The following is a 56,020-nucleotide window of genomic DNA, read 5'->3' on the forward strand; positions in this document are numbered from 1 at the left end:
CATCCACGGAACCCCCTTTCCCAGAAGCATCGGCACCAGCGCCAGTTCTGGCTGCGTGCGGATGGTGATGGCGCATATCAACGATCTCTATTCAAAGGTGGAAATCGGCTCCACTGCGTTTCTCTATTCGGTCGCGGAAAGTGTAACTGCGCGGAGCTAGGCCACACCTTTGCTGATTGCGGCTTGGCCATACACCCGACTAGCTTCAGGTTTGCGACTGCATGCAAATTGGACGGCCCTCGGTCGTGGTCAGCGGAAGAAGTGTTGTTTCCACCTGCCCATGATGCTCGTACCAATAGCAATTATCTTCTGGGAGAAGACGGGCCGATGCAACGTCCTGCCCCGGGGCAACCAGTGCGACGAGGTCTGCGGGAAGATTATCGGATCCGACCTCTGTCCTGGCTGTCATATCTGTACAACCGGCATTGATCAGGACCACTGCCAAGATGATGAGGAATTTGTTTTTCATTTACGTCTCCTTGTCTGGTTTGCCTTATTGGAGCCTTCCTTGCACTCGACAGCGCAGCGCACAAGCTCGACAGCTGTCAGCAGCAGGGGTCGCAGCTGGAACGCACATGATCTTGATCTACGCGGCATTTCGTCTCCTTGGCCAAATGCCCGGGAGCGGGTACCATTTTGTAATTACTGAATAAGATTATCAGAAAGAACGAGGCAGTAAATGATTCCGAAAGATACAGGTAGCGACCGACGCCGTTTTCTAGGTGGCCTTCTGGCCACAGCGGCGGTTCTGCCAGGCGGCGCCCTTCTGGCGCAGGGTTCTGACCCTAATACTGGGCAGCCTCTCTATGGCGCGCGCCCATCCGGTGGTGCGCCCGATCTCAGTGCCTATCAGGTCGATCCAACTGCGGATCCCCGGCGCAATCAGTCGTCGTTTCGCGCGAGACACTGGAGCGAGTTTTACCCGAGTTTGGGTAAAGGAGTGATCCTTGCAGATGTGACTTCGCGTGCAGTGCATTACTGGTCGGGTGATGAATCAATCAACCTGGCTTTCCCGTGCTCTATCCCTGTCACTGAAGATCTAACCCGCCGGGGCAAAACTGAAATTGTCAGAAAAGCAAAAAATCCGCCTTGGACACCAACGCCTAGCATGCGGGAAAAGGATCCCAATCTGCCGCAGCGAGTAGAAGGCGGAGATCCAAGCAATCCTTTAGGACCGTATGGTCTTTACCTATCATGGCCAGCCTACTTGATTCATGGCACTCATGACACGCGGAAAATCGGTCGGAAATCCTCCAATGGCTGCTACGGCCTGTATAATGAACATATTACTCGGCTCTACGAGGTGGCAGAAGTCGGAACGCAGGTGACGGTGTTCTAGAAGCCTCCTTGCACAGCCGCCACAGCTCGTGTTGGGAATGTGAAAACGCATGATCTCTCTTGAGCTTGCCGGTGTCTGACAAGATGGGAACTGCCCGCACGGAGGTTCAGGGCGGCGTTCCAACAACAGCTTTCAAGGTTGATCTTTGCGCAAATGGGCACAATTTGACACGCATGAGACGAAGCTATCTGCCTGCCATCCCAAAATGGGCGATATGCCTGCTTGTCGTCGGCTTTGCTACCGGAGGCGGTTGGGTGGTGTGGGGTTATGGCAAGACAGTCGATCTGCAACGGGGGGCTCAACTTTATTCCGAACACTGTGCAGTATGCCACGGTGCCCAGCTCGAAGGGCAGCCCGACTGGCAGATTGCGGATGAAAACGGCATTCTTCCTGCCCCGCCGCACGACAGGTATGGCCATACCTGGCATCACGACGACGCTATGCTGGAAGATTATATCCGCCGGGGAGGTCAGGCAGTCATAGATGACATGGGGGTGAGCATGACATCCGGCATGCCTGCTTTTGGCTCGATCCTGAGCGATGACGACATTGGCACCATACTTGCGTTCATCAAGTCAACTTGGCCCAGGCGAATTCAGGCTATTCAAGCCAGTAAAAATGATGGCTAGGCGACGCGGGACTCAGAATAATTATTTTCTGCGGATCATAGAATGCTTTCGCATCACAACCTGTTCCGGTGTCGACTTCAACGCCATGGGCAGCTCAGCGATGACGTGCCCGTTGGTCCCGGAAAACCGCTCGGGGCGCAGGCGCTTTGCCTCTGCCGTGACGGGAAGGGTTTCCTATTGCCCCGTCCATGGCGGGCTTGAGCCTTGGACGATTAGGCGACCGGTGCATAACGGCGGCATGGAGGTGCTGAACGACTGTGCTATCCGGATCGACGAGCGGGTCCTGCTTGGAGTTTAGGGTGGCTGTGGCATGACAATCCGGCGACGTGATGTGTTTGTTTTTGGGGGCATTGTCGCTGCAATCTATGGATTGCGTGCGCTTCCCTGGGAGCAGTTGACAGGCCGCGGCCTTACTTATGTCGAAATTGAAGACGTGCCGCCCTTTCGGCGCCTGAAGTCCGAGGGGCAAACTTCCTCTGCATCCGTTGCGCTGATTGGCCTTGATGGACCCTCGGATGATGCTGAGGCGCGCCATGCGCGGATGGAGGCCATGCGCGCAGACCCCTGCCCCGCCCTCTTTGGCACCGACCTTCCGAGCGGTGTCGTTCCGATTGCTTATTTCAGCGAGTTTCGCTGCCCCTTCTGCCGTGCGCTTGAACAGGATCTGGATGACTTACTGGCTGATGACCGCGCCGCCTATCGACTGGTGCAGCATGAGCTTCCAATTTTTGGGCCGGCATCTGAACTTGCCGCCCGCGCTTCGGTCGCGGCCGCACGGCAAGGCAAGCAGCAGGACCTACGGCGCCGCTTCATGCGAACGCCGCTCGTCGCCAACCAGTCTTCGATATTGCGTGTGGCGTCTGACCTTGGCCTGGATGTCGAACAGCTTGCGACGGATATGGCCTCACCCGAGGTTCAGGCCGAACTTGATCAAACGCGTGCTTTGGCCGATCTCTTCGGCTTTCTCGGCACACCTGGCCTTGTGATTGGTCGGACCGTCTTGAATGGTGCAATCCCTCTTTCGGTGCTACGTCAGATTGCGAAGGACGAGAAAATCCTACCGCTCCCATGTTGATAGGACAAAAACACCCGCTCTTTTGTTGATTAGGTGTTCCCTTCTCGCCCGGTCTATCGTGTCCAATACCAAGGTGAGCGTCGTTCCTGTACTATTCGGGTTTTCCAGTCGTCAGCTTGCTCCGCACCTGTAAAAGCCGCGGTAGCCGACCTCGAACCCCTGATCGAGCCGGAAGACGAGTTCGGCATTCTGGCGCCAGTCCGCCTCGTTGCCGAGCGACAGCACCGAGATGGTTGTGCCCGGTGCCGAGAATTCTACAGCGCCGGACTGCGGGTCGCCGTTTGCTTCCAGACTGACAAGCACGCCGTTCAGCTTCATGGCCGCCCCGCTGCCGTCCTCGGCAGCCCATAGGACGGGATCGGCTTCCGGACTGCGGTTGAAGGTGCAGCGGTCAGCGGCTGTAAGCACCCGGTCGGCTTCGGCTTCCGGCATGGGCGCAAGATCAAGGGTGGAGATCAGCGTGTTGGCCAGCGCATCCTCCACGGTGCCCGGCTCGGCCGGCGGGTCGCGGTAGATGTTCTCCACGGTGTTGCCCTCTGACACTTCCCCGATGAGGTACCGCATCTCCGCGATTTCGCGCCGCTGCGCCTCGATGATCTCATCGGCAAGCTTGCGGACGCGCGGATCGCGGATCTGCGCGCGCTCCGACGTCATGATGGCGATCGAATGGTGCGGGATCATTGCACGCATGTAGCTTGTGCCCAACACGGTGACCTGGCTGCGAACGAGCCAGAGGGAAAGCGCAAAGACAATCACCGATCCGGCGAAGATCGCGATGTTGAGCGCCCTGTTGGAATACATCCCCAGCATGTAGGCCAGCATGATGATCGCCATCGCGGCACCCATCATAATCGCCATGTAGGTGCGCGTTTCCGAAAAGAAGACGTGCTCCCAAGCGTATGTGTTCAGATACATCAGGATGAACATCACCACCGTCGAGGTGAGGATCATCAGGCCGAAGCGAATATAGGACAAGTTCGTCTCCTGCTTGTTGAAGTCAATGGTGTCCGGAGCCGGCAGCTTCGTCGGCGGACGTCTGGTTGCCGGTTAGCGACTGGTAGTCCTGCGCCGACAGGCCGGGGAGCATGCTGACGATGGCTGCGATGCCGGCCAAATGCGGCGGCTCGGGCCGCATTCCCTGAGACCAGACCGCAGGCTCCTGGCCGAGATCCCCATGGCAGTGCGCACAGCTTTCTGCATAGTGGCTTGCACCTTGAGAAAGGAGATCCTCCGAAACTTCCTCGGGCAGCACCACGGCCTCAGCCCGCTGGGCCACCGAGCGGTGAAGCGTCGTCTCAAAGCTCCATCGGACTGCATCCTGATGAGGATCTGTGGCCGCCACGTTGTAGGTGCCCGTGTAAACGACGATCAGCCAGACAATAATGGCCAGCAGTATCGTCCCGATGATCCCGCTGATCAGGCCGATAACGAGCGGCTTCTTCATGTGCGTCCTCCTCGTGCATGCTCTGCTGGTCATGAGGGCGACGAGTGGCTTCGAGAGGTACCCTCGGGGGTATGGCTATGCCCCCCAACCAAAAGCTGTGGCCATTGTTCCGTCGGAACTTCTCCCAAATTCCTGAGGTTCAGGGTGAGAGCAGCAAGGATGGCGAGAGAATGAAGGATCGGAAGCAGGCAGCCCTCAACCGGCTCGCTCGTCTTGAAGGCCAGGTTCGCGGCATAGCCCGCATGATTGAAGAAGACCGCTACTGCATCGACATCTTGAACCAGGCAATGGCGGTCCGATCAGCGCTCTCGCAAGTGGAACTGCTGATCCTTCAGGACCATGCAGACGGCTGTGTAGACGAAGCCATCATGTCTCAAGACACGGAAGTGCAGCGGCAGAAGTTCCGAGAGCTTGTCGAGGTTTTCGGAAAGGTTTGTCGGTAAGAGTAGCTACGCGGCCGCGCTAATAGCTGGGAACAATACCCCCCACCTGTATGTTGGGAGGGTCCTGCCACCCGCAAGGAGAAAGACCATGCATGTTCGAGACATGATCAGTACCCATCCTGACGTTCAGGGGAACACGGCGGAAAACCTGCTGAAATGCATCGAGGAATGCTACCGCTGCGCCCAGACCTGCATCGCCTGCGCCGACGCCTGCCTGGCCGAGCCGATGGTCAATCAGCTTCGCCAGTGCATTCGACTGAACCTTGACTGTGCCGACATCTGCGCCGCAACCGGCGCCATGGCCTCGCGCCGCACGGGCTCGAATGTGGAGGTTCTTCGGGCAGCCATCCAAGCCTGCGCGCTGGCTTGTCAGAAATGTGCTCAGGAGTGCGAACAGCACGCGGAAATGCACGAGCACTGCCGCATCTGTGCCCAGTCCTGCAATCGCTGCGCCGAATCCTGCCAGGCCGCACTAAACGAAGTGCAGTAAGTCTTACGAAAGCGGGCTGACCTTTTTCAGCCTGCTCTCCCAAGCCTAAGAAGATTGCCCTTCTGGTAAAGCGTGATCCTCATGATCGGCGAGCGAGAAGCGGCGGTTCAACGCGTGCCGCCGACACCGGAAGAATGGGCGCGTCAACTGGTAGAGGTGCTGGCCTGTCCGAAAGAGGATCTCTCAGGGGAAATTCCATCCGCTCTCCAGGTTTCGCCGTTACGGCACCGCCAAGCCGTTCTGCAACCCAGAAAGCAGTCTTGTTCTCCTCCTGAAATAGGGTATCCCCCTATTGTATGGGTCATACAACATAGCATAAAGCCAAACTCCTGGCTCGCGTCCGCCGCCTCAAAGGACAAATTGAGGCTGTCGAGAGATCCCTGGAGGCTGACGCGCCCTGTGGCGAGGTCCTGAACCTGGTTGCTTCTATCCGCGGTGCGGTCGGCGGCCTGACGGCGGAGTTGATCGAGGACCATATTCGCGAACATGTCTCGAACCCGGACCGGGACGAGGATGCCGTGCGCGGAGAGGCCGCAGGCGAATTGATCGACATCATCAGGACCTATCTCAAATGAACATCCATCCATCGCGCCTGGACAGTCCGCACGAGCATGTCTACCTTGGCGACAATCACGAGCGGAACGAACGCCGGACCTGGCTGGTCATTGCCATCACCGCCGCGATGATGGTGGTCGAGATCATCGCCGGCAGCCTCTTCGGCTCGATGGCCCTGATAGCCGACGGCTGGCACATGTCGACCCACGCTGGGGCTATGCTGATTGCCGCGCTGGCTTACCGCTATGCCCGGAGCAACGCCCGCAATGCCCGCTTCACCTTCGGCACGGGCAAGATGGGGGATCTGGCGGGGTTCGCGAGTGCGGTCGTGCTGGCGCTGATCGCCCTGCTGATCGGCTGGGAAAGCCTGATGCGGTTCTACAGCCCGATTGCCATCAGCTTCCAGCAGGCCATTGCCGTGGCGGTGATTGGGTTGTTCGTTAATCTTCTTTGCGCTTGGCTGCTGCGTGATGATCACGGCCATCACCATCATGGCCACGGGCACGGTCACGGGCACCATCATGGACATGGGCATGGCCATCACCATGGTCACGCGACCGACAACAATCTGCGTGCCGCCTATCTGCATGTCCTGGCCGATGCTCTGACCTCCGTGCTGGCGATCGCGGCACTGACACTTGGCAGCCTGTATGGATGGAACTGGCTGGACCCCATGATGGGCATTGTCGGCGCGGCAGTGATCGCCCGTTGGTCCTGGGGGCTGATCCGCGACACAGGCCGGGTCTTGCTCGACTACGTGCCGGAGGATGAGGATTTACCTGAGGAAATCCGCTCGGCATTGGAAACAGGCTCGGATCAGGTGACCGATCTGCATGTCTGGCAGCTTGGCCCGGGTCACCACGGCGCGATCGTCGCAATCCGGTCCAGTGAGCCGTTGGAGCCCGCTGCTTACCGCGCCAGGCTCTCGCATATCCACGACCTCTCGCATCTGACGATCGAAGTCGAGCGAGCCTCCTGAGTGAGGAAGAACGATGGAAGAGGCTCCCTGTGACCCTGCCAACCAGGGATGCGCAGGGAGGCGTAGTCTGGGTCACGCGCCGGCTAAGATCGGAGGCAATGCCTGTTCCTGGCTCATCCGCCACCTTGTGGATCTGCGGGCGGTTATCCTGTTCGTTGCCGCTTCTGAGGAAGAAGGGCACGGCAGAGCGTGACAACGGGTCCCCTTTCGACATTGAGGGGGGTCTTCAGCCATCGTGGCGAGCTGCGCAGCTTCGAGATGCTGGTGGAGTTCGGCCTCTCCATCGACGACCCTGCATCGGTAGTAGTCGGCCCGGCGCGCCTGAGGGGGGATCATGATTGATCTTGCCGTTTACGGCGGCCTGTTTCTGGCGGCCTTCACTGCGGCGACTCTCCTGCCCGCCCAATCCGAGATCCTGGTTGTCGGCCTTCTGCTGACCGATCACCCACCATGGCTGGTGCTGACTATTGCCAGCGTTGGCAATGTGCTGGGGTCCGTGGTCAACTGGTTTCTCGGGCGAGGGATCGAACGGCTGCGCACCCGACTCTGGTTCCCGGTGAGCCCGGCCGCCCTGGCACGAGCGGAGAACTGGTATCGCCACTACGGCAGATGGTCGCTACTGCTGGCTTGGGTGCCGATCATCGGTGACCCGCTGACTGTTGTCGCAGGAGTGCTGCGCGAGTCCTTCTGGGTGTTCCTGCTCCTCGTCAGCGTCGCGAAGATTGGGCGCTACTTTGTTCTGGCAGCAGCAACATTGGGGTTCGCTTGACCGGGTTCGACTGTGCCGCCGGTGCCCCGCATCAGGAGGCGTGAGCGGATACGCTCTATGCCGGCTAAACAGAACGGCGTCTAGGCCCAGCTCGGGACAGTGCAATCTCCTGCCAGAGCATCGATTAGCCATTACGTTGCAAACGCATCCCCCACGATGGGTGACTGGCAGCTATTGGCTCTTAGCGCCGTGTGGCGGAAGAACTTCATCGCCTGCGGTAGAACATGGGCCCGATACTCCCCTGTCGGTTGCCAAGAGCGAGGTAAAGAAAAGGGAGATTTGCGTGCCCAATGTCCAAGGCCTATTGTGCTTGTTACAAAACCTGCCGGTTTTCAGTAAATCTATTCGGTAAAGAAAACTAAGGCAGCTTAATCAAACGCGTGACGACTTTTCTTACTGAAATTTCTCAGTCATGAAGATCGGCTATGCGCGGGTTTCCACCATTGAGAAGAACCTGGCTTGGCCTTTGCGCTCAACGGCACAAGCCGACGTTCAGAAAAGCCAAGAGACCGACAGGAAGAGCCCTAAACGGCCATTCAGGCCTATAGCAGCGGCTTTGCAATGCCGTGGCGACATACGCCTCGTATAGGCATATCAGGTAACTTCTGATTTGAAACTTCCGAGCAAGGCAAAAGATTTTCATTAATATCACGGTGACTTTTGGCGCGCCGGGGTGGACTTCCTTATTTCCTCCGCGGCGCTCGTTAGGACGAATGCACGATGGAGGAAGTTTTCTATGATGTCGACAATGTGGCCAAGGCGCTCCGCTGTTGGGAGATAGCCGCGGTGTGCCGAGGCGTTCCCCGCATCGGCCACAGCCTCAAGCGTCGTTTTCTCCTGAGCGCTGATATAGCCCCGCTTCTGCAGTTCAGACAACTTACCTGCAAATCCGCCCGGAGGATCGGAGGTCAGGAGAAGATACCCGGCGCGGTCAAGCAACGTACGGGCACCTATTGAAGCAAGGACACTCAATCCAGCATTGAGCGCAACATAAAGCTCTTCAAGAACAGCCCTTAGAATTCCGTCGCTAATAATGTCTGACCATACTGGCTTCGTTCGTACAGTAGGAGCTGGGTAATAGGTTTCCTTGATGCCGGGGCGCATTATGATCTGGCCATACTCATCATGATCGATGTCGTCCCATTCCGAGAACCAGTACTTGTGGCGAACGGAGAGGGTATCGCACCCACAGCATTCCAATATCTCGAATGTGTCGCTCCACGAGATCGGGCCGTCGCTTCCGGCAACAGTATGCTCAGCGCGCACCCAAGAGTTGGTGATCCCACCGCATCTATTAAAGTGCGCTTTAATTCTCCGCGTCGCATTTCCCAATTCTCCCGTCTTGGGCATGACGCTCATCCGTCCCTCTTTCTGTGCAGGCGGCAGTTCGAGCCTTGCCCAACCCTCTGATTTGATTTTGATGCAGTTGTCTGGCACAAGCTCGACTAGGCCAATGCTCTCTGCTCGTGAAATCAAGTCGTCAACCCGCGCACCGTCAATGGTCCCCACGACGCCAGTTAGATCATCCTCGTCCGGCAGCTCAACAATCCCGAGATGATCGTCTCCAAGCTGCATCGCCGCCCAAGTCAGGAAATTTGTTATCTGTCGGTCAACCGTCGGCAGCGGGCTCTTGAGCATGTCGTCCAGATTGACTGAGTTAATTTCCGGCCACTCGGCGTCCGTGGTCGACCCCATCAACCTCGTAGCATGGCTCAGGCGGGCGACTGCCTTCTTGTCCTTCTCAGCCAGGCGAGATTTCAGCATGGACAATGCCGTTCCAGTAATCTGGTATTTGCCGCACTTGCGGCACTCCACTCGGCGGTAGTCGCCCCCGTTAGGATGCTCCTCATTCGCTGATGTTTTGCAGATAGGGCAAGAACCCATCCCAGGCACTCCATGCGTATCTCGTACGATCCGAATATCTATGGCTTGGTTATCGATTGAAAGTCCGAGTCCGGTCATCTCAGGTGATAGCGTCTCGCATGGGATCCTGCTGAAGCAACCAAACGCCCGCGAGCAATCGTCCGTTTGCGATGGAAGCGACCGGCAGCTTCGTCCCGCACTGCGACATGCAGCGTCAGCTCTGCGGCTCGTCTCTCCAAATGCTCGTCCCGGTAGTGCTCGAAAGGGGATCATTGAGAGGACGGTCAGGTTAGCTCTGAACAGACCAGTTGTAGGCCAGCAAATGCTGGCAGGACAAAATCTCAGATAAATGGTCCGATATTTTTTGCAATGAAGGGGCGGCTACTGTTACAAATTAAGCCATGACACAGATTTTGATCGGCTACGCCCGCTGCTCCACCGACAAACAGGATCTTGCTGCGCAGAAGGGCATCCTCGCCAGCTTCGGAGTTGCCTCCGATCGCATCTACACCGACCACGGCTTTACCGGCACGAACCGCGCCCGCCCTGGTCTCGATCAGGCGCTTGCAGCCTTGCGGGAGGGTGACACACTGGTCGTGCCGAAGCTGGACCGCCTGGCGCGATCCGTGGTCTTCTAGCTCCGTCCATCACTCGGCAGCCCATTAGCCTATACAAAAAGGCAAATTGGCCAATAGACAACCTCCGGTTATGGAGAGGATGTTCGTTACAGTTTTAGGTATTTCCATGTTTGCTTCTGAAGCCACCTTCGCGTTTCGTCCCGCTGTGTCTGTCGATGACTGGAAGGTCATCATGTCGGCGATCAGCGCTTACTCCCACAATGCAGAGTACCGTGAGCTTCTGGGTCGCTTGGAGCGCCAGGCGAAGGTCAACGGGATCACATTGCCCGCGCCTCGACTTTCCTGACATCGACGGTTGCGCGTGCGCTGAAGTCAGACTGACTTCGGAGAGTGATGGGGGTTTCCATCACTATTTTAAGCCTTTGTTCGTAAAGAGTAGTTTGTCATGTTTGTTCAGCAGCAGCTCCTGGCTGATGGCCCGGCCTATGTCTCCACCGTTGCTCCGCGTCACGGACTTTACCGCAGCTCGCTCAAGCGGCCGCTTGATATCCTCCTGGTGCTGATGGCCTTGCCAGTCGTCTTGCCGCTGGTGCTGGTGCTGGCCCTGGTCGTGCTCATCGATGGCAGTAATCCCTTCTACGCGCAGGACCGGGTCGGTCGTGGCGGGCGCCGCTACCAGATGTGGAAGCTGCGCAGCATGGTGGTCGATGCCGACAAGCGGCTGCAGGGTCATCTGGACACCCATCCCGAGGCGCGCGCCGAGTGGGAAGAGACCCAGAAGCTGCGCCACGATCCGCGTGTCACGCGGTTTGGTCGTCTGCTGCGCAAGAGCTCTCTGGATGAGCTTCCCCAGTTGTGGAACGTCCTCGCCGGTCACATGAGCCTGGTCGGTCCCCGGCCGATGCTGCCTGAACAGCAGGCCCTCTATCCGGGGTCCAGCTACTATGGGCTGCGGCCGGGCCTGACTGGCCTGTGGCAGGTCTCGGAACGCAACCAGTCCACATTCGCTTCTCGCGCCATGTATGACGACAGCTACGATCGTTCGATCAGCTTGCGCACGGATGCCTTGGTTGTCTGGCGCACCATCGGCGTCGTGCTGAGGGCGACGGGCCTCTGATCCCTGCCATGAAGGGCTGAAGACAGGCCCAGATTTCCAAGAACGCTCACCTGCCCTTGCGGGTCGCCCATCAGGCTGGCCGAAGTACCAAGCCAAGTTGCTCCAAGGTATAGCCGTGCTGTCCGGCAATGCGTTCAAGATCAGCCGCCGCCGCTGCGCGTTTCTCAGCGGCTTCAGTCGGCCTTCGTTTCTCGGCGGCGACCGCGGTGCGTGCCTTGTCCAGGCGGATCACCTCGGGGTTGGGAGCTTGTCCTGTGCCCACCGCAGGCACGGGTTTGTCCCTCTGCTCCGCATCGGTGGACGACGGTGCTTCTTGGGTGATCGAGGCTCTTCTGGACGACCTGTCCCTTACGGGCTCGTCCTCCACATGACGCGCAGGTTTGCCCACGCGAACATAATGCTCGGCCGATTGCAAAAAGGCCTCCGAGGCTACGCGGTCATTTGCAAGCCGCGCTTCTTCCGCGAACTGAAGATAGCGCTCGACGAGCTGTTGAGCCGTCCCCCGGATCTTGCCCTTTGCGCTCGTGCTCTCAAAGAAACGGTTGCCGGGACCCTGCTGTTTTTGCAGCGACCGGGGTTTGCCGTTCCGTCTATTGTGATACGATTTCATGAGCCAATTTGGATGAGGCAGCGGGAGTGCAGAGCTGCACCCTGCTGAAATAGGCGGAACCGGCCTCCTCAACAAGAAACCATAAAGGCTTGGCAGCTTTTTCTAGAGAAGCTTTAATCGGACTGACATGCTTGGACTGAAAGACTTGCTGACCGACTATGACGCCCATGCGGCCCGGATCAGGGTCACACAGGTCTGAGGTGAGGTTGTGACCCGGTCCCTGCCGTTCTTGAATTGGGGCATGAAGGCGCAGGCTTGAACATTTTCCTGTTGAACACGCGCACAGCCGCCCTTGCGGCGTCCTGGTCGGTCGAGCCGGGCGTCCAGCGGCCCAAGTCCCCGAGCAGCATCTTGGTGATGACGCCATACAGGTAAGTGTGGGCCATGGCCCGCAGCATCACCAGGTCTTCATCCGGATCAAGATAACCTTCCTCTCGGGCACGATGCAGGATCTTCATGACAAGCTCATGGACCGATTGCTCATATCGCAGAAGACGAGGATGGGCCTCGAAAACAGGAGCAGGCATTTCACCAACAAGCCGGAACTCCTGCGGGTAGAGACGCGCCCAGTCAATATAGGCCACAGCGATTGCTTCAAGCTGATCGACGGGAGACGGACAGCGGGCTAGCTCCTGCGTGATGGTGTGCAGCAACCGTTGCAGGGCCACATCGGCCATCGCCACAAGCAGATGCTCGCGGTCGAAGATGACCTGCTTGAGCAGATGCTCTTCGACCCCAAGTTCTGTCGCCAGTGTTTTCAAATCCGGCAGCTCACCCGTCTTGGCAGCGAGACGGCTGGCCGTGTTGATGGCCTCGGAGAGCAGATGTTGGCCGAAGTGGGAGGGAGCGTTCATGACACTTCAACCTGTAGTGGAATGGTTTCCCAATCGCGCCTAAGGCAATGCGGGATAAAGCGAAAGAGAAGAAAATTCTTTTCGGGTTCTATGGTTTATATGCCGCATCCCGTCCATTGACGGAGACCGCGCTCCCGGCTCCAGCCGGCTGCGCCGGCCTGCGCCCCGAGCCTGGACCCCTGCCCCTTCTTTGCAGCTTTCTCGCGCCCTCCGTCTCGTCCCGAGCCAGCCTTTACGGGGCCGCAATAGTCGGTTCAGCGGCCCCGTCTCGGCCCGTGCTGGGTGAAGATCGCTTGCGGGGTAGCCGGGTTGTCCAGCCTTGCGCCGGAACGACCTTGAGAGTGGAGGCGGGAGGCCGCAGCAGGCTGTAAGCGAGACCACAGGGATCGAGCAAACAGCCTGTGGTCACCCGGGCGGGAAGTTGGGTGATCCGGTCCAAACCCCCGCCGGTCGGCGAGGGGGGACATTCATGTCGAACTGACCTACCGCTTACCTGACGCTGATCTTTCTTCTTTGTTGAGCTTTGCGACCAAGGCGTCGAACACTTGCCTGACCTCATCGTCTGACATTTCCGTCTCGGCCTTGGGTCTCGACCAACGGATGTCGTGCTGCTCGGGCGAATGCAACATGTCACACCCTCCTTTGCACGTAGAGAGCCTAGCACGACAAAAGTCGTATGCCAAACTTCCTGTCGTTTGCTCTGCTGGGTGGCACAATCCTGCCGAACCACAGGGCGGCTCACCTTCCTTCGCTCCATGATGGGCGCGTCCAGCTCGCCGCCTTGCAGGGCCCGCCGCCCGCAGGGAGGCAGCAGGCTGGATAGCTTCGACCGGGAAAGATGATCGAGGGATCCCCGCAAAGGGCGGGGATAGAGGCAAAGGCGCGTGTCCGCGCCTGGCCGGGGGATTCGGACAAGCCGAACGCCCCTGCCTTTGTGGGCACGCGCGAAGGGCGCGCGTCCGTGTCATGGGAGCCGCCGGTTCCCCCCACGCAAGACCGTCCGCTTGACGGGACGAAGGGGTTTCTCTGGCCTTTCTCTGCGCTGCGCTGCGCTGCGCACTGCGTGCAGGCCGGGTGGGCGCGTCTGGTGTCGCAGCCCATGGAGGAATGGGACTTACAACCTGAGGCGACAAGCAATAACCGACAGTAATCATCCTGGCGACATACACTTCATTGACAGGGCCATTTTCGGCCGCTCAGCGATTTGCCTCGATAGCACCGCGTTTCGCGATTGCACCTTCAATCACTGCACACTGATCTATTCGGGCGGGCGCCTGCCCCCACTTCAGTCACGACCGGTCCATGACCTGAACGCTCCCGCTGCTTCCTGCCAAAACCACTGGCCCCACCATTATTGATCCGGTCCCGATCCGAATATCTGCCGCGCGGCATTGCGCAGGATGCCCGCGCCTTCGGGATCGCGTATCGTTGCCATGGCGAAATTCCTGATCTGCTTGAAGGTCAGATGCGGGGGAATGGGCGGCACCTCGGGATCGGCCTTGATCTCGATCACCGTGGGGCGGTCGGCGGCAAAGGCTTGGTCCCAGGCCTCCGCGACCTGGGCCGGATCATCGACCAGGATGCCGTGCAAACCGATCATCTTGGAAAACTGGTGATAGGGCACGTCGGGGATGTTCTGGGTCGCCTCGAACTTCGGGTCTCCCTCCATCACCCGCTGTTCCCACGTGACCTGGTTCAAGTCGCCGTTGTTCAGCACCAGGCAGATCCAGGTCGGACTGTCCCAGTCGCGCCAGTATTTCGCCACTGTGATCAGCTCGGCCATGTTGTTCATCTGCATGGCCCCGTCGCCCACCATGGCCACCACGGGGCGCGCGGAATGGGCCATCTTGGCCGCGATGGCATAGGGGACCGCCGCCCCCATCGAGGCGAGGCCTCCCGACAGCGAACACATCATCCCGCGCCGGATCCTGACGTCGCGGGCAAACCAGTTGGCACAAGACCCGCTGTCCGAAGTCAGGATCGCATGATCGGGCAGGCGCTTCGACAACGTCCAGAAGGGCAGTTGCGGGTTGACCGGATTGGCCGGGGCATGGGCGCGCTGTTCCAGTGTTTCCCACGATGCCTGGATGCTGCGCCGGATGCGGTCCTGCCAGCGGCCCTCGGGCTTCTGGTCCAGCATCGGCAGCAGGGCACGCAGAGTGGCCGCGCTGTCGCCGGTCAGGCTCGCCTCCATCGGATAGCGCAGCGACAGCATCGTGGGATCGATGTCGATCTGCACGCCCCGCGCCTTGCCTTCCTCGGGCAGGAACTCGGAATAGGGAAAGCCCGATCCGACCATCAGCAGCGTGTCGCAGTGCTGCATCATCTCCCAACTGGCGGACGTACCCAGAAGTCCGATGGAACCCGTGACATAGGGCAAATCGTCGGGCAGGACCGCCTTGCCCAGCAGCGCCTTGGCCACGCCCGCGCCCAGCCGTTCGGCCACGGCCTGGACCTCGGTTTGCGCGGCTAAGGCGCCGGCCCCAACCAGCATCGCGACCTTCTCGCCCGCGTTCAGGATTTCGGCCGCGCGGCGCAGGTCGGCCTCCTGCGGGACCACCACGGGCGGGGCATAGCCGACCCCGGAAAAGACCGAGCCATGCGCGCGAGGCGGATCGGCATAGTCCAGTTCCTGCAGGTCATTGGGAAAGATCAGGGCCGACACGCGCCGCTGGCCGATGGCGGCGCGCATGGCGCGGTCGGTCAGATGGCGAACCTGGGCGGGCACTGTGACGGTGTGGACGTGATCGCCCGCCACGTCCTTGAACATCGACACAAGGTCGATTTCCTGCTGGTAATGCGACCCCAATGCGGTGCGCGCCTGCTGGCCGACAATGGCCAGGACCGGCATGTGATCGGCCCTTGCGTCATAAAGCCCGGTCAGAAGATGTGCCGCCCCCGGTCCCGATGTTGCCAGGCAGACGCCGATCTCTCCGGTGAACTTGGCATGGGCCACGGCCATGAAGGCGGCCATCTCCTCGTGCCGGACCTGCACGAAGTCGATATCGCCCCCTCGTCGCCGCAGCGCTCCCAGAAGCCCGTTGATGCCGTCGCCAGGATAGCCGAAGACGCGCCGGACACCCCAGTCCCACAGCCGCTGCCAGAAGAAATCCCCCACTGTCATCGACATCGCCTACCCCCATTCGCGTCATCCGCAGGGGCAACCAAGGCGGGGCGGCGAGGTTCCCTGCCGCCCAGCGGACGGCAACGAAGCTCCTGCCGCAATCCTGTCGCGCTATTGGGATCCTGTCATGCGCTTCTGGAACTGGTCCTCGCTCAGGCGCTTGACGCCGAAACTTTCAAGCGCCTCCACGACGATGTCGGAGGGCGTCTTGCCCGCCTCACCAGCCGCGATGTCCAGACCGCGGCGAAGATCGTCGGGCAGATCGATGGGTGGGGATGCGCTTTGCATGGAAATGGTTTCCTTGGTCTCAAGTTGTCAAACACGTTTGCGCCGCCGGGGCACAGCCCTTGCAGCAGTCAGGCAGCCATGGTCCGGCAGCTTTCGGCCCAGCGGCGGCAGGCATTCAGCCAGACCTGCCTGTCCTGAGAGATATGGTGCATCGGGGTTTCTCACCTTTGGAAAGCACGCGTGCGGGGACAGCTGTGTCATGGCCTGGAAACCGGAACGCCAAGGTTTTGTTCCGGTCTGCTGACAAGCGCATCCCTCGCCCAAGGCCCCTCGCCTACAGACACAACGAGGCGGTCACGACCGGCAGAAGGCTCCATACTGTTGCGACCAGGGCCACGTAGGCCAGGATCATGCTGACCCGCTGCACCCAAGGCTGGGCCGAGGCAAAGCGCGGCCTCCGCAGCCCGAGGATCAGGCCAACCTGCACCGCAATCGCCACTGCCCAGGCAACGACCAGCACGGCGCGGCCCTGGCCCAGGCCAAGCCCTGCACCGGCCCACCGATCCGAACAGACGGCCCCCTCAAGCCCATAAACCCCGCTGAAGGCGGCGATCCAGACGGACAGCGGCAGCGAAAGGCGCAGGATGTCGTTCATGGCAGCCACCCTGGCAACCAGGCGGCGCCAAGCCCAAGAGCCGCCACCAACACGGCATAGTCGATCCACAGCTGCACCACGCGCGCATCGCCGCAGCGCCGGGCCGAGATGAAGCCCGCCCGGATGCGCGCCGTCAGGAACAGCACCATCAGCCCCGCAAGACCCGCGTGGAAGGTCACATAGCCCGCGATCACCCACAGCGTCGCGTCGTAGGCATGGGCGTTGTAGGTCGTGCCCGCGAAGATCGTCCAAGCACCGGCGCATAGGCCTGCAAGCCCGGCCAGGCTGGCCAGCAGGCCCAGCCAGGCCGCACCTACAGTTCGGATCGCGCGGTCGGCCAGGCGAATGCCGCCACTGGCAAAAGCGCCGCCGCCAATCGCCAGGACCGGTCCCCAGAAGCCGGGCTGCAGGACCGCAGGCGGCGGCCAGTTCGGGGCAACGGTCCATAGAAAAGCATAGCCGAACAGCAGCGACCCAAACAGCACCGAATTGGCGAGCAAAAGGAACAGCGTTCCCCACCAGCCGGGGGGATAGGGAACCTCGGCATGGGTGGGCAAGGACAGGCCCCGGCCTGCGTCCAGCAAGCCTTCGTCCTGGCGCGATCCACCCTGCCACACCCAGCACAGAGCCAGGACCGCTACCCCCACGGCGGCGGCGAACATCAGCCACCACCATTTGAACACCGGCGCCAGGAACACGATGCTGGTCACGACCGCCATGGCAAAGGGGATGATCGAGTTGTGGGGAAAGACGGCGATGAATTCAGGCTCGGCACGGGACACGCTGACGGCCAATGTCTCGCGCCGGTTGCGGACCGGTGTGCCCAGGAAACCTTCGCCGCGCGCGATCTGCACGGGCAGATCGGGGTTGTCGTACAGGGGATAGCGGCTGCCGATCACCGGGATCGAGGCGACGTTATAGGCAGGGCCGGGGATCGGCGTGGCCCATTCCAGCGTGCCTGCGTTCCACGGATTGCGCCGACCGCGTACCGCAACAACGGCATTCACCGCCACGTCCAGGACCACCAACGCGAAACCTATGGCCAGGATAAAGCCGCTGATGGAGGCCAGCAGGTTTATCAGTTCCCACCCCGATCCGGACTCGATTGTATCGACCCGGCGCCGCATCCCCAGAAGGCCCGCCCAGTGCAGCAGCAGAAAGGTTCCGTGAAAGCCAACCATCACCAGCCAGAAGGCGGTCTCGCCCATTCGGAAGAACCGCTTGCGCCCGGACAGGACCGGCAACCAGTAATAAACGCCCGCGATCATCGGAAAGACATAGCCGCCGATCAGGACGTAATGCAGATGTGCCACCACGAAATATGTATCGTGCGCCTGCCAGTCGAACGGGACCATCGCAACCATGACCCCGGTCAGCCCCCCCATGACAAAGGTCACGAAGAAGCCCAGGATCCACAGCATCGGCAGGTGCAGTTCGGGGCGGCCCTTCCACAGGGTGCCGATCCAGGCGAAGATCTGCACCCCCGTGGGCACCGCCACCAGGGTCGAGACGGCCGAGAAAAAGGCCAGACCCATATGCGGGATGCCTGTGGTAAACATGTGGTGGACCCACAGTCCGAAGCTGAGAACCGCCAGCGAGATGGCCGCCGCCACCACCCAGCCATAGCCCAGCAGGGTCGTGCGCGCCATCACGGGCAGGATCATCGAAACGACGCCGGCCGCGGGCAGGAAGATGATGTAAACCTCGGGGTGGCCGAACAGCCAGAACAGGTGCTGCCACAGCAGGCTGTCACCGCCATGTTCGGCCTGGAAGAAGGGCATGTCGAAGGCCCGTTCCAGTTCAAGGATCAAGGATCCCAGGATCATCGGCGGGAAGGCGGTCAGGATCATCACCGCCACGACCAGCATGTACCAGGCAAAGATCGGCAGCTTGTCCAGCGACATGCCCGCCGCGCGATAGCGCAGCACGCTGACGACGATCTCGACCGCGGCGCTGATGGCGGAGATTTCGATAAAGCTGATGCCCAGCAGCCAGATGTCGGTGTTGATGCCGGGCGAATAAGCACTGGAAGACAGCGGCGGATACATGAACCAGCCGCCGTCGGGGGCCACCCCCGCTACAAGGGCGACGATCATGCTTGTGCTGCCGATCATGTAGCACCAGAAGGCAAAAGCGCCCAGGCGGGGAAAGGCCAGGTCGCGGGTTCCCAGCATCCCCGGCAACAGGATGATTGTCAGCGCCTCGAAGAAGGGGATGGCAAACAGGAACATCATGATGGTCCCGTGCATCGTGAAGATCTGGTTATAAACCTCGGGACCCATGAAGGCCGAGTTGGGCGAGGCCAGTTGCGCGCGGATCAGCATGGCCAGGATCCCGCCCACCAGGAACATGCCGGTGGCGCCCATAATGAACATGCCGCCGATGGTGTTGTTGTTGACTGTGGTCAGGATGCCCTTCCAGCCGGGATCGTTCCTCCAGATCGGATACAGGGCCTTGTGCAGGCGCAGCGCGGTCAAACGTGGCTTGTCGGTCACGGCATCCCCCCAGCCAAGAAGGCATCCCAGTCCGCCGCCTCATGGGCGATGACGGTGAACGTGTGACGGCGGTATCCGGGGCCGCTGAATTCCGCGCTGAAACCAGCGTATTCGCCGGGCTCCCAGGCCTCGATGCGCAAGACGTTCACATGGCCCGGGATTGCGTCCAGCTTGCCTGCCAGGCGCGGCACCCAGAAGCTGTGGATCACGTCGGTGCTGGTGATGTGGACATCGACCGGGCGGCTCGCGGGAATGTGCAACTCATCCTCGGTCATGCGGCCGGGCGCGTCAGGATAGGTGAAGCGCCAGACCCACTGCTGCCCCTCGGCCTCGACCGCGACCACGTCCGGGCCGGGGCGCGGCAGCAGTCGTTCGCCGATCCACAGCCCCCAGACGGTCAGGGCCGCCAGCACGGCCATCGTGAAACCCAGGCCCAGGCCCTTGATCCAGACCGTCTCGCGCCGGATGTCCGCCGCCTCGCCGGATGGTCCTCCGCCCCGGCGGAAGGCCAGCACCAGCAGGATCGTCACCAGCAGAAAGATCGCTGTCGCGCCCGCCAGCATGACCCACCACAAGGTGGCGATGATATCGGCCGCGGGACCGGCCGGATGGACGGCGGAAACGCGCTCTTCGCAACCTGCCAACATCAGCGGCGTTATTCCCCCGATCACCATCCTGGGAAAGGGACGCCTATGGCCAAGGACGGGAACGACACGCAGGATGGCAAGCAGGCCAAGCACGAAACCGACGACATGCTGGGCGAAGGCAAGGCAGACCTTTTCGAGGATCCGGTTGCCGACCTGCCGGGCTTCAACCAGACTTCGTCCAGGATAGCGATCGCAGGCCACCCCCTGCACGCAATGAGCGTGGCTTTTCCGATCGCCCTGACCTTCTGTAATTTCGGCGCCGATCTGTTCTACTGGTGGACGGGCGATGTCTTCTGGGCACGCGCGGCGCTGTGGGCCGCGGGCATGGCCTTCCTTATCGGCGTGGCGGCGGCGTTCACAGGGACGCTGGAGCTGCTGTTCGTGCCGGGCATCCGGGCGCGGGCTGCCGCCTGGACCCATGCCGGGATCGCGGTCGTGCTGCTGTCGATCCTGGGGGCCAACTGGGGCTATCGGCTTTACGGCTACGAGGACGCGGTGCTGCCCTACGGCATCCTTTTGTCCGCCTTCAGTGTGGTCATGGTAGGCGCGACGGGATGGCATGGCGGCAGGCTGGTCTTCGATTACCATCTGGGCACCTCGGACACCGGCAACTGACGCTCTCGCGGCTGCGTCAGCCAATCGGGCATGGGGATTTCCTCAAGCTCGGGTTTCAGCAGGACCAGGGTCAGGATAACCAGGACGGGTATCAGCAGGATCAGAAGCGGTCCGATCGGGCGTGGGGTCTGGTGACGGCCGTCGCTTTCGCCCACCTTGACGATGTGATGGCCGATCCAGGCGTGAAAGCCGATCAGCAGCGCGACGAAGACCAGCTTGGCGAACATCCAGACGGTAAAAACCTCGCGCAGGAAGATCAGCCAGGTTCCGGCGACGATGGCGGTCACGGCGGCTGGCGTGATGATCCAGACAAAGCTGACATGCGAGGCCAACCGGATCCGGGTATAGTCGGCCTGCCCGATGGCCGGATCGTGGCGCGCCAGCATCACCGGCAGACCAAAGAGGCCCCCCACCCACAGCGCAAGCGCAATCACATGCAGAGCCTTCAAGTGGGGAATGACCGGTTCCAGCCAGGAGATCATGTCGGGCGGGCCTGCAACTGCCGCCAGCCGCGCCGCGCCACCAGCAGGCCCAGGGCGGCATAGGGAAGACCCGCAGGCACCCACATGATGATTCCGCCAAGCTGCTGGTCCGTCAGCGGCGTGAACCCCCAGGACAGCGGTGCTGTCTGATGGATCGCGTAAAGCGCGTCCGGTGCAAAGGTCAGGAGCGCGCCCAGCAGCCCCATCTGCATATAGGCCCCCAGGATCGCCAGGCCCGCCTGCCCCGCAGGCTGACCGGGCGCCAGGATCGCGCGCCAGAAGGCTGTGGCGGAGCCCAGCAGCGTCGCCTGCATTACCCAGTAAAGGCCCATATTCGCCATCGCCGCGTCGTAAGCCTGCGGCAGGTGCCAGATCCACAGCGCCCCGGTCGCTGTCAGAAACACCGGCGTGATGGCGCGGGGCACCCGTGCAGGCCAGGCCAGCGCGATCAGCGGCGCCGCAACCGCCACCAGCAGCAGGTGATGGACCACCCGCGCGGAAAACAGCGCCGCCGACAGCGCGCAAAGCGGCGAGACGAAGGCCAGAACCAGCACCACCACTGCCGCCCCGCCCGCCCGCGACCGTGCAAGCATCAGCGCCAACACGGCAAGTGCCGCAAGAAGCAGCGGGTCGAGGTTCCAGCGCGCCCAGATCACGCCCGGATCGGGGGCCGGGCCGCAGTAAAGGCCGGTCAGGTCACCCACGATCAATGCATCGTGGATCATTCCGCAGCCCTCATCTCTACGGCACCACCCCCGGCCCGGATACGGACGGGGACGCCCTTATAGGCCGGGGTATGGGACAGCTCGTCGCGGTAATGCACCGGAACCAGCGGGTTCACTTCCGGGTAATAGGCCGCGACGCATCCATCCGGCAGGTCATAGCCCAGGATACGCAGGCCCCGCACCACACGTTCATGGCCATCCTCGATCGCGCATTCCAGCGTGACGACCTGGCCATCGGTCAGGTCCAGGCGTGCCATTTCCTCAGGGTTGATCAACAGGATGTCGCGCCCGTTCAGCCCCCGCAGCCGGTCCGCAAAGCCATAGACGGTGGTGTTGAACTGGTCGTTCGACCGCAGCGTGACCAACGTCATCTGATTGCCTGGGGCTTCATTGCCAAGCGCGCTTAGGGTGTCGGGCGCGGTGAATTCGGCCTTGCCGCTGTCGGTCTGCCAGATCCGTTCGCGCGCCTTGTTGCCGCGATGAAAGCCGCCGGGGGTATAAAGCCGGTCGTTGAAGTCCTTGAACTTGTCAGGGTAAGTCGCCTCGATCAGGTCGCGGATCAGGGCATAATCCCCGGTCCATTCGTCCCATTTCACCTGGGGCTTTGGCGGCAAGGTCGCCTTGGCGATCCCCGCAATGATGGCGATTTCCGATTTCAGCTGCGGCGAGGCCGGCTTGCGCTTGCCGAGGGACCCATGGACCATGCTCAGGCTGTCTTCCATCGACACCGCCTGCGGACCGGTGGTCTGCCGATCCTCCTCGGCCCGCACCAGGCAGGGCAGCAGCCAGCTGTGCCTGCCTGGGAACAGGTGCGAGCGGTTGAGCTTGGTGGCGACCTGCACGTTCAGGTCCAGCGTGTCCCAGCAGGGTTCGGCCCGTTCACGGTCCGGAATTGACCGGACTAGGTTGCCGCCCAGCGAGATCAGCCCCTTGACCGATCCGTCAAGCAGACCCTCGACCAGGGCGGTGGTGTTGCGCCCTTCCTCCATCGGCGGCTCGAACCCGAACAGCTCGCGCAGCTTGTTGTTCGGGACCAGCTTCGGCTTTTCGGTGATGCCGACCGTGCGCTGTCCCTGTACGTTGGAGTGCCCGCGTACGGGCGATATGCCCGCGCCTTGCCGCCCGATATTGCCGCGCAGCAGCAGCAGGCTAATATACATTCCCAGGTTCAGCCAACCCTTGACGTGCTGGGTCAGCCCCATGCCATAGATGCCGATGGTCTTTCCGGCCTTGCAATACATGTCGCCCACCGTTTCCAGATCCTCGCGCCGAAGGCCCGAGGTCTGCTCGATCCGGTCCCAGGGGGTCTGCTTCATCCGGGCCATGAAATCCTGAAAGCCGGTGGTGTGGCTGCCAATGAAGTCATGGTCGATGACGGTTCCGCCCGAGCGCTCATCCTGCTCGATCACGTGCTTGCAGACGCCCACGAGGGCCGCGACATCGCCGCCGGGCTTCACCTGCAGATAAAGGTCGGAAATCGTGGTCGCCGGCGTCACCGTCATCTGGACAGGGTTCTGGGGGCTGACGAATTTCACCAGCCCGCGTTCGCGGATCGGGTTGAAGGTAACGATCTTGCAACCCCGGTCCCTTGCGGATTTCAGCGTATGCAGGAAGCGCGGCGAATTCGACCCGGTGTTCTGCCCCATGAAGATGATCATGTCGCAATGGTCGAAGTCGTCCAGAACGCAGGTGCCGACCGATACGCCGATGAACTTCTTCAGCGCGACGCTGGTCGTCTCGTGGCACATGTTGGAACTGTCGGGCAGGTTGTTGTGCCCGTAAAGCCGCGCGAACAGCGCAAACAGGTATGATGCTTCCAGGCTTGCCCGACCCGAGGTGTAGAAGACCGTCGTTTTCGGATCCAGCGTCCGAAGCCGTGCGCCGATGTCCTGGAAGGCCTCGTCCCAGGTCGTTTCCACATAGCGGTCAGTCGCCGCGTCATAGCGCATCGGATGGGTCAGCCGCCCGGCTTTTTCCAGTTCATGATCGGAGAGTTCGCGCAACTCGGTTACGCTGTGTTCGGCGAAGAAATCCGGCCCGCAGCGGCTGCGGGTCAAATCCCAGACGGTCGCCTTGGCGCCATTCTCGCAGAACTCGAAGGGATGGGGATGCTTGGGCTTGGTCCAGGCGCAGGATGTACACATATGCCCGCCCGGCTTGTTCTGCCGCATCAGCGTGCGGAACGCGCCCATTGTCGGCCTCTGATCGGCCAGGATGCGCCCGACTCCTTTCAGCGAACCCCAGCCACCGGTGGCGTTGGTGTAATAGGGCGCATCTTCTCGCTGCCGGGTGGAGTCGTCGCCCGGATGCTTTTCTTGGCTCATCAGACCCTCCTCAGACAGGTGACCACGCTGATGCTCTGCCATACTGGCAACACAGGATGCAGCGACATGTTCCATGGTCGGGCAAGACGACACGCGGCTGCCGAGTTTTGATAAGGAAGAGGCACCGGGCAAATACGACAACGCTGAGAATGTTCTTGCAGCAAGAGAGTCCCGAAACCGACCGCGCTATCTGCAGTTCAGCAACGCGCTTGATCGTTTCCTGTTCATCTTGGCCATCCCGCATCGATGCGCTGGAAGCATTATCCTAGTGTGAGCATCCGTCGGAACAATCTGTCCTGCCCCGGGTTCCGCGCAAGCCTGTCGCGGATGCCTTGCGGTCAGGTTAGTCAGACTCCTTACAGGTGGCGCATGGCCGAAGACCAATCCCACAAGCTCAGCGATGTTCTTGATAAGCTGGAGACTGCTGCTCATGGCGACAGCATCACAGTGCAGGAGGTGGTCAAGGAGCTGGGACAGAAATCATTTGCCTCGCTGATCCTGATCTTCGCGCTTGTTTCGACCTCGCCTGCCAGCGCTATCCCAGGACTTACGGCCATCGTAGCGGTGATCGTCTTCATTCTGATGCTGCAGATGATCCTCGGACGGGACAGTGTCTGGCTGCCAGACGTCATCATGCGCCGCGAACTTCCCACGGATAAGCTTTGCAAGGGGATCGGCTGGTTGCGAAAGCCTGTAGGCTTTGTCGAACGCTTCCTGAAGGAACGTCTGACATGGCTACTGCACCACCCGTGGCTTTACCTGCCGCAGCTGCTTATCCTGGTCCTGACCTTGTTCATGCCCTTTATGGAAGTTATCCCGACATCGGGCTCCATTGCCTCAGCGGTGATCGCCCTTTTTGCGGCGGGCCTTCTGACGCGCGATGGCGGCTTGGTCGCGCTGTCGCTGATCCTGCTGCTGGCGATACCCGTGGTCGTCTGGCAGTTCGGCTTTGGCGGGTAGTGTCTTGCTTGATACTCTGCCAAAACATCGGCGCGCCTATATCTGAACCGCTCCAGGTAGGTCGTGCATCTCGCGGTGGAAGTCGTGGCTGCGATGGGCATGGCGGAAGGTCAGGGCGGTGACGAAGACCGACAGGAAGCCGTAGGACTGGATCATCTCGGTCAGGCCATAGGACACGAAGGTCGCCGCCAGGGCGGTCAGCCCGTCGCCTGTCTGCGCGAGCTTAGTCTCAGCCGGGATGCGGAAGGTGACCCAGCCGAAGGCGCGGCCGATGAGGTATCCGCCCGCAACGCCCGCGCCGATTTCCCACAGGACGTTGTAGGTCAGCCACCTCATGGCCCAGGGCTCGCCCGTGGCAGCGGCAAGGGACAACGCAATCGCCAGATGAACAAAGGGAAAGGCCGCGCCATCGTTCATGCCTGCCTCGGAAGTTAGGCCGAAGCGGACCTCATCCTCCTCTCCGGTCTTCGGGGGGCCGACCTGCACGTCGGCGGCCAGGACCGGATCGGTCGGAGCCAGGGACGCGCCCAGGAGGAGCGCCACGGGCCAGGCCAAGCCCATCCATGTCCCGGCCAAGGCGGTTATTGCCGCGATGCTGAGAGGAAGGGTCACAAGGATCAGCCGCCAGGTCACCTGCCATTGGTGCAGTCCGAAGATCTGGTCCAGCTTCAGCCCCGCCCCCATCGGCGCAATGATGACCACGAATTCCGTGAACCGCTCGGTGAATTCGGGATGGGCCAAGGCCGATGGATCAAGCCCCACCCCCGGCAGCGAGAAGATCGCCGCCCGAGGCCGATGCAGACAATGGGCAGCGACAACGGCAGCCGCTTCAGCGCCAAGGGCAACCAGGCGACCGCAAGGCTCCGGCAGCAGTGCAAGAGCGACAAATCAACTTTGCCAGTTCGCAACAATTCTACTCTGCGCCTACACCTCTTCCGGCACCTACGGATTTTATGGAACAGGCAGGGAGGAAAAGCTGCAGCTCAGAGCAAGAACGCTCTTTGGTGGCGTATTTTACTCGGAAAATGCGCTTTGTCTCCCTACAGGAGGCATCGCAATGCACATTGGCAGCATTCGACTTATCAGCAGCCGGGCGGTGGGGTGATCAGGCCAGCTCCGAATATCGCGTCCTGGCCCTCAGGTCCCAGATCGCGAGCATTGCCGCGTAGCAAGTTGCGCAACTGGGCTGAAGACAACGAGGGATCGCGGCTCCACAACAGTGCCGCCGCCGCGGTCACGAACGGTGCGGCATAGGAGGTCCCGGTCTTGGTTCGTGCCCCCCTGATCGAGGCAGCGGTCCAGACATTCACCCCCGGCGCGGCCAGGTCGATATACTGACCCCGATTGGCGCGGCGATAGACTTGGCCCCGCCGGTCAACAGCCGTAACGGCCAGCACTGCGTCATAGGCCGCCGGAAAGGCTGGTGCGGCTTGGGGGCCATAATTCCCTGCCGCCGCGATCAGCAAGATACCATCATGCGCCATCCGCGCAATTTGCCGGGCAAGCGCCTCGTTGGGCGGCCCGGCCAGCGACAGGTTGACGATGCGCACCTCTTGGGTCGCAAGGTAGTCCAGCGCCTCAATCAGGGCAAAAGCATCGGCGCGTTGATCGGCGCCGACCTTCTGGAAGGCATCCACTGCGATCAGTTCCGCCTCCGGCACCAAGCCAGGGCTGCGGCTGTCCCGATTTCCCACCAGCAGCGACGCCACTGCCGTACCATGCAGCAGATCTGATGGTGGGGCCTCGGTTTCGATGCGGTGGACACGGACGCGGGCATCGGAAAGCGCAACGTGGTCGGCATTCAGCCCCGTATCAACCATGCCGATGCGCGGCATGGCCTTGCAGCCGGACAGGCTTACGGGCCAGCCGATCATGTCGCGGGCGAGGCAGTCGGACCCCTCGCAACGCGGGCCGCGTCCGGCCTGTTCGCTGCGATAGAAATGGTTGAAATCAGCCTCGGCCCCGTTTGCCAAGGCACGGACCCGGTCGCGGGCCTGGTCCATGGTCAGCGATGCGGGCTTCAGCAGCCGCACCAGGCTGTTGCCATCCGCAAGGGCCCGCTGCTGCAGGATGCGGAAGCCCTCCGCCTCCAGCGTGCTCAGGACGTTCTGGGCCACGCCCCGGGCCAGCACCTCGTTCTCGGCGCGGGCAGGCAGGGGCGTGGGCGCGGCAGGGGCGCGGCGGATGATCCGATCGTCGTCGTCATCATCGTCACCGTCGTCGCTGTCATCATCGTCGTCGCTCTCGTCATCGTCAGCATGGGCTGCTGCAACAAGGGACCAGCCGCTGCCGTTCAGGTGAGGATTGGTCGCAAGCGCCACTGCAATCATGGCAAGAAACAGGACCAGCCTGGGCATCGTCAAACCTTTCGATGACTTCGTTTCTGGACAACTACGCCGCAGGCCCGCAAATATTCCCCGGACAGACAGAAGATCCAAGAGGATGGCATGGACGCAGCTTTCGGCGAGGCCCTGATTCGGCTTCTGCCCAATCTTCGCCGCTATGCCATGTCGCTGGCCAGGCGCGCCGATCTGGCAGACGATCTGGTCCAGACGACGGTGGAACGGGCGATCCGGGCGTCTGAGAGCTATGATCCCTCCTCTCGGCTGGAGCCGTGGCTGTTCCGCATTACCCGTAATGCCTTCATCGATGTCACCCGCCGCCAGCGCACTCAGGGGATCGAGGTGGATGTGTTCGATATTCCAGAAGCTCTTGCCGACGATGGCAGGCGGGCCGTCGAAGCACGGCTGATGCTGCGCGCCACGCAGGAGGCGATGAAGGAGCTGCCCGCTGAACAGGCCGAGATCCTGCATCTGATCTGCGTCGAGGAGCTGAGCTATGCCGAGGCGGCTCAGGTTCTGGGCATTCCCAAGGGCACGGTGATGAGCCGCCTGTCACGCGCCCGGCTGGCTCTTGCCGACAAGTTGGGAATAAGATGATGCCCCATGCGTATGACATGGGAAACCCCGCGCGATAGGAGCCGGCCGTGCAGATCGACGACGAAACCCTGATGGCGCTTGCCGACGGCGAGCTGGACCAGGCCGCGGCCGCGCGTGTCTCGGCCGCCATCGCCGACGATCCCGAGGCCCAGGCCCGGCTGCGCCGGTTCACCGAAACCCGCGCGAGGCTGCGGGCCCTGACAGCCGAAACACAGGCGGCGCTGTCCGATGACGCACTGATTGGCCGCATCCGCGCGGCCAGCCTGGCACCTCAGGCGGCTTCTGTCGTGGCCACATCCGCTCGTTCCCCAGCCAACACGAACTGGGCCCCGCTTGTCGCACTGGCCGCCGCGCTGGCTGCAGCCGTGATCGGCATCGGCTGGTGGCAGATGGGCAGCGGCCCCGTAGGTTTGCCGCAGGCCGAGTTTGCGGCGCTCGACCGTCTGCCCTCGGGCGAGGCGGTGACGCTTGATGACGGCCGCGAACTGACGGTTATCGCGTCCTATCGCACGGCGGCGGGCGATTTCTGCCGCGAGTACGAGACTGTGCAAGGAACTGCCCTGACGGTCGGCGTGGCGTGCCGCCAAGACGGTGCCTGGCAGCAGCAGTTCGCCAGCGACCTGACAGCCACCGAAGGCTATGTCCCCGCATCTGGCGATATCGCGGCCCTGGATGACTGGTTGGCGCAAACCGGCGCGGGCGAGCCGCTGACCCTTGAAGACGAGGCCACCGCGCTGTCGACGGAATAAAGCTGCTCCTCGGCCCGTAATCCTGCAAAACAAGCAGGAGACGATGCCGTGACTATTGCAACAAGATCCACCCTGCCGGCGGGGATTTTTTCTTATCGCCATGTCGTCACCGCGACACTTGCGGGGGCGGCGATCTGGGCGGGGCTTCTGCTGCCGGGCGACCTGGACCGTGATGCGCGGCTGGCGCTGATCGCGGTCGCAGTGGCGATCCTGGGTTGGGTCGGCACCCGCCTGCCCGAGTCCGTGGTGGCGCTGGCTGTTGTGCTGGGGCTTGTCCTGCCTGGCACCCTGTCCGAAGAAACCCTGTTCTCTGCCCTGGGCAGTGAGCTGATCTGGTTGCTGCTGGCAGCTTTTGTGATCGCCGCCGTGCTGAAGGAAGCGGACTTGACGGAACGGTTGATCGCGCCCTTGTTGCAGCGCCCGCTGCGCTTTGACGTGCTGGCCGTTGGCCTGACGCTTGCGGTGGCGGCAACGGCTTTCATCTTGCCCTCAACCTCGGGACGGGCAGCGTTGTTGATGCCGGTTTTTCTGACGCTGGCGACGGCAATGCCCGACACGCGCCTGATCAAGCCTTTGGCGCTGATCTTTCCGACCGTGATCCTGCTGTCGGCGGGCGGATCCCTGATTGGCGCGGGCGCGCATCTGTTGGCTGCCGAAAGCATCCGCAAGACCACGGGGCTTGAGATCGGCTATCTGGACTGGGCGCTTTTGGGACTGCCATTCGCCCTGATCGCCAGCCTTGCCGGAACAGGTCTGATCCTTGCTTTCTTCGCGCCGCACGAATTGCGGACCTGCCGGATCACGGCCACCCCCAGGGTACCTGTGGTGCCGGAATTGGCGGCACGGCAGCGGCGCATCTGCATGGCGCTGGCTGTCTTGGTAGGGCTTTGGCTGTCGGCAAGCTGGCATGGCATCGGCATGGCAACGGTTGCGCTGATCGGCGCCCTGGTGCTGCTGACCCCGCCCTTCACTTCGCACAAGCCCAACGATCTGTTCCGCGCCGTGGATGTCGAACTGCTGCTCTATATGACAGCGACCGTGCTGCTGGCGCAGGCGATGACCCAAAGTGGGGCGGACCGGTGGCTGGCGGATCACGCATTGTCGATGCTGCCCGAATACATGGCTGGCAATCTGCAGGCGGTGGTCGTGCTGTTGTCTTTGGTCGCTGTTCTGGCGCATCTGGTGATCGCCTCCCGTTCGGCTCGGGCGGCGGTTCTGATCCCGGCGGTGGCCCTGCCAATGGCTGGACTGGGCCATGATGCGGCCCTTCTGATCCTTGTTGCGGTGATGGGCACGGGCTTTTGCCAGACCCTGACCGCCTCCGCCAAGCCGGTCGCGATCTTTGCCAACGCGAGCATCGAGACTTTCGGACAGCGTGATCTGCTTCGGCTGGCAGTGCCGCTGATGCCGGTGGTGATGGCCTTGCTGGTCGGCTTTGCGCTATCGCTTTGGCCGGCACAACTGACAGCGATACGCGGGGAAGCCCCTGCGGAGGTCCCGACCCCGCTTGTCCTGCCCGCCCTGCCCCCAACCCTGCCGCAACCCCCAGCCGCCCTGAAGCACGCCACCTTGACCTTGGCGAAGAGCGCCCGACCCGAGCAAAAGCCCCGGATCACGGTGCAAGCGCCTGCCCGGCAGACGCCCTCCCACCGCACTGGTTCAAATCTGCGCCGCGCGGAAACCGAACTGAACCGGTTGGCACGGCATCTGGGCCTGCGTGTCATGTTCCGCTGACCGACACGATGCTGCGGCAAAAAACATACATCCGTCGGGAATAGTCAGGACGCTGTCCCGTAAACACTTCACAGAACGGGAAAAGGACAAGACCAATGACCCTCACCATCCTGATCGCCCCTTCGGGTTTCAAGGAGTCGCTTTCGGTCAACGACGTGACCTGCGCCATTGCCGAAGGTGTGAGACGCGCGATGCCGGACGCCTGTATCCTGTCGGCACCCATGGTCGATGGCGGCGAAGGCACCACCAAGGCCCTGGTTGAGGCAACGGGCGGGCGGCTGCATCATGCCACCGTGACCGGTCCGGTGGGTGATCCGGTTCCTGGCTTTTGGGGTGAGTTGGGTGGTGCTGGCCCTCGCACTGCAGTGATCGAGATGGCCGCAGCCGCCGGTCTTTCACTGGTTCCGCGCGACCGCCGGGATCCGACCCTGACAACCAGTCGGGGCGTCGGCGAACTGATCCTCCGGGCCCTTGATGAGGGCGCTGAGCGCATCCTGATCGGCTGCGGCGACAGCGGCATCAATGACGGCGGCGCGGGCATGGCTTGCGCCTTGGGCGCGCGACTTTTTGACAAGGCGGGCCGCGAACTGCCTGAAGGCGGCGGCGCGCTGGGGAGGCTGTCTCAGATCGACCTTGCGGGCCTGGATCCCCGGCTGGCGCATGTCAGGATTGACGCGGCCGTGAACTGGCACAACACGCTGTTGGGTCCGAAGGGTGTCGCCCGCGTGTTTGGCCCGCAGAAGGGTGCCACCCCCGATCAAGTCCATCTGCTGGACCGCGCAATGGAAACCTGGGCCAAGCAGATCTGGGTCGCCACCGGCAAAAACGTGGGATCGCTGCCCGGCGCGGGCGCATCGGGCGGATTGGGGGCGGGACTTGTAGCCTTTGCAGGTGCCAGTCTGCATCCGCGCTTTGACATCATGCGCGAATACCTGGACTTCGAGCGGCTGCTGGACCGCGCCGACCTGGTCATCACGGCCGAAGGATCGCTGGACGGGCAAAGCCCCTATGGCAAGGTTCCCTGCGAGGTCGGGCGCATTGCCGCCGCGCGGGGCATTCCGACAATTGCGCTTGCAGGCACCATTGGCCAAGGCGCAAGCGAGACATTCCAGCACGGCATCGCGGCCTTCGCCTCCATCGTCAAGCGACCCTGTACCTTGGAGGAGGCGATCAGGATGGGCGACAAGCTGCTGCGCCGCGCGGCCGAAGACACGATGAGGATGCTGCAGGTCGGCCAGCGGCTGGCCCTGCGCTGATCCCTGTTACCTGACTTCAGGACTTCCAGCCATGCACAGCATGGCGGTTGGCCGCTGCTGCATTTGGGCGGCGCAGCGCGGCAATCAATTATCCACGCCCTTACAGGAGAAACCGACATGGCAATCTATCGTGGAAACGACGGGGACAACCGCTACAACGGGACGAAGCTGGCCGATCTCGTTTATGGCGGCTCGGGTGATGACCGGCTGTATGGCAATGGCGGCAATGACACCATCCATGGCGGCGAAGGCAACGACTCGCTGTGGGGCGGGTTCGGCAACAACGTTCTTTGGGGTGGATCGGGCAACGATGCCATCTGGGCCGGGGCTGGCCACGACCGCATTGACGCAGGCGAAGGCAACGACATCGTCCACGCGGGCGCAGGCAACAACATTGTCAGTCTGGGCGAGGGCAATGATGTCGTCGTGACCTTGGGCGGTCACGACACGCTGAACGGCGGCGAAGGCAATGATCGCATGACGGCCGGGGCAGGCAATGACATCCTGCGTGGCGGGGAAGGCAACGACGTCATGCTGGGCCAAGCAGGCGCAGACACCCTGATCGGCGGCGAGGGTGACGACATCCTGAACGGCGGGTCCGGTAATGATCGGCTGACGGGCGGCGAGGGTGCGGACCGCTTTGTCTTCAACGGCGGCCTGGACCGGATCACCGATTTCGAGAATGGCGATGACACCATAGACCTGTCGGCCTTCGCCCGGTTCACCAACTTCGCCAGCATCCGCGCCGCGGCCAGCCAGAGTGGCTCCGATGTCATCATCAAGGCAGGCGACCATCGGTTGGTGATCGAGGATATCCGCCTGAACCAGTTGGACAGTGATGATTTCCTCTGGTGAGAAATACAACCGGGCCAGGTTCAAGGCCCGGTTTTTCTCCTACCGCAGCCCTGTCATGGATCTGCAGAACCGCGCTTTCCGCCGATGGGCCGGGGTCGTCTTTCAGCCAAGCACAGATCTTCTAACCAACGCGCTCTTGAGTGATGGCGGAGGATGGTCTGAAAGCCCCACCTGACCAGCACGGATCCTACTTTGCGCCTACACCAGCTTAGGGTCAGTCGGGTATTATGGAATACGATCCTGTAGCCTTCTTGCAGGCTCCGTGGGGTGTGACTTGCTCACGGGATGGGCGCTCGTGGCCAGCAGGGCCATGTTCACGGTGGCATGCAGCTGCCGTGTCTCTGCCCCAAGCTGTGATCGGGCTACTCCTTCAAGCGGCAACAGGCGCTCTTTCTCAGCTTTCACGCCCTTCTGCTTGAGCGACGCTGTCTAGTCGGCAGCGAAACAGCAGAAGAGGCCGTCCCCACCCGTGCCCTGCAACGCAAGGATATTGCAGCCATGAGAGGTATGGGGGAATTTCGCGACTTCGCCGCTATAAATTCGTCCCGCCTCAATTGGTCATGGTGGCCTACCAAGGCCGAACCTTCGCTTCCGCCCGGAGGAACGATGCTCTGCTGCGACAGTTGCTTCTCGAAATGGGAAAGGAGCTGAAGATGTCCGATAAAGACAAAAGCATGAAAGAGGATCTGGAGAAGGATCAGACCACGCGTCCTTCGCTGAAAAAGGGCGACCAACCCATCAAGCCATCTGGCACCGCACGCCAGCCTACGTTCGACCGCAACACCGGCCGTGGTTCCGCCAGCGACGATCCAACCGAGTAGCGCCGCAGCGTCACCTTCTGCTGCCGCGAGATGTTCATCAAAGCTGGGTACAGGTGACCCGGAGCGGGAAGATGCGCCTTTGAGGCACTCGATATGGGTAGTGCGCTGCCAACAAAGGTTATCGATGAGGTGTTCAGCTATGCGCTTGGGCTTGACGGTCAGAGCGGTACTGGAAAGAACGGGGCAGCAGAGATGATGCCAAAAAGGAAGCCCTATGAAATTCCGTTTCCCCGTTGTCATCATCGATGAAGACTTTCGGTCCGAAAACACGTCGGGGCTGGGCATTCGCGGCTTGGCCGAGGCCATCGAGGCTGAGGGTTTCGAGGTGTTGGGTGCGACCAGCTATGGCGACCTGTCAAAATTTGCCCAGCAGCAAAGCCGTGCAAGCGCCTTCGTATTGTCAATCGACGACGAGGAATTCAGCCCCGGCCCCGACCTTGACCCAGCCGTGGTGAACCTGCGGTCGTTTATTGAGGAAGTACGGTGGAAGAACGCCGACGTGCCGATCTTCCTGCATGGCGAAACAAAAACCAGCCGGCATCTGCCCAATGACATCCTGCGCGAGTTGCACGGCTTCATCCACATGTTCGAAGATACGCCGGAATTCGTGGCCAAGCACATCATTCGCGAAGCCAAGAGCTATTTGGAAGGCATTCAGCCGCCCTTCTTCAAGGCGCTCTTGGATTATGCCGAGGACGGTTCCTATTCGTGGCACTGTCCGGGCCATTCAGGCGGTGTGGCCTTCCTGAAATCTCCCATCGGACAAATGTATCACCAGTTCTACGGTGAGAACATGCTGCGGGCCGACGTCTGCAACGCGGTTGAGGAACTGGGCCAGCTTCTGGACCACAACGGCGCCATTGGCGCATCCGAACGCAATGCCGCGCGGATCTTCAATGCGGACCACTGCTTCTTCGTGACCAACGGCACCTCGACTTCGAACAAGATGGTCTGGCATCATACGGTCGCACCCGGCGATGTTGTCGTGGTGGACCGCAACTGCCACAAGTCCATCTTGCACGCGATCATCATGACCGGGGCGATCCCTGTCTTTCTGCGGCCTACCCGCAACCATTGGGGCATCATCGGCCCCATCGCCCATGCCGAATTCGAACCCGATTCCATCCGCGCCAAGATCCGTGCGAACCCCTTGCTTGAGGGTGTCGATGCCGATGCCGTCAGGCCTCGCATGATGACGCTCACGCAATCGACCTACGATGGCGTCCTCTACAATACCGAGGAGATCAAGCGGATGCTTGACGGTTATGTCGAGAACCTGCATTTCGATGAAGCTTGGATCCCGCATGCGGCATTCCATCCTTTCTACGGCACCTATCATGCCATGGGTCGCAAGCGCGACCGCACTAGGCACGCCGTGACCTATGCGACGCAGTCGATCCACAAGCTCCTGGCAGGGATAAGCCAGGCCAGCCACGTCCTGGTTCAGGATTCTGAAGAAACGAAACTGGATCGGCACCTCTTCAATGAATCCTACCTGATGCACACGTCGACCAGTCCGCAGTATTCGATCATCGCGAGCTGCGACGTGGCCGCCGCAATGATGGAACCGCCGGGCGGCACCGCGCTTGTCGAGGAGTCGATCCTGGAAGCCTTGGATTTCCGCCGGGCCATGCGCAAGGTCGATACCGAATTTGGCGAAGACGACTGGTGGTTCGAGGTCTGGGGACCGGAAGCGCTCGAGGAAGAAGGCATTGGCCGTACCAAAGATTGGGTGCTGCGTCGCACCGACAGCGAAGGCGTGCAGCGCGACGGTGAAGACAGCTGGCACGGATTTGGCGACATGGCGCCGGGCTTCAACATGCTGGACCCGATCAAGGCGACCATCATTACCCCCGGCCTGGACATCGAAGGGCGCTTCGATACCATCGGCATTCCGGCCTCAATCGTATCGAAATACCTAGCCGAGCATGGCGTCGTGGTCGAGAAGACAGGTCTCTACAGCTTCTTTATCCTGTTCACCATCGGCATCACGAAGGGGCGTTGGAACACGCTGGTCGCGGCCCTTCAGCAGTTCAAGGATGATTACGACCGCAACCAGCCCTTGTGGCGCGTGATGCCGGAATTCTGCGCCAAGCATCCGCGCTACGACGGCATGGGTCTGCGCGATCTCAGTCAGCACGTTCACGCGCTCTATGCGAAATACGATGTGGCGCGTTTGTCGACGGAAATCTATCTGTCGGACCATCATCCGGCAATGACGCCGTCCGAGGCGTTCTCGCACATCGCGCGGCGCAAGACGCAGAGAGTGGCAATCGACGACCTGCAAGGACGGATCACGACCAGCCTCGTGACCCCCTATCCGCCCGGGATCCCGCTCTTGATCCCCGGCGAGACGTTCAATGCCAAGATCGTGGACTACTTGCGCTTCAACCGTGAATTCGCGCGCGAATGCCCCGGCTTCGAAACCGACATCCATGGCCTGGTTATGGAAACCAATTCGGAAGGCACGGTCTGTTATTATGCAGATTGTGTTGCCTCATGAACCTGGCAAGCAGCTATGGCCCGGCATCACTGAACAATGACTTGATGATAGTCGCTCTCTGTCGTCCCAGCGGCCATCCGTAGGTCGATGCCGCTGCAGATGGCCAAGCTGTCGTTGATCAGGGTGATCTTCTGGTGATGACAGGCGCCGATCGGGTGGCGACCGTCGGAAGGAAAGATAGATCTGGTCGAGCGACATCAGCTTGACATGAAGCGGCCGCAAGGGGCCACTCAGCACGATCAGGGCGCCCCCGCTCCATTTCAGCAGGAAGATGTTCAATCCTTCGCCGGTGGACCAAGGCATCCACAAACAGACCAGGCTTGATGGAAAAGCCGTCTGGCGCTAGCCCCTCATTATCGCTTTCGCCGGGCAGCATCTCGACTTGGAAGCCGAGATCCCAAGCCAATTATCATGTCTGAGCTGCGGTCGCAGTGAGGCTGAAAATCCCCCTCTCCCGACTGTTCAGATTTTCCAATTTACTCTGACTTCACGCGTCTTGCAGGCGATTTCCACACCAATGCCGCTTTCAATCCGTGTGTCCACCAAGTGACTTATCAACGATGGGATGTCTGTACTTACTTATCGAGGTAACCTTCAATGCTGCCTTTCCATAGAACATGTGAGCGTGGCGCCAAGCATCAAACTCTTCACCAGACAGACCATATCGGCTGAGTGCCTCATCGCGGGTGATCAACCCCTGGTTCACGGCTAAAACAACAGTCTGCTTCCGACTGGCCACCCACCGTGTGTCCGCATCCGGAAGGTCGGTGAGGCTAAGGAGTTGCCCAGCAGGTTTGGCAGTTCGGGAGGCCGGTGGCTTCTTGACAAGCATGGCAATCCTTTACTGTGGATTTTGAAATAGTCAGTGCAAACAACCTAAGGATCAAAGGGTTGGTCGTGCATCCCCTATGTTAGTATATTCTCGCTGGTTCAGAAACCTGACCTTCCGTATAGGTTAAGCGCCCGGTTGGCTTTCCAGGCGCACTTGATCCAGATTGTCTTGCTTCCGAGCGGAGCGCCCGCTCGGCAACACCAGAGCCATCAGGGCAGGGCCGCGGCAACCAGTCCGAACATGATGATAGCGGCGAGGAACATGACGGCAGCGGTAGCCAGGAAGTTGACCATCGGGCGATCTTTGCTCAGCAGGGTTATCGGCCTCGGAACCGCCACGGAGGAGCCTTTCAGAGATTCACTCATCTGCAGCGGAAGATGCAGTTGCCTCAGCAAGTCTCACTCCATTGCCGCCGTTCAAAGCATCTCATGACAACCGGCGCAGGAAGTGAGGCCAAAGCTGAATACCCTAACTGCAGGCTAGCTTGCCATTGCTGTCAAGCTCTCCCCGGAACCGAACATCAACTGCGAGATTTATCTCCATAAGCTGGCAGTTGGCATTGCGGTGTGCCTCCGTCATGCTTCAGCGGGAGGGCGAGATTGTGCGAGGCTTCTGTTTTCCTTTGGTGACCGCGAGCATGGTTTCGATAGCGGCTCCTTCGGTTCACGCCGATCAGAACCTAGGAGAGGTTATCGGCACCATTGCAAGAACCGTCCTGGAACAACAGCAAGCCGCACATGAGCAGGCCCTCTGGGCCGGGGTGGTTGAGAACGGGTCGGCGGCTGCCTATCGGCAATACCTGGACGCCTATCCCCAAGGACCGAACGCAAAAAGCGCACGGGAACAACTGGCCAAGCTGGAGGCCGCCGCCGCCGCGACGAACCGCGCTGCTCAGGCTGAGGCCGCACTTGCTCTGACGCAGGCCGATCGTGTGGCCATTCAGCGGCGGCTTGATGCACTTGGCTTCTACAAAACCAGCATCGATGGTGTTTTCGGCGCCGGGACAAGGCGATCTATAGCGGCATGGCAGGAGTCCAGAAAACTCCCAAGCACTGGCTACCTGAACGCCGAACAGCTGCGACTGCTGCTTGGCCGTGCTGGGTCGACGCCGGCTCCCGCGCCCCCTGTTGTGGACAATCCCGTCACTTCGGCCGCACAAGCAGAACTCAACCTTGGCCTGACCCGGCCTCAGCGGGTGCAGATACAGCGCGATCTGATTGCCTTGGGCTACGATACCAATGGGGCGGACGGCTTGTTTGGTGCAGGTACCCGTGAGGCAATCAGAGCCTGGCAGCGCAATACGGGTCAGCGCGCAACGGGATATGTGACGGCGGCGCAAGTAGGCGCCCTTCGCTCTGACGCTGAAGCTCGCGGTTCAGAGGCGCTAGGAGGCCGAGCAGCAGCCATAGATGAGGATTTGTTGGGATTGACGCGGAGCGAGCGGGCCGAGATCCAGCAACGGCTTATCGGACTGGGCTACCTGAAGGGTCAGGCCGATGGTGTTTTCGGGGCATCGACGCGGAACGCCATCAGCCGCTGGCAGGGTGACAATGGCCTGGACGAGAGCGGGTATCTCACGGCGGAACAGGTTAGAACGCTGCGGGAGCAGGTTCGCCGCTAGCTGAGGTTTGCACGCTGAGCCGTCACAGCTGTGCCGGATGGTTCAGTCGAGACGCCACAGGCAATGTTCTCGATGCCAAGCGAACCGCCAAAATAGCGTCTAGGCTGAGAGTAACGGCAAGAAAGTAAGCAGAGTGAAACATGCGTTGAGGCTGGCTGTCGTTGAGGGCAGATCCATGGGTCTCCGGTGGATTGATATCGGCCGCGCCACCTGAAGCTGCCATTGCCCGCAAGGATGTATCACCCAGCAAGGCAACCTCGGCCATCAAGGCCTAGGTCAAATTCAAGCCGCCGTCCGACAACAAGATTTCCCCTGTGATGTAATCCGTCCTGATCAGCATCATGACTGCCTGAGCAATGTCCTCTGGCCGCGCTGCCCGCTTCATGGGGGCCTGAGCTTTCCACAACGCTTGCGCCTCGATCCAGTCGGCTGTCAGGGGCGTGTCAACCAGACCGGGCGCGACCGCGTTCACTCTGATCTCGGGCCCCAGCGATCGAGCAAGAAGACGCGTTACATGATTGAGGGCTGCCTTGGCGGCCGCATAAGGGATCGATCCTCCCTTTGGTCGCACACCGGCATGCGAGCTGATATTGATGACACAAGCCCTGCCTTTCCTATGAGCCGACTTTCGCAGATGCTTCTCGCTCAGCGCGATAAGCTGGAAAGGAGCGATGACGTTGACCTCATACTGCGCTCGCCAGATGTCGGGACTGGCCGCTGCAAGATCGTCATGCGGGATCAGCCCGCTGATCCCGGCATTGTTAACCAGAACATCCAGCTTTCCGGCTATGTCGGCGGCCTCGGAGATGAGGCGGACCCTCTCCACCTCCTGGGAAAGGTCGGCCTGGATGTAGGCCGCGAAACCAAGTTCCGCAGCAAGCGCCATGCCCTTTTCTTGTGACCTGCCTGAATGCAGGATCACGAACAGGCCTTCGTCGACAAGCCGACGCGCAATAGCCGCCCCTATGCCAGATGTGGACCCGGTTACCAAAGCAACCTGCCGATTGGTCGCAGTCCGGTTCATCATCTCTCCCATGCTCTTCTACTGTGATTGACGGCCACAGAACCGCTGTTGTAGCACCTCCCTCCCGCAGCGGAAGCTCTGCCCCTTCAGCCGGATTGTGTCGAGGTGCAGGTCCCTTGTGAAAACGTCGCGCGGCTGCAGGCCTGGGGGGCGGATGACATGGCTGTGAGGCAGGCGGCCACGATTGCCTCTTGTCCAACTACCCACCAAGCAGCCGCTATCCGCAACATGGCGCAGGTATGCAAGACAATCGAGCAACCCTTTACAACGTCCGACGTTTGCATCTGGCACTCAAGAGGAGATCAGCCATGTCCATTGACAAGCAGACCAGCCGCGAACCGGCCCAGGACCGTAGGAATGTTGCCGGCGGTCAGGCCCACGACGTGCGCTACGAAGCCGAGAAGATGGGTGTCTCGAAGGACGAGGTCCGTGACGCCGTCAAATCGGAAGGCAACCGCCGCAAGAAGGTCGAGGACAAGCTTGGTGGATGAGGACCCCGAGTTCCTGTCCCGCAAAGCCATCAGAGCCATCGCCGTCGAGGCGACGATCAACCACTACCAGATCGTGATCACCGCCGAGGACATGGCGGAAATCCTGATGGAGCAGTGCGATCCTGCCGACCCTTGCTACCAGCGTGCGGCCGAGCGTCTGATCGCGTTCCAGGAAGGCAAAGCCGAGGGAGAGACGGCACGGGAAGCCTTCATCGACGCACTGGAAAGTGCCGGCATCTTTTATCGGGATGAGTGAAGCAGGGAGAAGCGCGGCCGCCCGGTCAGTCCCGACCATTTCCAGCCACCCAGGTATCAGGCCTTCAGGAAGGCTCTGCCAGAGGCATTAACGATCACCGGTCTGAAAACAGCTTGCTGGTGAACACCGCGGTCTCCGGTATGCCCTTCGGCCCCAAGGACGACACCCGGCGGAGCGATCAGGATGCAGATGTCTGCCAAAGAAACGTTCGCTTGAACCAGCCCCATGAATGCGTTGTGAATTGACCAGCTTGCTGGCTCTTGCGATCTTTTCCGTTCCCGGATTGCCATACTGGCTGGTGCCGAGCTGCAATAGCTTCACGCTAGACCAAGCAGCACCAGAGCAATACCGCCCGCAGCCCAGTAGGGAAACCAACGGCAACAGCCTCTTACTCGGAGACCTTCTTCACGAACTGCGACTTGAGTCCCATCTGGCCAATACCCGGGATCTTGCAATCAATATCGTGATCTCCCGCCACAAGGCGAATACCGCGTACCTTTGTACCCACCTTGACTGTGGATGAAGAACCCTTCACCCGCAGATCCTTGATCACGGTGACAGTGTCGCCGTCGCGTAGAATGTTCCCAACGCTGTCGCGGACCTCAGGCTCATTGTCCTCCGTCGCATCCGCCTGCCATTCATGGCCGCATTCCGGACACACCAGAAGGGCGTCCATCGGGTAAGCGTAGGTGGAGGAGCATGCGGGGCACGGCGGCAGCGTTTCGGTCATGCCGAACTATAGAACTGGTCTGCTCAGGAAGCCAGAGACTGCACAGGTCGTGGGAATGTGCCGGTGTCAGAACTCCTCATTCCCGCCATAGCTTACTCTGCCTGAGCATTAGCCCGAACCCGGTGGGGTAACCTGGAAGATGGCATCGGCCATGCCTACCTCTATAGAGGAACTGACACATGGAGGTTACGACATGGGCGACATCACCGGCCGGATCGAAGCGCTGAACGCGCGTGTCACGCGGCATTCGAGGATCAGCTCGCGGAGCTTCTGAAGCGCCCCTCGGCAAGCGCCGAGGAGATCGCCGCTATCAAGAAGGAAAAGCTCGAGATCAAGGACGAGCTTGCCGTTCTGGAGCGCGAGGCCGCCGAGGCCTGAGGCCATGCCCGCGCCGGCACCTGCCGGCGCAGCTTCCAGAAAACAAGGCCCCCGGTGATTGCCGGGGGCCTTTCTCTTTCATTGGCATTGGTGTGGACCCCTCGGGCGGGACCACTTCCCGACACTGGAATCAGCCGCCTTCTGGCAAATAGAGGTTCGAACTCCCCAGGAGAACCAAGCGTGTGTGCGCCTTCTTCGAGCCGCAGGTCTCCGTCCACGGCCTCCAGATGCCGCGAAGAAGGACAGCGACTGGTTCTAACCAAAGGCAAACGAGTGCAGTGACTTGCGCTTCCTCCCCAGGTCGGACTTCTGGCCGTCTTCCGGGAAGGTGATGGCAAACCTTCGGTGTCTGACAGCCCAGAACAGCCTGCCTGTGAGGACTTGCAGAGCGGTTGTTGTCACCCAGTTAAAATGTCGCCTCGTAGACCATTTAGAAATGTCGCATGGGCTTGGAGCGATAAGCCGATCGCGCCTACTCTCCAGCAAAAGAGGTGTAGGGACGGGACCGGCGAGCGCGCTGATGGTGGCAGGTCCCTTATCAAGGGCTGAGCTTGCGAGGGCGCGACCTCGACGCGCTGTTTCTTCTGCGCGATGATGACGGGGGCTTGCGGACACCCGCCGGCGGGTGCCTTCTTGGGACTGGTGCCACGGCAGCGGTTGAGGGACAGACGTGACCGACAAGCAGACGGACCGGTTCAAGACGCTTCTTCTGTCCGTTGCCCTTGCGGGCCTGGTGGCGGGGCTTGCCTTGCACCTTGTCGGCCGTGCCGATCTGGCGGGGCTGGCCTGGACTGCGGGCGTGCTGCCGGTCCTGGCTGCCCTGCTGGTCGAAATCCTGCGCAGCCTTGCGCGGGGCGAGGTCGGCCTCGACATCGTGGCGGCGCTGTCAATGTCGGCAGCCCTGGTCTTCGGTGAGACGCTGGCCGCCGCCGTGGTTGCGGTGATGTATTCGGGCGGCACCTTCCTGGAAAGCTTTGCCGAAGGCCGCGCCCGGCGCGAGATGCGCGACCTGCTGTCTCGCGTGCCCCGCGCAGCCACCCGCCACCGCAATGGCGGGCTGGAGGACGTGGCCTTGGACGACATCCGCCCCGGCGACCGCCTGCTGATCCGCCAGGGTGACGTGGTGCCGGTGGACGGTCAGGTCGCCTCGGCCACGGCCTTCCTCGATACGTCGGCGCTGACGGGCGAGTCCCTGCCCGTCCGCCTTGAGGCAGGTGCCGAAGCGATGAGCGGATCCACCAACGCGGGCGATGCCTTTGACCTGATCGCCACGCACGAGGCCCGAGACAGCACCTATGCCGGCATCGTCCGCCTGGTCGAGCAGGCGCAGCGGTCCCGCGCGCCCATGGCCCGGCTGGCCGATCGCTGGTCGCTGGGCTTTCTGGCCGTGACGCTTCTGATCGCCGGGGCGGCTTGGTGGTTCACCGGCGATCCGATCCGCGCAGTAGCCGTGCTGGTGGTGGCGACCCCCTGCCCGCTGATCCTGGCCGTGCCCGTAGCCTTGGTCGCGGGCCTGTCGCGGGCTGCCCATTTCGCCGTGCTCGTGAAGGGTGCCAAACCGCTGGAGGCGATGGCCCGCGTTCGCACGCTGATCTTCGACAAGACCGGCACGCTGACCGACGGTCGCCCCCGGATCGTGACCGTCGACACCGCAGAGGGGATGGCCGAGGACGAGATCCTGCGCCTCGCGGCAGCAGCAGATCAGGCAACCAAGCACCCGGTGGCGCAGGCCATCGTCGCGGCCGCCAAGGCCCGCGGCATGACGCTGCCCGTTCCCCACGACACGGTCGAAATCCCAGGCGAAGGCGTCATCGCCATCGTCGAGGGGCGGCAGGTCGTCGTGGGAGGCTACGGCTTCGTGGCTGGACAGGTAGGTCACGAGGGCGATCCTCCGGATTTGGCAGCGGGCTCGGTCATGGTGGCGGTTGCGGTGGATGACCGGATGGCGGGGCACCTCGTGATGTCAGACCCCTTGCGGGACGGCGCGGGCGACATGCTGTCGGGCCTGCGCCGCCAGGGGATCGAACGCATTCTGCTCGCCACCGGCGACCGAGCCGAGGTCGCCCGCCGCATGACCGAGGGCCTGGGCCTCGACGGCATCCGCGCCGGCCTCACGCCGGACGAGAAGGTCCTTCTGGTCCTGACCGAGCACAAGCACGGCCCGGTCATGATGGTGGGCGACGGCGTCAACGACGCCCCGGCCCTGGCTGCGGCCGACGTGGGCGTGGCCATGGGCGCGCGCGGCGCCGCCGCCAGTGCCGAGGCCGCCGACGTGGTGCTGCTGGTGGACCGCCTTGATCGCATCAGAACGGGGATCGAGATCGCCCGCCGCTCGCGCCGCATTGCTCTTGAAAGCGTTGTGGCGGGCATCGGCCTGTCGGTCTTGGGCATGATCGCCGCTGCCTTGGGCTACCTGACCCCCGTGCAAGGCGCCCTGATCCAGGAAGCGATCGACGTGGCGGTCATCCTCAACGCCCTGCGCGCCTTGCGCATCCAACCCACCCAGGCCCGCACGGCCCCGTCGGGCGATGAACCGCACCAGGAAGGAGCCCTTGCATGAGCCGCCTGTCCCATTTGGAAATCCACATGGTTCATCGCATCGGCTGGCTGCGTGCGGCGGTGCTGGGGGCCAATGACGGGATCCTCTCCACCTCCAGCCTGGTGGTGGGCGTGGCGACCGCCGGGACTGGCCGGACCGAAGTGCTGGTTGCAGCACTGGCAGGACTCGTCGCGGGCGCCATGTCGATGGCGGCAGGCGAATATGTCTCGGTCAGTTCGCAGACCGATGCCGAGAACGCCGATCTCGACAAGGAGCGCAAGGAACTGGCCGAGATGCCCGAGGCAGAGCTTGAGGAACTGACGCGGATCTATCAGGAGCGCGGTCTGACGCGCGACCTGGCGCAGCAGGTGGCGGCGCAACTGACAGCACAGGATGCGCTCGGCGCTCATGCCCGCGATGAGTTGGGGATTTCCGAGACGGTGACCTCTCATCCGGTGCAGGCGGCGGTCGTCTCGGCCCTGACCTTCGCGGCAGGCGCAGTCGTGCCGCTGATCGTGGCGCTGCTGGCGCCGCCTGCGCAGATCGTCGTGTTCGTGGTCGTCGCTACGCTGCTGGCCTTAGCCGTGCTGGGTGGCCTCGGCGCCTCCGCAGGCGGCGCCGGTATCCTTCGCGGCGCGATGCGGGTGACGCTGTGGGGCGTTCTTGCCATGGGCGCGACAGCTGTCGTGGGGACGCTCTTCGGCGTTACGGTCGGGTGAGGGAGCAGCTTGCGTCGGGGGAGGTTCCCGGCCCCGTCTCACAATCTGGCCTCGGCTGCCGCGCTCGCGGTTTTTGCCGCGTCACGATGACTTGGCCCCGGGCAACCGACCGGCAATCAGGCTGGTCTTCTATCCTTTCTACTCCTCCCGAAACCTGTCTCGCAGCAGGTGCTTCTCGATCTCCAGGACCACCAGCGACAGCACGCCGATGACGATGATGACGATCCCGTCCAGCAGAGTCAGGGGACGGGATTCGAAGATCCGGTTCATGACCGGCAGATAGGTGAAGGCCAGTTGCCCGACCACGACCACGGCGATGGCACCCAGCACCGGGCCGGTGCCCTTGACGCCCGTCAGCGTGAACGAGGTCATGTGCAGATAGCGGATGTTGAACAGATAGAAGATCTCCAGCACCACCAGCGTGTTGACAACCATCGTGCGCGCCACCTCGATGTCGCGGCCCTGACCCAGGGTCCAGAAGAACACGGCCAGCGAAATCGCCATAAAGATCACCGATACCAGGATGATGCGCCATACCGTGAAGGGGGTCAGAAGCCCGGCCCCCGACTTGCGTGGCCTGCGCGCCATCACCCCCGGTTCGGACGGCTCGAAGGCCAGAACCAGGCCCAGCGTCGCGGCCAGAAGCAGGTTCACCCACAGGATCTGCACGGGCGTCATTGGCAGGGCGAAGTTCAGAAGGATCGCCATGATCACCGTCAGCGCCTCGCCGCCATTGGTGGGCAGGGTCCAGGCGATGACCTTGCGGATGTTGTCGTGAACGGTGCGACCTTCATGGACCGCCGCCACGATGGACGCGAAGTTGTCGTCCATCAGCACGATCTCGGCCGCTTCCTTGGCGGCCTCGGTGCCCTTGATGCCCATGGCGATGCCGACATCGGCCTGCTTCAGGGAGGGCGCGTCGTTCACCCCGTCACCGGTCATCGCGACGACATTACCGCGCGATTGCAGGGCGCGGACGATGCGCAGCTTGTGTTCGGGGCTGGTGCGGGCAAAGACCTGGGTTCGGGCGACGGCATCGGCAAAACCGCTGTCGGGGATTGCGTCCAGGTCCTTGCCGGTCAACACCTGCGGGTCGGGCGCAAGGCCAAGCTGGCGTGCGATGGCGGTGGCAGTTTCGGCATGGTCGCCGGTGATCATCCGCACGTCGATGCCTGCGCGGTGACACTCGGCAATGGCCGCGACCGCCTCTGGCCGTGGCGGGTCGATGAAGCCGGTGAGGCCCAGGAAGGTCAGCCCGCTCTCGACATCGGGAAAGTCGATCCTGGTGGTGCCGTCGGGCATGGGCTTCGTCGCGTAACCCAGCACGCGTTCGCCCTCGCGCCCGGTTTCGGCGATGCGGTCGGACCAATAGGTGTGATCCAGCACCTGCGTTCCCGCCTCCGAGGCCTGCCGGGCGCACATCGCCAGGATCCGTTCCGGCGCGCCCTTGACCAGCATCACCCGCCCCTGCTCTGGCATATCGTGCAGGGTCGCCATGAAGCGATGCTGGGCATCAAAGGGAATGGCGTCCAGCCGCCTTGCGGCGCGCTCGGTCGCTGGGTCGAGGCCCGCCTTCATCGCGGCGGCAATCAACGCGCCCTCCATCGGGTCGCCCTCGACCTTCCAGGTGCCAGGGTTCAGTTCGGCGTCGTTGCACAAAAGCCCGGCCCGCAGCAGCCCGCGCGCAGTGGGTTCAGGGGTGAAGTCATGGCCGGTCGGGTCATAGCCGGCGCCCTGGACCACGCTCACGCCATCGGCTGTCACCACACGCCCCACGGTCATCTCGTTCCGGGTCAGGGTGCCGGTCTTGTCGGAGCAGATGATCGAGGTCGCACCCAGTGTTTCCACCGCGGGCAGCCGACGGATCACCGCGCGACGGGCGGCCATGCGCTGCACGCCGATGGCCAGCGTGATGGTGATGACGGCGGGCAGGCCTTCGGGGACCAGGCCCACAGCAAGCGCCACGACCGCCATCAGCGCGTCGTCCCAGGCATAGCCGCGCAGCGAGACCGCAAAGGCAAAGATCAGCGCCGCGCCCACGAAGGCCAACAGTGTGAAGCGATGAGCGAATGCGTTGATCTGGCGCAGCAGCGGTGTGGTCAGGGGCTCGACCTCGTGCAGCAGGGTGCTGATGCGGCCGATCTGGGTCCGGGTGCCGGTGGCAGTGACGGCGCCGCTGCCCTGGCCCGCCGAGACAAGCGTGCCGGAAAACGCCATGGGGCGCCGGTCGCCCAGGGCTGCCCCGGCCGCGACCGGATCGACGCCCTTGGTCGACGCCACGGATTCCCCTGTCAGGATCGCCTCATCCACCAGGAGGTTGCGGGCAGAGATCAGGCGCAGGTCGGCGGGCACGCGGTCGCCCGCCTCGATCAGCACCACGTCGCCGGGCACGAGGTCTGCCATGCCGACGCTGATCCGCCGCCCGTCGCGCAAGACGCTGGCTTGGGGCGCGATCATGTCGCGTATGGCATTCAGCGCGCTTTCGGCCTTGCCTTCCTGCAGGAAGCCCACGATCGCGTTAACGATCACCACGGCTAGGATCACGCCGGCATCGACATAATGACCCAGGGCTGCTGCAGCCCCTGCCCCCGCCAGCATGAAATAGATCAGCGCATTGTTGAACTGCGCCAGCAACCGCAGGATCGCTGGTCGCGGCTTTGCTCCGGGCAGGCTGTTGGGGCCGTGGCGAGACAGTCGGGCGGCAGCCTCGGATGAGGACAGTCCGGTGGCGGTGGCGTCCAGGGCGGTCAGGACTTCGGAAGCAGGACGGGCGTAGGCGTCGGCAAGGTCGCTGGGGTTCGTCATCGGGTAATCGTTGTTCCTTGCAGGGGCTATGCGGATCCGGGGCCGGGCGTCGGGATGCAGCTCCACATAGCCTGCCGTGACAGTCCGATGGACGGCAGCGGTCCGTTACGGCTTGTGGATCAGGCAGCCTTGCGGATTGCCGGCGCTGCGTCGCGTATGGCGCGGGCAAATCGGTTGCCTTCTTCCTGGACCACGTCCAGCAGCTTGCTGGCATAGTCAGTCTGGAGGGCGGCTGCGTCCATGGGCAGGGTAACTTGGGCCATGTTGCGCAAGCATTCGGCCCGAAGCTCTGCCATTCGTGCCATCGTCAGAAGCGCTTCCCGCCATAGCAGTTCTTGCATCCGTATCGGCCAGAGAAGAACGTCGGGCAGGGTTAATCCCGGAACATCCGGCAGGGCGGCCGTTTCCGGCTTCGCATTCTTGTCGTCCTTCATGTCCGTGATCCTGTCTGATGAAATCTGGATGGTAAGGCCATGGTCCGGCATCAAACCTTGATTCAGGTCAAGATTACCCGATGCTGGACCCGGTAAGGATAACCCGCAAATCCCTGAACCGCCAAGGACCGAGATGCCCGACCAGACCGCCTTCCTTGCGCCGCCTGCGATGATGCCCCCGGCCGACCAGGACGCGACGTTGGGCCTTGCCGCGTTCCAGGCGATGGACCGGATGCGAGAGGCGCTTGGCGGTCACCTGACGGGCGGCATCTCGCCGGGGTCGCTGGCGCTTGCTGGCTTTGACTGGGCGTTCCACCTGGCCCAGGCCCCAGGCAAGCGGGCCGAGCTTTTGTGGAAGGCGGGCCGCAAGACTAGCCGGCTGATGACTTGGCTTCTGTCCTCGGCCATGGACCCGAAGACGCCGCCTGCGATCCGTCCCCTGCCGGGTGACGCCCGCTTTCGCCACGAGGGCTGGCAGCAGCTGCCCTTTGCCGCCTTGGCCCAGGCCTTTCTGCTGGGACAGCAATGGCTGCACAACGTCACCCGCGAGGTGCCGGGTGTGATGAAGCACCACGAGGATGTGGTGTCCTTTGTCGCAAAGCAGTGGCTGGATGTGTTCTCGCCCTCGAACAATCCCCTGACCAACCCCGAGGTGCTGGCCCGCACCTGGCAGACCGGCGGCATGAACCTGTGGCAGGGGTGGCAGAACTGGGCCGAGGATGCCCTGCGGCTGATGAACCACCAGCCGCCCCCGGGGGCCGAGGCGTTCCGCCCCGGCGAGACGGTGGCGGTGACGCCCGGCACCGTCGTCTTCCGCAACCATCTGATCGAGTTGATCCAGTATGCGCCCTCGACCGGGCAGGTTCGGCCCGAGCCGGTGCTGATCGTGCCCGCCTGGATCATGAAATACTACATCCTGGATTTGTCGCCGGAGAACTCGCTGATCCGCTGGCTGGTCAGCCAAGGCTTCACAGTTTTCGCGATTTCGTGGCGCAATCCGGGGCCTGAGGATCGCGACCTAACGCTGGAGGATTACCGCCGCGAGGGCGTGTTGGCCGCTCTTGATGCCGTGGAAGCCATCGTACCGGGGGCACGGGTTCATGCCACCGGCTATTGCCTGGGTGGCACGCTGCTGTCGATCGCGGCGGCCGCGATGGGGGCTGCGGCAGGGGACCGGCTGGCGTCCCTGACGCTGTTTGCCGCACAGGTCGATTTCACCGAACCCGGAGAACTGGCGCTGTTCATCGACCCCAGCCAGATGCACCTCCTCGACAGCATGATGTGGAACCGGGGCTATCTGTCGGACGACCAGATGGCGGGGGCGTTCCAGCTTCTGCGGTCGAACGACCTAGTCTGGTCGCGGGTGATCCATGACTATCTGATGGGGCAACGCCGCCCGATGACCGACCTGATGGCGTGGAATGCCGACAGCACCCGGATGCCCTGGCGGATGCATTCGGAATACCTGCAGCGCCTGTATCTGGACAACGAACTGGCCGCCGGACGCTTCATGGTGGACGGCCGTCCCGCCGCGCTGCAGAACATCCGCATCCCCGTCTTCGCCGTGGGCACCGAACGCGATCACGTCGCGCCCTGGACCTCGGTCTACAAGTTCCACCAGTTCACAGACACGGACGTGACCTTCGTGCTGACCTCGGGCGGGCACAACGCCGGGATCGTCAGCCCCCCGGGCCACCCTCGGCGTCATTACCGCATCGGCACGCGGCCTGATGACGGCGCGCTGATCTCGGCCCCTGACTGGCAGGCTGCGCATGATCCGGTCGAAGGATCCTGGTGGCCGGCCTGGGGCGACTGGCTTGCCGCGCAATCAGGGCCGCTGGACGCACCGCCCGCCTTGGGTGCGCCCGACAAGGGCCTTCCGCCGCTGGCGGACGCGCCGGGCAGCTATGTTTTCCAACGATAAGAGGACCGCGTGACCGAAGCCCTCAAGAACCATACCTTCGCCAGCTTGCGGATCGGTGACGAAGCCTCGCTGACGCGCACGGTCGGGGTCAACGACATCTCGATGGTGGCGGCGCTGTCGGGTGATGTGAGCCCTTCCAGCCTTGAGCCGGTCTTCGCGGGCGCTTCGCGCGGCCACAGCGCGGCCCATGGCAGCTGGACGGCAGCGATGGTGGCGGCGGTTCTGGGCACGCGCCTGCCAGGGCCGGGGACGATCCAACTGGAGCAGAGCTTCCGTTTCCTGGTCCCCGCCATGCCCGGCGACACGGTGATCGCGACTGTCCGCGTGACGGAAAAGCACGACGCCGACCGGGTGGTGCGGCTGGAGGCCTTCTGCACCAACCAGCGGGAAGAGCGGGTGCTGGAAGGCTCCGCCACGGTCATTGCCCCCGAAACCGACATGACCCTGCCCGCCGTTCCTGCGCCGCAGGCCGTGCTGCTGCCCGCCAGCCGCTACACCCCCTTCATCGACGAAGCGCGATCCTTGCCCCCGATCCGCGCGGCCATCGTCCACCCCTGTTCGCGCGCTGCGATCCTGGGCGCGATCGAGGTTCGCGACGAGGGCCTGCTGGAGCCACTGCTGATCGGTCCCGAGGCCAGGATCCGCGCCGCAGCCGCCGAGGCAGGCGTGTCGCTTGATGGCATGGACATCGAAAGCACGGAACACAGCCATGCCGCAGCCGCGCGGGCCGTGGAACTGGCGGCCTCCCGTCGGGTCGAGGTTCTGGTCAAGGGCAGCCTGCATTCCGATGAACTGCTGGGCGCGGTGGTGGCGAGGGATTCCGGGCTGCGCACAGCGCGACGGATCAGCCACGCCTATGTCATGGACGTGCCCGCCTATGGCAAGCCGGTGATCGTGACGGACGCCGCGATCAACATCGCGCCCACCCTGGACCACAAACGCGATATCGCCCAGAACGCTATTGATCTGATGCACCTGCTGGGCGTGGACCAGCCGCGTCTGGCTGTTCTGGCCGCTGCGGAAACGGTCAATGCCGCCATGCCCGCCACCCTGGATGCCGCAGCCCTGACCGTGATGGCGGCACGCGGCCAGATCACCGGCGGGTTGGTCGATGGCCCGCTGGCCTTCGACAATGCCATCAGCCCCGAGGCGGCGCAGACCAAGGGCATCACGTCGGCTGTGGCGGGACAGGCCGACATCCTGCTGGTGCCCGATCTGGAGGCCGGGAACATGCTGGCCAAGCAGCTGATCTATTTCGCGGGCGCCACAGCCGCAGGCCTGGTCCTGGGCGCGCGGGTGCCGATCGTGCTGACCAGCAGGGCAGATCCCCTGTCCGCGCGCATCGCCTCGGCCGCGCTTGCCAAGCTGATCGTGACCCGCAACGCCGCCCAGGGGGTGCGGACATGACCGACACGATCCTGACCTTCAATGCCGGTTCCTCGACCGTGAAGCTGGGCACGCATGCGATTGCCGGCAACCGCAGCCGCCCCCTGGCCCGCGCCGTCATCGACTTTCGCGACGACCCGCTGGAGGTGCGGCTGACACGGGACGGGCAGCTGCTGACCCACCCGCTTGCAGGCGTGGACATCGGCGACATGACCGCGATCCTGGGCACGGCGCTTGACTGGATCGGAACGCAGGTGGACCTGTCGGCCCTTGCGGTGATCGGGCATCGGGTGGTCCATGGCGGCGACCTGTTCGCCGGTCCTGCCATCATCGACGACACGACCCTGGCGCAGATGGAGAGCCTGTCGCGGCTGGCTCCCCTGCACCAGCCCCAAAGCCTGCGCCTGATCCGCGCCGCGCGGGCGCTTTATCCCGATCTGACGCAGACCACATCCTTCGATACTGCTTTCCACGCCACGCATGATCCTCTCGCCCGGCGCCTTGCCATCCCCCGGGCGCTGCACGACCAAGGGATCCGCCGCTATGGTTTCCACGGGCTGTCCTATCGCCATATCGCGGATGCCCTGAGCAGGACCGACCTGCCTGCCGATGCCCGGGTGGTTGCAGCGCATCTGGGCAGCGGGGCCAGCCTTTGCGCCATGCAGGGCGGCATCAGCCGCGACAGTTCGATGGGTTTTTCAACGCTGGACGGCATCCCCATGGCGACCCGTTGCGGCGCCCTGGATCCGGGCGTGCTGCTGCATCTTCTGGGACCGATGGGCTGGACGCTGGATCGGGTGGAAAGGATGCTCTATCATGAAAGCGGGCTGTTGGGCGTGTCTGGCATCGACGCCGACAGCCGCGAGCTTCTGGACAGCGACCGCCCCGAGGCTGCCGAGGCGATCGGCCTGTTCTGCCTGCGCATCGCGGGCGAGGCCGCGCGCCTTGCCACGACCATGGGCGGAATAGACGCCTTGGTCTTCACCGCCGGCATCGGCGAACACCAGCCTCGCATCCGCGCAATGGTCGCCGAGCGTCTGGCTTGGCTCGGGCTGGTGCTGGACCATGCAGCGAACGCCGTCAATGCCGCCCGTATCAGCAGCACCGCCAGCCGCATCGCTGCATTCGTCATTCCCGCCGACGAGGAGCGCATAATCGCCGAGGAAGCCTTGGGCCTTCTCGGGAGCCACACTATCCTTTGACCTGGGACAAGGTGTGAACTGGCCCGTTGGGGTCACCTGAACATCCTGATGAACCTGAAAGGAACAAGCCATGACCGACATCCGCTTTGACTTCTCGGGCCGCACCGCGATCGTGACCGGCGCTGCCTCTGGGCTAGGGCGCGAGATTGCTCTGGAGCTTGGGGCCTCTGGCGCATTTGTCATCGTCAGCGACCTGAAGGACGAAGCCTGCCGTGCCGTGGTGGACGAAATCACGGCAGCCGGGGGCAAGTCCAAGGCCTTCGCCGCCGATGTCACCGATGAGGACGCCATGTGCGAGATGGCGTCGTTCGCGGAAAAGGACTGTGGCGGGCTGCACATGGCAGTGAACAACGCAGGCATCGGCGGTCCCTCGATGTCGACCGGCGACTATCCGTCCCAGGACTGGCGCCGTGTGATCGACATCAACCTGAACGGCGTTTTCTATGGGATGCGGTGGCAGATCCCCGCCATGCTGCGTGCGGGGGGCGGGTCCATCGTCAACATGTCCTCGATCCTGGGATCGGTGGGCTTTGCCAATTCAGCGCCCTATGTCGCGGCCAAGCACGGGATTCTGGGGCTGACCAAGACCGCCGCGATGGAATATGCGCAACAGGGCATCCGCGTGAATGCCGTGGGACCGGCCTTCATCAACACGCCCTTGTTGTCGGCCAATCTGTCGCCCGAGGTCATGGAAGGCTTGGCGGCCCTGCATCCGATGGGTCGCATCGGCAAACCGGCCGAGGTGTCGGCCCTGACCTGCTTCCTGCTGTCGAACCGCGCCAGCTTCATCACCGGCAGCTATCACCTGGTGGACGGCGGGTATACCGCGCCGTAGCCGATCACCTCACAGGCAAGCACAATCTGTCCGACAGGCGGCGGCCTGACACCGAGGACGTCAGCGCCGCCATGCGTCATATCGCACTGTTTGCCAATGAACCCTCGGCCATTTCCGTGCCCTTCAGTATCAACGGGTATTATGGAGCAGGCAGAAAGGGATGAACTATCGCCGCGGCACAGATGCCATCCAGCGAGTACGGCTATTATCCCGCCCCCGTTCCTTTCATCACATATTCGGGTAGTTCGGTCCGTCGCCGCCTTGCGGGGTGGTCCAGACGATGTTCTGGGAGGGGTCCTTGATGTCGCAGGTCTTGCAGTGGACGCAGTTCTGGAAGTTGATCACGAAGCGCGGGCCCGATGCGTCCTCGACCACCTCATAGACGCCGGCGGGGCAATAGCGCTGCGCGGGCTCGGCGTATTCGGGCAGGTTCACCCGGATCGGGATCGTGGGATCCTTCAGCCGCAGGTGGCAGGGCTGGCTTTCCTCGTGGTTGGTGAAGGAGAACGCCACATTGGTCAGCCGGTCGAAGCTGAGCTTGCCGTCGGGCCGGGGATAGTCGATGGGCTTGAACTTGGCGGCCTTGCCGGTGGCCTCGGCATCCGTCTTGCCATGCTTCCAGGTCCGCAGGATGTTGCGGCCCGTCAGCCCGGCCCCCCACATGTCCATGCCGCCCAGCACCAGCGACGGCCAAAGCCCATAGCGCGACCAGGCCGGCTTGACGTTGCGGACCTTCTTGAGGTCCTGGCCGATGGCGCCCGTGCGCACGGCCGTGTCGTAGTCGCTCAGCCGGTCGCCCTCGCGCCCCGCGGCAATCGCCGCCGCCGCGGCCTCGGCCGCCTCGATCCCCGAGATCATTGCATTGTGGTTGCCCTTGATGCGCGGCACGTTGACCATGCCCGCCGAACAGCCCAGCAGCACGCCGCCGTCAAACGACAGGTCCGGCAGCGACTGGTAGCCGCCTTCGGAGATCGCGCGGGCGCCATAGGAGATGCGCTTGCCGCCCTCCAGCAGCTCGGCCACCATCGGGTGGTGCTTGAAGCGCTGGAACTCCATGTAGGGATAGAGATACGGGTTCTCGTAGTTCAGGTGGACCACGAAGCCCACCATCACCAGGTTGTCCTCGTAGTGATAGATGAACGAGCCGCCGCCGGCGTTCTTGCCCAGGGGCCAGCCCATCGTGTGGACCACCCGGCCCTTCTGGAACCTCTCGGGGCTGACCTCCCAGATCTCCTTCATGCCCAGGCCGTATTTCTGCGGCTCGTGGCCGTCCGACAGGTTCAGGCGGTTGATGATCTCTTTCGCCAGAGACCCGCGCACGCCCTCGCCGATGAAGACATACTTGCCGTGCAGCTCCATGCCGGGCTCGTAATGGGGGCCAGGGGTGCCGTCGGATTGCAGCCCCATCTCGCCTGCGACCACGCCCTTCACGCGATCGCTGCCATCTTCGTTCTTGGCCCAAACAACCTGGCTTGCCGCCATGCCGGGGAAGATCTCCACGCCCAGTTCCTCAGCCTGTTCCGCGAGCCAGCGGCAGACGCTGCCCATGGAGACGATGAAGTTGCCGTGGTTGTTCATCAGCCGCGGCATCGGCCAGTTGGGCACCCGCACCTGGCCCCCCTCGCCCAGCACATAGAAGTTGTCGTCGGTGACGGCAGTCCTGACCGGGGCGCCCTTCTCGCGCCAGTCGGGGATCAGCCGGTCCAGCCCCACCGGGTCCAGCACCGCCCCCGACAGGATATGCGCGCCGACCTCGGACCCCTTCTCCAGGACCACCACCGACAGATCCGGGTCGATCTGCTTGAGCCGGATCGCCGCCGACAAACCCGATGGCCCCGCCCCCACGATCACGACGTCATACTCCATCGACTCGCGGGCGGGATGATTGGTGTCGGTCATGGCTGCTCTTCTTTCCCGTTCAGGACGTCCTGAAACGTCTCGATCAGTTTCTGCTTGAAAATTTTCCCATTGGGCGAAGTCGGCAACGCAGTCGCCACGATGATGCGCGACGGGCGTTTGTAGGCTGACAGCCGTTCGGCGGCATGGGCGCGCAGCTCGGCCTCGCAAAGGCGGCTGGGATCGTCGGTCTGGCAAAAGGCCAGAACCTCTTCGTTACCGCCCTCGATCCGGCGGCCGATCACCGCAGTCTGGATGACGCGGGGATGATCGTTCAGGGCCGCCTCGACCTCGGGCGGATAGACGTTGAAGCCGCCCCGGATGATCAATTCTCGCGCGCGCCCCGCCACGTGCAGGTTGCCCGCCGAGTCCAGCCGGCCCAGATCGCCGGTGCACAGGAACCCCTCGGGGTCGAAGGCGGCGGCGGTGGCTTCCGGGTTGCGGAAATAGCCGGGCATGACATGCGGGCCGCGGGTCTGGATCTCGCCCACGCCGTCGGCGCCCACGTCGCGCAGGCGCAGATCCACCCCCGGCAGAGCGGGGCCGACGCTGACATCAGGCACGCCGATCGGGTTGGTGGTCAGCGTCACGCCCGCCGTCGTTTCAGTCAGGCCATAGCCGTTCTGCAGCGGCACACCATAGAAATCTTCCGCACGCCGCTTCCAGTCGGGATCGAGCGGCGCCGCCCCAGACGATACATAGCGAAGCCGACCCGGCGGCAGGCGGTCGATGCCGCGCGCGGCGGCCTCCTCCATGATCAGCGCGTGCATCTGCGGAACCGCCGGCAGCACGCTGACGCCCGCCTGCAGCGCGTCCACCACCGCTCCGGCCGAAAAACGCGGGAACAGCCACAGTTGCGCGCCCGCAGCCATCGACGCGATCATCATCGAGGTCAGTCCAAAGACATGCGTGATCGGCAGCGCGCCCAGGATCAGGTCGTCCGACGCCATTTCCCGCATGCGGGCCGAGGTCTGGCCCCCGAACAGCAGGTTCCCATGCGACAGCATCACCCCCTTGGGCGTGCCTGTGGAACCCGTCGTGTACAGGATCACCGCAACCTGCGCTGCATCCGGCGATACAGGTTCCGGCGT

The 56,020-nt window shown here is 62.6% G+C and carries 56 protein-coding genes and 2 pseudogenes (2 of these 58 cut by a window edge); 32 read left to right on the forward strand and 26 right to left on the reverse strand.

Features of this window, described 5'->3' with window-relative positions:
* Positions 1–160 carry the final stretch of a L,D-transpeptidase gene (locus FIU66_RS15455; RefSeq protein ID WP_103174188.1) on the forward strand. It extends 506 nt beyond the left edge of the window, so 160 of the gene's 666 nt are visible here — the last part of the coding sequence; its start codon lies beyond the left edge, outside the window; the stop codon is at positions 158–160.
* Between the two features lie 45 nt (positions 161–205).
* On the opposite strand, the gene FIU66_RS15460 is transcribed toward FIU66_RS15455, so the two are convergent.
* The gene (locus tag FIU66_RS15460) at positions 206–469 is read right to left on the reverse strand and encodes a hypothetical protein (protein WP_103174189.1); all 264 of its coding nucleotides are present in this window, start codon (positions 467–469) and stop codon (positions 206–208) included.
* A 210-nt stretch (positions 470–679) separates the two neighbouring features.
* Between FIU66_RS15460 and FIU66_RS15465 the strand changes: the two genes are divergently transcribed.
* The 3 genes from FIU66_RS15465 to FIU66_RS15475 all read left to right on the forward strand — a co-directional run bounded on the left by FIU66_RS15465 (position 680) and on the right by FIU66_RS15475 (position 3,043).
* A complete protein-coding gene (locus FIU66_RS15465) occupies positions 680–1,339 on the forward strand; it encodes a L,D-transpeptidase (protein ID WP_103174190.1) in 660 nt (219 codons plus the stop codon).
* A 71-nt stretch (positions 1,340–1,410) separates the two neighbouring features.
* On the forward strand, positions 1,411–1,968 hold the full coding sequence (locus tag FIU66_RS15470; RefSeq protein ID WP_239986119.1) for a cytochrome c: 558 nt from the start codon (positions 1,411–1,413) through the stop codon (positions 1,966–1,968).
* Positions 1,969–2,278: 310 nt separating this feature from the next.
* A complete protein-coding gene (locus FIU66_RS15475; protein WP_167623780.1) occupies positions 2,279–3,043 on the forward strand; it encodes a DsbA family protein in 765 nt (254 codons plus the stop codon).
* Positions 3,044–3,154: 111 nt separating this feature from the next.
* On the opposite strand, the gene FIU66_RS15480 is transcribed toward FIU66_RS15475, so the two are convergent.
* Positions 3,155–4,018 (reverse strand): DUF305 domain-containing protein, encoded by an 864-nt coding sequence (locus FIU66_RS15480; protein WP_103174193.1) that lies wholly within the window; start codon positions 4,016–4,018, stop codon positions 3,155–3,157.
* Positions 4,019–4,040: 22 nt separating this feature from the next.
* Positions 4,041–4,487, reverse strand: coding sequence for a cytochrome c (locus tag FIU66_RS15485; RefSeq protein WP_167623781.1), 447 nt, complete (start codon positions 4,485–4,487; stop codon positions 4,041–4,043).
* A 170-nt stretch (positions 4,488–4,657) separates the two neighbouring features.
* On the opposite strand from FIU66_RS15485, the gene FIU66_RS15490 reads away from it, so the two are divergent.
* The 5 genes from FIU66_RS15490 to FIU66_RS15510 all read left to right on the forward strand — a co-directional run bounded on the left by FIU66_RS15490 (position 4,658) and on the right by FIU66_RS15510 (position 7,723).
* Positions 4,658–4,930: a metal-sensitive transcriptional regulator gene (locus tag FIU66_RS15490; protein ID WP_103174205.1), complete on the forward strand. Its 273-nt coding sequence runs from the start codon at positions 4,658–4,660 to the stop codon at positions 4,928–4,930.
* Between the two features lie 88 nt (positions 4,931–5,018).
* Positions 5,019–5,420, forward strand: a complete 402-nt coding sequence (locus FIU66_RS15495; RefSeq protein ID WP_167623783.1) for a four-helix bundle copper-binding protein — start codon at positions 5,019–5,021, stop codon at positions 5,418–5,420.
* A 329-nt stretch (positions 5,421–5,749) separates the two neighbouring features.
* Positions 5,750–5,995, forward strand: coding sequence for a metal/formaldehyde-sensitive transcriptional repressor (locus FIU66_RS15500; RefSeq protein WP_167623871.1), 246 nt, complete (start codon positions 5,750–5,752; stop codon positions 5,993–5,995).
* Positions 5,992–6,954, forward strand: coding sequence for a CDF family Co(II)/Ni(II) efflux transporter DmeF (gene dmeF, locus FIU66_RS15505; RefSeq protein WP_167623785.1), 963 nt, complete (start codon positions 5,992–5,994; stop codon positions 6,952–6,954). The genes FIU66_RS15500 and dmeF overlap by 4 nt, the downstream gene beginning before the upstream one ends.
* A 334-nt stretch (positions 6,955–7,288) precedes the next feature.
* Positions 7,289–7,723, forward strand: a complete 435-nt coding sequence (locus FIU66_RS15510; RefSeq protein WP_167623787.1) for a YqaA family protein — start codon at positions 7,289–7,291, stop codon at positions 7,721–7,723.
* Positions 7,724–8,371: 648 nt separating this feature from the next.
* Here FIU66_RS15510 and FIU66_RS15515 read toward each other — a convergent pair.
* The gene (locus FIU66_RS15515; RefSeq protein WP_167623788.1) at positions 8,372–9,487 is read right to left on the reverse strand and encodes a DUF4145 domain-containing protein; all 1,116 of its coding nucleotides are present in this window, start codon (positions 9,485–9,487) and stop codon (positions 8,372–8,374) included.
* 500 nt (positions 9,488–9,987) lie between these two features.
* On the opposite strand from FIU66_RS15515, the pseudogene FIU66_RS15520 reads away from it, so the two are divergent.
* The 3 genes and pseudogenes from FIU66_RS15520 to FIU66_RS15530 form a co-directional block, all read left to right on the forward strand.
* A pseudogene (locus tag FIU66_RS15520) lies at positions 9,988–10,215 on the forward strand (recombinase family protein); the annotation flags it as partial.
* Between the two features lie 88 nt (positions 10,216–10,303).
* Positions 10,304–10,510 (forward strand): hypothetical protein, encoded by a 207-nt coding sequence (locus FIU66_RS15525; RefSeq protein ID WP_167623791.1) that lies wholly within the window; start codon positions 10,304–10,306, stop codon positions 10,508–10,510.
* Positions 10,511–10,609: 99 nt separating this feature from the next.
* Entirely contained in the window at positions 10,610–11,281 is a 672-nt protein-coding gene (locus FIU66_RS15530) for a sugar transferase (RefSeq protein WP_167623792.1), read from the forward strand.
* 70 nt (positions 11,282–11,351) lie between these two features.
* On the opposite strand, the gene FIU66_RS15535 is transcribed toward FIU66_RS15530, so the two are convergent.
* The 7 genes from FIU66_RS15535 to FIU66_RS15565 form a co-directional block, all read right to left on the reverse strand.
* A complete protein-coding gene (locus tag FIU66_RS15535; RefSeq protein ID WP_167623794.1) occupies positions 11,352–11,891 on the reverse strand; it encodes a DUF4167 domain-containing protein in 540 nt (179 codons plus the stop codon).
* 185 nt (positions 11,892–12,076) lie between these two features.
* Positions 12,077–12,745 (reverse strand): TetR-like C-terminal domain-containing protein, encoded by a 669-nt coding sequence (locus tag FIU66_RS15540; protein ID WP_167623795.1) that lies wholly within the window; start codon positions 12,743–12,745, stop codon positions 12,077–12,079.
* A 1,351-nt stretch (positions 12,746–14,096) separates the two neighbouring features.
* A complete protein-coding gene (locus FIU66_RS15545) occupies positions 14,097–15,875 on the reverse strand; it encodes a thiamine pyrophosphate-requiring protein (RefSeq protein WP_167623797.1) in 1,779 nt (592 codons plus the stop codon).
* Between the two features lie 105 nt (positions 15,876–15,980).
* Entirely contained in the window at positions 15,981–16,157 is a 177-nt protein-coding gene (locus tag FIU66_RS15550) for a hypothetical protein (RefSeq protein ID WP_167623799.1), read from the reverse strand.
* A 274-nt stretch (positions 16,158–16,431) separates the two neighbouring features.
* Positions 16,432–16,752, reverse strand: coding sequence for a hypothetical protein (locus FIU66_RS15555; protein WP_167623801.1), 321 nt, complete (start codon positions 16,750–16,752; stop codon positions 16,432–16,434).
* Positions 16,749–19,229 carry a cytochrome c oxidase subunit I gene (gene ctaD, locus FIU66_RS15560; protein WP_167623872.1) on the reverse strand — a complete coding sequence of 827 codons (2,481 nt, stop codon included), beginning with the start codon at positions 19,227–19,229 and terminating at the stop codon, positions 16,749–16,751. Before ctaD ends, FIU66_RS15555 begins: the two co-directional genes overlap by 4 nt.
* 14 nt (positions 19,230–19,243) lie before the next feature.
* The gene (locus tag FIU66_RS15565) at positions 19,244–19,894 is read right to left on the reverse strand and encodes a cytochrome c oxidase subunit II (protein WP_167623802.1); all 651 of its coding nucleotides are present in this window, start codon (positions 19,892–19,894) and stop codon (positions 19,244–19,246) included.
* Between the two features lie 105 nt (positions 19,895–19,999).
* On the opposite strand from FIU66_RS15565, the gene FIU66_RS15570 reads away from it, so the two are divergent.
* On the forward strand, positions 20,000–20,509 hold the full coding sequence (locus FIU66_RS15570) for a DUF2231 domain-containing protein (RefSeq protein ID WP_167623873.1): 510 nt from the start codon (positions 20,000–20,002) through the stop codon (positions 20,507–20,509).
* Here the strand turns inward: FIU66_RS15570 and FIU66_RS15575 are convergent.
* Genes FIU66_RS15575 through FIU66_RS15585 form a run of 3 tightly spaced genes read right to left on the reverse strand, consistent with a single transcriptional unit; the run spans position 20,476 to position 24,040 of the window.
* Positions 20,476–20,991 carry a CopD family protein gene (locus FIU66_RS15575; protein ID WP_167623803.1) on the reverse strand — a complete coding sequence of 172 codons (516 nt, stop codon included), beginning with the start codon at positions 20,989–20,991 and terminating at the stop codon, positions 20,476–20,478. The genes FIU66_RS15570 and FIU66_RS15575 overlap by 34 nt on opposite strands.
* Complete coding sequence (locus tag FIU66_RS15580) at positions 20,988–21,716, reverse strand: cytochrome c oxidase assembly protein (RefSeq protein WP_167623805.1); 729 nt, start codon at positions 21,714–21,716, stop codon at positions 20,988–20,990. Before FIU66_RS15580 ends, FIU66_RS15575 begins: the two co-directional genes overlap by 4 nt.
* Entirely contained in the window at positions 21,713–24,040 is a 2,328-nt protein-coding gene (locus FIU66_RS15585) for an FdhF/YdeP family oxidoreductase (protein WP_167623807.1), read from the reverse strand. The genes FIU66_RS15580 and FIU66_RS15585 overlap by 4 nt, the downstream gene beginning before the upstream one ends.
* Before the next feature lie 73 nt (positions 24,041–24,113).
* On the opposite strand from FIU66_RS15585, the gene FIU66_RS15590 reads away from it, so the two are divergent.
* Together FIU66_RS15590 and FIU66_RS15595 are read left to right on the forward strand one after the other, a co-directional pair.
* Entirely contained in the window at positions 24,114–24,314 is a 201-nt protein-coding gene (locus FIU66_RS15590; RefSeq protein ID WP_167623808.1) for a hypothetical protein, read from the forward strand.
* A gap of 95 nt (positions 24,315–24,409) precedes the next feature.
* Positions 24,410–25,000 carry an exopolysaccharide biosynthesis protein gene (locus FIU66_RS15595; RefSeq protein WP_167623810.1) on the forward strand — a complete coding sequence of 197 codons (591 nt, stop codon included), beginning with the start codon at positions 24,410–24,412 and terminating at the stop codon, positions 24,998–25,000.
* 42 nt (positions 25,001–25,042) lie between these two features.
* On the opposite strand, the pseudogene FIU66_RS15600 reads toward FIU66_RS15595, so the two are convergent.
* Both FIU66_RS15600 and FIU66_RS15605 read right to left on the reverse strand, forming a co-directional pair.
* Positions 25,043–25,908 (reverse strand): annotated as a pseudogene (locus tag FIU66_RS15600) (cation:proton antiporter); the annotation flags it as partial.
* A 174-nt stretch (positions 25,909–26,082) separates the two neighbouring features.
* Positions 26,083–27,357 carry a S8 family serine peptidase gene (locus FIU66_RS15605; protein ID WP_167623811.1) on the reverse strand — a complete coding sequence of 425 codons (1,275 nt, stop codon included), beginning with the start codon at positions 27,355–27,357 and terminating at the stop codon, positions 26,083–26,085.
* Positions 27,358–27,447: 90 nt separating this feature from the next.
* Here FIU66_RS15605 and FIU66_RS15610 point away from each other — a divergent pair, with 90 nt between their 5' ends.
* From FIU66_RS15610 to FIU66_RS15640, 7 genes are all read left to right on the forward strand, one after another.
* Complete coding sequence (locus FIU66_RS15610; protein ID WP_167623813.1) at positions 27,448–27,939, forward strand: RNA polymerase sigma factor; 492 nt, start codon at positions 27,448–27,450, stop codon at positions 27,937–27,939.
* Positions 27,940–27,986: 47 nt separating this feature from the next.
* Entirely contained in the window at positions 27,987–28,688 is a 702-nt protein-coding gene (locus FIU66_RS15615; protein ID WP_167623815.1) for a hypothetical protein, read from the forward strand.
* A gap of 48 nt (positions 28,689–28,736) precedes the next feature.
* Positions 28,737–30,422, forward strand: coding sequence for an SLC13 family permease (locus FIU66_RS15620; RefSeq protein WP_167623816.1), 1,686 nt, complete (start codon positions 28,737–28,739; stop codon positions 30,420–30,422).
* Positions 30,423–30,517: 95 nt separating this feature from the next.
* Positions 30,518–31,678 carry a glycerate kinase gene (locus tag FIU66_RS15625; RefSeq protein WP_167623818.1) on the forward strand — a complete coding sequence of 387 codons (1,161 nt, stop codon included), beginning with the start codon at positions 30,518–30,520 and terminating at the stop codon, positions 31,676–31,678.
* A gap of 117 nt (positions 31,679–31,795) precedes the next feature.
* Positions 31,796–32,533 carry a calcium-binding protein gene (locus FIU66_RS18215; protein ID WP_167623820.1) on the forward strand — a complete coding sequence of 246 codons (738 nt, stop codon included), beginning with the start codon at positions 31,796–31,798 and terminating at the stop codon, positions 32,531–32,533.
* Between the two features lie 653 nt (positions 32,534–33,186).
* The gene (locus tag FIU66_RS15635; protein WP_167623821.1) at positions 33,187–33,354 is read left to right on the forward strand and encodes a hypothetical protein; all 168 of its coding nucleotides are present in this window, start codon (positions 33,187–33,189) and stop codon (positions 33,352–33,354) included.
* A 214-nt stretch (positions 33,355–33,568) separates the two neighbouring features.
* A complete protein-coding gene (locus tag FIU66_RS15640) occupies positions 33,569–35,857 on the forward strand; it encodes an arginine/lysine/ornithine decarboxylase (RefSeq protein WP_167623823.1) in 2,289 nt (762 codons plus the stop codon).
* 526 nt (positions 35,858–36,383) lie between these two features.
* Here the strand turns inward: FIU66_RS15640 and FIU66_RS15645 are convergent.
* A complete protein-coding gene (locus tag FIU66_RS15645) occupies positions 36,384–36,689 on the reverse strand; it encodes a DUF1153 domain-containing protein (RefSeq protein ID WP_167623824.1) in 306 nt (101 codons plus the stop codon).
* A 209-nt stretch (positions 36,690–36,898) separates the two neighbouring features.
* Positions 36,899–37,054 (reverse strand): hypothetical protein, encoded by a 156-nt coding sequence (locus FIU66_RS15650; protein WP_167623826.1) that lies wholly within the window; start codon positions 37,052–37,054, stop codon positions 36,899–36,901.
* Between the two features lie 212 nt (positions 37,055–37,266).
* Between FIU66_RS15650 and FIU66_RS15655 the strand changes: the two genes are divergently transcribed.
* Positions 37,267–38,310, forward strand: coding sequence for a peptidoglycan-binding protein (locus tag FIU66_RS15655; RefSeq protein ID WP_210254099.1), 1,044 nt, complete (start codon positions 37,267–37,269; stop codon positions 38,308–38,310).
* 22 nt (positions 38,311–38,332) lie between these two features.
* Here the strand turns inward: FIU66_RS15655 and FIU66_RS15660 are convergent, their stop codons facing one another.
* Complete coding sequence (locus FIU66_RS15660; protein WP_167623829.1) at positions 38,333–38,575, reverse strand: hypothetical protein; 243 nt, start codon at positions 38,573–38,575, stop codon at positions 38,333–38,335.
* A gap of 6 nt (positions 38,576–38,581) precedes the next feature.
* Positions 38,582–39,337 carry an SDR family NAD(P)-dependent oxidoreductase gene (locus tag FIU66_RS15665; RefSeq protein WP_370528971.1) on the reverse strand — a complete coding sequence of 252 codons (756 nt, stop codon included), beginning with the start codon at positions 39,335–39,337 and terminating at the stop codon, positions 38,582–38,584.
* A gap of 305 nt (positions 39,338–39,642) precedes the next feature.
* Between FIU66_RS15665 and FIU66_RS15670 the strand changes: the two genes are divergently transcribed.
* Positions 39,643–39,825, forward strand: a complete 183-nt coding sequence (locus FIU66_RS15670) for a DUF3606 domain-containing protein (protein WP_167623831.1) — start codon at positions 39,643–39,645, stop codon at positions 39,823–39,825.
* Complete coding sequence (locus FIU66_RS15675) at positions 39,818–40,081, forward strand: DUF982 domain-containing protein (protein ID WP_167623833.1); 264 nt, start codon at positions 39,818–39,820, stop codon at positions 40,079–40,081. Before FIU66_RS15670 ends, FIU66_RS15675 begins: the two co-directional genes overlap by 8 nt.
* A 56-nt stretch (positions 40,082–40,137) precedes the next feature.
* Here FIU66_RS15675 and FIU66_RS15680 read toward each other — a convergent pair whose 3' ends face one another.
* Together FIU66_RS15680 and FIU66_RS15685 are read right to left on the reverse strand one after the other, a co-directional pair.
* Positions 40,138–40,308: a hypothetical protein gene (locus FIU66_RS15680; protein ID WP_167623835.1), complete on the reverse strand. Its 171-nt coding sequence runs from the start codon at positions 40,306–40,308 to the stop codon at positions 40,138–40,140.
* A 161-nt stretch (positions 40,309–40,469) separates the two neighbouring features.
* Positions 40,470–40,811 (reverse strand): zinc ribbon domain-containing protein YjdM, encoded by a 342-nt coding sequence (locus FIU66_RS15685; protein ID WP_167623837.1) that lies wholly within the window; start codon positions 40,809–40,811, stop codon positions 40,470–40,472.
* Positions 40,812–41,081: 270 nt separating this feature from the next.
* Between FIU66_RS15685 and FIU66_RS18330 the strand changes: the two genes are divergently transcribed.
* The 3 genes from FIU66_RS18330 (at position 41,082) to FIU66_RS15700 (ending at position 44,447) form a co-directional block, all read left to right on the forward strand.
* A complete protein-coding gene (locus FIU66_RS18330; protein ID WP_370528973.1) occupies positions 41,082–41,189 on the forward strand; it encodes a DUF465 domain-containing protein in 108 nt (35 codons plus the stop codon).
* A 670-nt stretch (positions 41,190–41,859) separates the two neighbouring features.
* Positions 41,860–43,749, forward strand: coding sequence for a heavy metal translocating P-type ATPase (locus FIU66_RS15695; RefSeq protein WP_167623838.1), 1,890 nt, complete (start codon positions 41,860–41,862; stop codon positions 43,747–43,749).
* Positions 43,746–44,447: a VIT family protein gene (locus FIU66_RS15700; protein WP_167623839.1), complete on the forward strand. Its 702-nt coding sequence runs from the start codon at positions 43,746–43,748 to the stop codon at positions 44,445–44,447. Before FIU66_RS15695 ends, FIU66_RS15700 begins: the two co-directional genes overlap by 4 nt.
* A 138-nt stretch (positions 44,448–44,585) precedes the next feature.
* Here the strand turns inward: FIU66_RS15700 and FIU66_RS15705 are convergent, their stop codons facing one another.
* On the reverse strand, positions 44,586–47,252 hold the full coding sequence (locus FIU66_RS15705) for a cation-transporting P-type ATPase (protein WP_167623840.1): 2,667 nt from the start codon (positions 47,250–47,252) through the stop codon (positions 44,586–44,588).
* Between the two features lie 119 nt (positions 47,253–47,371).
* On the reverse strand, positions 47,372–47,686 hold the full coding sequence (locus FIU66_RS15710; protein WP_167623841.1) for a hypothetical protein: 315 nt from the start codon (positions 47,684–47,686) through the stop codon (positions 47,372–47,374).
* Positions 47,687–47,858: 172 nt separating this feature from the next.
* Between FIU66_RS15710 and FIU66_RS15715 the strand changes: the two genes are divergently transcribed.
* From FIU66_RS15715 to FIU66_RS15730, 4 genes are all read left to right on the forward strand, one after another.
* Positions 47,859–49,610: an alpha/beta hydrolase gene (locus FIU66_RS15715; protein ID WP_255432425.1), complete on the forward strand. Its 1,752-nt coding sequence runs from the start codon at positions 47,859–47,861 to the stop codon at positions 49,608–49,610.
* 9 nt (positions 49,611–49,619) lie between these two features.
* Complete coding sequence (locus FIU66_RS15720; RefSeq protein ID WP_167623843.1) at positions 49,620–51,017, forward strand: bifunctional enoyl-CoA hydratase/phosphate acetyltransferase; 1,398 nt, start codon at positions 49,620–49,622, stop codon at positions 51,015–51,017.
* Positions 51,014–52,198 (forward strand): acetate/propionate family kinase, encoded by a 1,185-nt coding sequence (locus tag FIU66_RS15725; RefSeq protein ID WP_167623844.1) that lies wholly within the window; start codon positions 51,014–51,016, stop codon positions 52,196–52,198. The genes FIU66_RS15720 and FIU66_RS15725 overlap by 4 nt, the downstream gene beginning before the upstream one ends.
* A gap of 79 nt (positions 52,199–52,277) precedes the next feature.
* A complete protein-coding gene (locus FIU66_RS15730) occupies positions 52,278–53,033 on the forward strand; it encodes an SDR family NAD(P)-dependent oxidoreductase (protein ID WP_370528974.1) in 756 nt (251 codons plus the stop codon).
* 228 nt (positions 53,034–53,261) lie between these two features.
* Here the strand turns inward: FIU66_RS15730 and FIU66_RS15735 are convergent, their stop codons facing one another.
* Both FIU66_RS15735 and FIU66_RS15740 read right to left on the reverse strand, forming a co-directional pair.
* Positions 53,262–54,932 carry an electron transfer flavoprotein-ubiquinone oxidoreductase gene (locus FIU66_RS15735; protein ID WP_167623846.1) on the reverse strand — a complete coding sequence of 557 codons (1,671 nt, stop codon included), beginning with the start codon at positions 54,930–54,932 and terminating at the stop codon, positions 53,262–53,264.
* On the reverse strand, positions 54,929–56,020 hold the 3' portion of the coding sequence (locus FIU66_RS15740) for a class I adenylate-forming enzyme family protein (protein WP_167623847.1). Its footprint extends 432 nt past the window's final position; only the last 1,092 of its 1,524 coding nucleotides appear in the window; the start codon falls outside the window, past its right edge; its stop codon occupies positions 54,929–54,931. The genes FIU66_RS15735 and FIU66_RS15740 overlap by 4 nt, the downstream gene beginning before the upstream one ends.

The sequence above is a fragment of the Paracoccus sp. AK26 genome (assembly GCF_011801365.1).
In the GTDB taxonomy this organism is placed as follows: domain Bacteria; phylum Pseudomonadota; class Alphaproteobacteria; order Rhodobacterales; family Rhodobacteraceae; genus Paracoccus; species Paracoccus aerius.

Bases quoted from the DNA above. Each gene is read 5' to 3' on its own strand.
- FIU66_RS15460 (WP_103174189.1), bottom strand. From the start codon at position 469: ATGAAAAACAAATTCCTCATCATCTTGGCAGTGGTCCTGATCAATGCC.
- FIU66_RS15465 (WP_103174190.1), top strand. From the start codon at position 680: ATGATTCCGAAAGATACAGGTAGCGACCGACGCCGTTTTCTAGGTGGC.
- FIU66_RS15475 (WP_167623780.1), top strand. From the start codon at position 2,279: ATGACAATCCGGCGACGTGATGTGTTTGTTTTTGGGGGCATTGTCGCT.
- FIU66_RS15485 (WP_167623781.1), bottom strand. From the start codon at position 4,487: ATGAAGAAGCCGCTCGTTATCGGCCTGATCAGCGGGATCATCGGGACG.
- FIU66_RS15490 (WP_103174205.1), top strand. From the start codon at position 4,658: ATGAAGGATCGGAAGCAGGCAGCCCTCAACCGGCTCGCTCGTCTTGAA.
- FIU66_RS15495 (WP_167623783.1), top strand. From the start codon at position 5,019: ATGCATGTTCGAGACATGATCAGTACCCATCCTGACGTTCAGGGGAAC.
- dmeF (WP_167623785.1), top strand. From the start codon at position 5,992: ATGAACATCCATCCATCGCGCCTGGACAGTCCGCACGAGCATGTCTAC.
- FIU66_RS15510 (WP_167623787.1), top strand. From the start codon at position 7,289: ATGATTGATCTTGCCGTTTACGGCGGCCTGTTTCTGGCGGCCTTCACT.
- FIU66_RS15515 (WP_167623788.1), bottom strand. From the start codon at position 9,487: ATGCTGAAATCTCGCCTGGCTGAGAAGGACAAGAAGGCAGTCGCCCGC.
- FIU66_RS15525 (WP_167623791.1), top strand. From the start codon at position 10,304: ATGTTCGTTACAGTTTTAGGTATTTCCATGTTTGCTTCTGAAGCCACC.
- FIU66_RS15530 (WP_167623792.1), top strand. From the start codon at position 10,610: ATGTTTGTTCAGCAGCAGCTCCTGGCTGATGGCCCGGCCTATGTCTCC.
- FIU66_RS15535 (WP_167623794.1), bottom strand. From the start codon at position 11,891: ATGAAATCGTATCACAATAGACGGAACGGCAAACCCCGGTCGCTGCAA.
- FIU66_RS15540 (WP_167623795.1), bottom strand. From the start codon at position 12,745: ATGAACGCTCCCTCCCACTTCGGCCAACATCTGCTCTCCGAGGCCATC.
- FIU66_RS15545 (WP_167623797.1), bottom strand. From the start codon at position 15,875: ATGTCGATGACAGTGGGGGATTTCTTCTGGCAGCGGCTGTGGGACTGG.
- FIU66_RS15550 (WP_167623799.1), bottom strand. From the start codon at position 16,157: ATGCAAAGCGCATCCCCACCCATCGATCTGCCCGACGATCTTCGCCGC.
- FIU66_RS15555 (WP_167623801.1), bottom strand. From the start codon at position 16,752: ATGAACGACATCCTGCGCCTTTCGCTGCCGCTGTCCGTCTGGATCGCC.
- FIU66_RS15565 (WP_167623802.1), bottom strand. From the start codon at position 19,894: ATGTTGGCAGGTTGCGAAGAGCGCGTTTCCGCCGTCCATCCGGCCGGT.
- FIU66_RS15570 (WP_167623873.1), top strand. From the start codon at position 20,000: ATGCTGGGCGAAGGCAAGGCAGACCTTTTCGAGGATCCGGTTGCCGAC.
- FIU66_RS15575 (WP_167623803.1), bottom strand. From the start codon at position 20,991: ATGATCTCCTGGCTGGAACCGGTCATTCCCCACTTGAAGGCTCTGCAT.
- FIU66_RS15580 (WP_167623805.1), bottom strand. From the start codon at position 21,716: ATGATCCACGATGCATTGATCGTGGGTGACCTGACCGGCCTTTACTGC.
- FIU66_RS15585 (WP_167623807.1), bottom strand. From the start codon at position 24,040: ATGAGCCAAGAAAAGCATCCGGGCGACGACTCCACCCGGCAGCGAGAA.
- FIU66_RS15590 (WP_167623808.1), top strand. From the start codon at position 24,114: ATGGTCGGGCAAGACGACACGCGGCTGCCGAGTTTTGATAAGGAAGAG.
- FIU66_RS15595 (WP_167623810.1), top strand. From the start codon at position 24,410: ATGGCCGAAGACCAATCCCACAAGCTCAGCGATGTTCTTGATAAGCTG.
- FIU66_RS15605 (WP_167623811.1), bottom strand. From the start codon at position 27,357: ATGCCCAGGCTGGTCCTGTTTCTTGCCATGATTGCAGTGGCGCTTGCG.
- FIU66_RS15610 (WP_167623813.1), top strand. From the start codon at position 27,448: ATGGACGCAGCTTTCGGCGAGGCCCTGATTCGGCTTCTGCCCAATCTT.
- FIU66_RS15625 (WP_167623818.1), top strand. From the start codon at position 30,518: ATGACCCTCACCATCCTGATCGCCCCTTCGGGTTTCAAGGAGTCGCTT.
- FIU66_RS18215 (WP_167623820.1), top strand. From the start codon at position 31,796: ATGGCAATCTATCGTGGAAACGACGGGGACAACCGCTACAACGGGACG.
- FIU66_RS15635 (WP_167623821.1), top strand. From the start codon at position 33,187: ATGTCCGATAAAGACAAAAGCATGAAAGAGGATCTGGAGAAGGATCAG.
- FIU66_RS15640 (WP_167623823.1), top strand. From the start codon at position 33,569: ATGAAATTCCGTTTCCCCGTTGTCATCATCGATGAAGACTTTCGGTCC.
- FIU66_RS15645 (WP_167623824.1), bottom strand. From the start codon at position 36,689: ATGCTTGTCAAGAAGCCACCGGCCTCCCGAACTGCCAAACCTGCTGGG.
- FIU66_RS15650 (WP_167623826.1), bottom strand. From the start codon at position 37,054: ATGAGTGAATCTCTGAAAGGCTCCTCCGTGGCGGTTCCGAGGCCGATA.
- FIU66_RS15655 (WP_210254099.1), top strand. From the start codon at position 37,267: ATGCTTCAGCGGGAGGGCGAGATTGTGCGAGGCTTCTGTTTTCCTTTG.
- FIU66_RS15660 (WP_167623829.1), bottom strand. From the start codon at position 38,575: ATGGCCGAGGTTGCCTTGCTGGGTGATACATCCTTGCGGGCAATGGCA.
- FIU66_RS15665 (WP_370528971.1), bottom strand. From the start codon at position 39,337: ATGATGAACCGGACTGCGACCAATCGGCAGGTTGCTTTGGTAACCGGG.
- FIU66_RS15670 (WP_167623831.1), top strand. From the start codon at position 39,643: ATGTCCATTGACAAGCAGACCAGCCGCGAACCGGCCCAGGACCGTAGG.
- FIU66_RS15680 (WP_167623835.1), bottom strand. From the start codon at position 40,308: ATGGGGCTGGTTCAAGCGAACGTTTCTTTGGCAGACATCTGCATCCTG.
- FIU66_RS15685 (WP_167623837.1), bottom strand. From the start codon at position 40,811: ATGACCGAAACGCTGCCGCCGTGCCCCGCATGCTCCTCCACCTACGCT.
- FIU66_RS15700 (WP_167623839.1), top strand. From the start codon at position 43,746: ATGAGCCGCCTGTCCCATTTGGAAATCCACATGGTTCATCGCATCGGC.
- FIU66_RS15705 (WP_167623840.1), bottom strand. From the start codon at position 47,252: ATGACGAACCCCAGCGACCTTGCCGACGCCTACGCCCGTCCTGCTTCC.
- FIU66_RS15710 (WP_167623841.1), bottom strand. From the start codon at position 47,686: ATGAAGGACGACAAGAATGCGAAGCCGGAAACGGCCGCCCTGCCGGAT.
- FIU66_RS15715 (WP_255432425.1), top strand. From the start codon at position 47,859: ATGCCCCCGGCCGACCAGGACGCGACGTTGGGCCTTGCCGCGTTCCAG.
- FIU66_RS15725 (WP_167623844.1), top strand. From the start codon at position 51,014: ATGACCGACACGATCCTGACCTTCAATGCCGGTTCCTCGACCGTGAAG.
- FIU66_RS15735 (WP_167623846.1), bottom strand. From the start codon at position 54,932: ATGACCGACACCAATCATCCCGCCCGCGAGTCGATGGAGTATGACGTC.